The sequence below is a fragment of the Armatimonadota bacterium genome (genome assembly GCA_025059775.1).
In the GTDB taxonomy this organism is placed as follows: domain Bacteria; phylum Sysuimicrobiota; class Sysuimicrobiia; order Sysuimicrobiales; family Sysuimicrobiaceae; genus Sysuimicrobium.
Map to the genome: position 1 here is coordinate 1 of JANXCW010000011.1, position 55,089 is coordinate 55,089.

The 55,089-nt window shown below is 68.9% G+C and carries 58 protein-coding genes, 1 tRNA gene, 4 pseudogenes and 1 riboswitch (1 of these 64 only partly in view); of the genes and pseudogenes, 39 read left to right on the forward strand and 24 right to left on the reverse strand.

Going from position 1 to position 55,089, the window contains the following annotated elements; genetic code table 11:
• Nucleotides 1–505: glutamate dehydrogenase (locus N0A24_08915; protein ID MCS7173488.1), on the forward strand; the 505-nt coding region annotated here is incomplete at its 5' end.
• A gap of 34 nt (nt 506–539) precedes the next feature.
• On the opposite strand, the gene N0A24_08920 is transcribed toward N0A24_08915, so the two are convergent.
• Together N0A24_08920 and N0A24_08925 are read right to left on the reverse strand one after the other, a co-directional pair.
• Entirely contained in the window at nt 540–1,499 is a 960-nt protein-coding gene (locus N0A24_08920) for a catechol 2,3-dioxygenase (GenBank protein ID MCS7173489.1), read from the reverse strand.
• Nucleotides 1,500–1,639: 140 nt separating this feature from the next.
• Complete coding sequence (locus N0A24_08925) at nt 1,640–1,861, reverse strand: hypothetical protein (GenBank protein MCS7173490.1); 222 nt, start codon at nt 1,859–1,861, stop codon at nt 1,640–1,642.
• A 257-nt stretch (nt 1,862–2,118) separates the two neighbouring features.
• Between N0A24_08925 and N0A24_08930 the strand changes: the two genes are divergently transcribed.
• Nucleotides 2,119–2,487, forward strand: coding sequence for a hypothetical protein (locus N0A24_08930; GenBank protein ID MCS7173491.1), 369 nt, complete (start codon nt 2,119–2,121; stop codon nt 2,485–2,487).
• Here the strand turns inward: N0A24_08930 and N0A24_08935 are convergent.
• On the reverse strand, nt 2,474–3,133 hold the full coding sequence (locus N0A24_08935) for a response regulator transcription factor (protein ID MCS7173492.1): 660 nt from the start codon (nt 3,131–3,133) through the stop codon (nt 2,474–2,476). The genes N0A24_08930 and N0A24_08935 overlap by 14 nt on opposite strands.
• A 128-nt stretch (nt 3,134–3,261) precedes the next feature.
• Between N0A24_08935 and N0A24_08940 the strand changes: the two genes are divergently transcribed.
• The 4 genes from N0A24_08940 to N0A24_08955 are packed head-to-tail and all read left to right on the forward strand — an operon-like array spanning nt 3,262 to nt 6,195.
• Nucleotides 3,262–3,864 (forward strand): 2-oxoacid:acceptor oxidoreductase family protein, encoded by a 603-nt coding sequence (locus N0A24_08940; protein ID MCS7173493.1) that lies wholly within the window; start codon nt 3,262–3,264, stop codon nt 3,862–3,864.
• Nucleotides 3,825–4,109, forward strand: a complete 285-nt coding sequence (locus N0A24_08945; protein MCS7173494.1) for a 4Fe-4S binding protein — start codon at nt 3,825–3,827, stop codon at nt 4,107–4,109. Before N0A24_08940 ends, N0A24_08945 begins: the two co-directional genes overlap by 40 nt.
• Nucleotides 4,106–5,284 carry a pyruvate ferredoxin oxidoreductase gene (gene porA, locus N0A24_08950; GenBank protein MCS7173495.1) on the forward strand — a complete coding sequence of 393 codons (1,179 nt, stop codon included), beginning with the start codon at nt 4,106–4,108 and terminating at the stop codon, nt 5,282–5,284. Before N0A24_08945 ends, porA begins: the two co-directional genes overlap by 4 nt.
• On the forward strand, nt 5,275–6,195 hold the full coding sequence (locus tag N0A24_08955; protein ID MCS7173496.1) for a thiamine pyrophosphate-dependent enzyme: 921 nt from the start codon (nt 5,275–5,277) through the stop codon (nt 6,193–6,195). The genes porA and N0A24_08955 overlap by 10 nt, the downstream gene beginning before the upstream one ends.
• A 33-nt stretch (nt 6,196–6,228) precedes the next feature.
• Here N0A24_08955 and N0A24_08960 read toward each other — a convergent pair whose 3' ends face one another.
• Nucleotides 6,229–6,399 carry a hypothetical protein gene (locus N0A24_08960; GenBank protein MCS7173497.1) on the reverse strand — a complete coding sequence of 57 codons (171 nt, stop codon included), beginning with the start codon at nt 6,397–6,399 and terminating at the stop codon, nt 6,229–6,231.
• Nucleotides 6,400–6,645: 246 nt separating this feature from the next.
• Here N0A24_08960 and N0A24_08965 point away from each other — a divergent pair, with 246 nt between their 5' ends.
• The 10 genes from N0A24_08965 (at nt 6,646) to N0A24_09010 (ending at nt 13,829) form a co-directional block, all read left to right on the forward strand.
• Nucleotides 6,646–6,783, forward strand: a complete 138-nt coding sequence (locus tag N0A24_08965; GenBank protein MCS7173498.1) for a hypothetical protein — start codon at nt 6,646–6,648, stop codon at nt 6,781–6,783.
• 39 nt (nt 6,784–6,822) lie between these two features.
• A complete protein-coding gene (locus N0A24_08970; GenBank protein ID MCS7173499.1) occupies nt 6,823–7,404 on the forward strand; it encodes a molybdopterin-dependent oxidoreductase in 582 nt (193 codons plus the stop codon).
• Nucleotides 7,401–9,170 carry a molybdopterin-dependent oxidoreductase gene (locus N0A24_08975; GenBank protein MCS7173500.1) on the forward strand — a complete coding sequence of 590 codons (1,770 nt, stop codon included), beginning with the start codon at nt 7,401–7,403 and terminating at the stop codon, nt 9,168–9,170. The genes N0A24_08970 and N0A24_08975 overlap by 4 nt, the downstream gene beginning before the upstream one ends.
• A gap of 15 nt (nt 9,171–9,185) precedes the next feature.
• Entirely contained in the window at nt 9,186–9,722 is a 537-nt protein-coding gene (locus N0A24_08980) for a 4Fe-4S dicluster domain-containing protein (GenBank protein ID MCS7173501.1), read from the forward strand.
• Nucleotides 9,723–9,846: 124 nt separating this feature from the next.
• A complete protein-coding gene (locus tag N0A24_08985; protein MCS7173502.1) occupies nt 9,847–11,115 on the forward strand; it encodes a hypothetical protein in 1,269 nt (422 codons plus the stop codon).
• Nucleotides 11,116–11,118: 3 nt separating this feature from the next.
• Nucleotides 11,119–11,334: a hypothetical protein gene (locus tag N0A24_08990; GenBank protein ID MCS7173503.1), complete on the forward strand. Its 216-nt coding sequence runs from the start codon at nt 11,119–11,121 to the stop codon at nt 11,332–11,334.
• A complete protein-coding gene (locus N0A24_08995) occupies nt 11,303–11,971 on the forward strand; it encodes a molecular chaperone TorD family protein (GenBank protein ID MCS7173504.1) in 669 nt (222 codons plus the stop codon). Before N0A24_08990 ends, N0A24_08995 begins: the two co-directional genes overlap by 32 nt.
• Nucleotides 11,972–12,389: 418 nt before the next feature.
• On the forward strand, nt 12,390–12,971 hold the full coding sequence (locus N0A24_09000) for a 4Fe-4S binding protein (GenBank protein ID MCS7173505.1): 582 nt from the start codon (nt 12,390–12,392) through the stop codon (nt 12,969–12,971).
• A gap of 2 nt (nt 12,972–12,973) precedes the next feature.
• The gene (locus N0A24_09005) at nt 12,974–13,351 is read left to right on the forward strand and encodes a 4Fe-4S dicluster domain-containing protein (protein ID MCS7173506.1); all 378 of its coding nucleotides are present in this window, start codon (nt 12,974–12,976) and stop codon (nt 13,349–13,351) included.
• A gap of 4 nt (nt 13,352–13,355) precedes the next feature.
• The gene (locus tag N0A24_09010) at nt 13,356–13,829 is read left to right on the forward strand and encodes a hypothetical protein (GenBank protein MCS7173507.1); all 474 of its coding nucleotides are present in this window, start codon (nt 13,356–13,358) and stop codon (nt 13,827–13,829) included.
• Between the two features lie 243 nt (nt 13,830–14,072).
• Here N0A24_09010 and N0A24_09015 read toward each other — a convergent pair.
• The 3 genes and pseudogenes from N0A24_09015 to N0A24_09025 form a co-directional block, all read right to left on the reverse strand.
• Nucleotides 14,073–14,192, reverse strand: a pseudogene (locus tag N0A24_09015) (DsbA family protein).
• Nucleotides 14,189–14,653, reverse strand: a complete 465-nt coding sequence (locus tag N0A24_09020) for a PadR family transcriptional regulator (GenBank protein ID MCS7173508.1) — start codon at nt 14,651–14,653, stop codon at nt 14,189–14,191. The pseudogene N0A24_09015 and the gene N0A24_09020 overlap by 4 nt, the downstream one beginning before the upstream one ends.
• Nucleotides 14,654–14,947: 294 nt before the next feature.
• A tRNA-Glu gene (locus N0A24_09025) sits at nt 14,948–15,025 on the reverse strand.
• A 144-nt stretch (nt 15,026–15,169) separates the two neighbouring features.
• On the opposite strand from N0A24_09025, the gene N0A24_09030 reads away from it, so the two are divergent.
• The 6 genes and pseudogenes from N0A24_09030 to N0A24_09055 all read left to right on the forward strand — a co-directional run bounded on the left by N0A24_09030 (nt 15,170) and on the right by N0A24_09055 (nt 19,635).
• Nucleotides 15,170–15,607 (forward strand): carbon monoxide dehydrogenase subunit G, encoded by a 438-nt coding sequence (locus tag N0A24_09030; GenBank protein ID MCS7173509.1) that lies wholly within the window; start codon nt 15,170–15,172, stop codon nt 15,605–15,607.
• Between the two features lie 47 nt (nt 15,608–15,654).
• The gene (locus N0A24_09035) at nt 15,655–16,602 is read left to right on the forward strand and encodes a diacylglycerol kinase family lipid kinase (GenBank protein MCS7173510.1); all 948 of its coding nucleotides are present in this window, start codon (nt 15,655–15,657) and stop codon (nt 16,600–16,602) included.
• Nucleotides 16,599–17,102 (forward strand): annotated as a pseudogene (locus N0A24_09040) (hypothetical protein). Before N0A24_09035 ends, N0A24_09040 begins: the two are co-directional and overlap by 4 nt.
• Before the next feature lie 162 nt (nt 17,103–17,264).
• Nucleotides 17,265–17,750 (forward strand): hypothetical protein, encoded by a 486-nt coding sequence (locus tag N0A24_09045; GenBank protein ID MCS7173511.1) that lies wholly within the window; start codon nt 17,265–17,267, stop codon nt 17,748–17,750.
• Nucleotides 17,747–18,955: an MFS transporter gene (locus N0A24_09050; GenBank protein ID MCS7173512.1), complete on the forward strand. Its 1,209-nt coding sequence runs from the start codon at nt 17,747–17,749 to the stop codon at nt 18,953–18,955. The genes N0A24_09045 and N0A24_09050 overlap by 4 nt, the downstream gene beginning before the upstream one ends.
• The gene (locus tag N0A24_09055) at nt 18,952–19,635 is read left to right on the forward strand and encodes a polysaccharide deacetylase family protein (protein MCS7173513.1); all 684 of its coding nucleotides are present in this window, start codon (nt 18,952–18,954) and stop codon (nt 19,633–19,635) included. The genes N0A24_09050 and N0A24_09055 overlap by 4 nt, the downstream gene beginning before the upstream one ends.
• On the opposite strand, the gene N0A24_09060 is transcribed toward N0A24_09055, so the two are convergent.
• Nucleotides 19,600–20,193 (reverse strand): hypothetical protein, encoded by a 594-nt coding sequence (locus N0A24_09060; protein ID MCS7173514.1) that lies wholly within the window; start codon nt 20,191–20,193, stop codon nt 19,600–19,602. The genes N0A24_09055 and N0A24_09060 overlap by 36 nt on opposite strands.
• Nucleotides 20,194–21,375, reverse strand: coding sequence for a CoA transferase (locus N0A24_09065; GenBank protein ID MCS7173515.1), 1,182 nt, complete (start codon nt 21,373–21,375; stop codon nt 20,194–20,196).
• A gap of 62 nt (nt 21,376–21,437) precedes the next feature.
• On the opposite strand from N0A24_09065, the gene N0A24_09070 reads away from it, so the two are divergent.
• The 10 genes from N0A24_09070 to trpA all read left to right on the forward strand — a co-directional run bounded on the left by N0A24_09070 (nt 21,438) and on the right by trpA (nt 30,691).
• Nucleotides 21,438–21,968, forward strand: coding sequence for a TIGR00725 family protein (locus N0A24_09070; protein MCS7173516.1), 531 nt, complete (start codon nt 21,438–21,440; stop codon nt 21,966–21,968).
• A gap of 322 nt (nt 21,969–22,290) precedes the next feature.
• Entirely contained in the window at nt 22,291–23,133 is an 843-nt protein-coding gene (locus N0A24_09075; GenBank protein MCS7173517.1) for a prephenate dehydrogenase/arogenate dehydrogenase family protein, read from the forward strand.
• On the forward strand, nt 23,130–24,608 hold the full coding sequence (gene trpE, locus N0A24_09080) for an anthranilate synthase component I (protein MCS7173518.1): 1,479 nt from the start codon (nt 23,130–23,132) through the stop codon (nt 24,606–24,608). The genes N0A24_09075 and trpE overlap by 4 nt, the downstream gene beginning before the upstream one ends.
• A complete protein-coding gene (locus N0A24_09085; GenBank protein MCS7173519.1) occupies nt 24,605–25,219 on the forward strand; it encodes an aminodeoxychorismate/anthranilate synthase component II in 615 nt (204 codons plus the stop codon). Before trpE ends, N0A24_09085 begins: the two co-directional genes overlap by 4 nt.
• Nucleotides 25,216–26,241 (forward strand): anthranilate phosphoribosyltransferase, encoded by a 1,026-nt coding sequence (trpD, locus tag N0A24_09090; protein ID MCS7173520.1) that lies wholly within the window; start codon nt 25,216–25,218, stop codon nt 26,239–26,241. Before N0A24_09085 ends, trpD begins: the two co-directional genes overlap by 4 nt.
• Complete coding sequence (trpC, locus tag N0A24_09095; GenBank protein MCS7173521.1) at nt 26,238–27,020, forward strand: indole-3-glycerol phosphate synthase TrpC; 783 nt, start codon at nt 26,238–26,240, stop codon at nt 27,018–27,020. Before trpD ends, trpC begins: the two co-directional genes overlap by 4 nt.
• Before the next feature lie 18 nt (nt 27,021–27,038).
• Nucleotides 27,039–28,082: a tryptophan--tRNA ligase gene (gene trpS / locus N0A24_09100; protein MCS7173522.1), complete on the forward strand. Its 1,044-nt coding sequence runs from the start codon at nt 27,039–27,041 to the stop codon at nt 28,080–28,082.
• Nucleotides 28,079–28,720, forward strand: coding sequence for a phosphoribosylanthranilate isomerase (locus N0A24_09105; protein MCS7173523.1), 642 nt, complete (start codon nt 28,079–28,081; stop codon nt 28,718–28,720). The genes trpS and N0A24_09105 overlap by 4 nt, the downstream gene beginning before the upstream one ends.
• Nucleotides 28,708–29,910, forward strand: coding sequence for a tryptophan synthase subunit beta (trpB, locus tag N0A24_09110; protein ID MCS7173524.1), 1,203 nt, complete (start codon nt 28,708–28,710; stop codon nt 29,908–29,910). The genes N0A24_09105 and trpB overlap by 13 nt, the downstream gene beginning before the upstream one ends.
• Nucleotides 29,897–30,691: a tryptophan synthase subunit alpha gene (gene trpA, locus N0A24_09115; protein MCS7173525.1), complete on the forward strand. Its 795-nt coding sequence runs from the start codon at nt 29,897–29,899 to the stop codon at nt 30,689–30,691. Before trpB ends, trpA begins: the two co-directional genes overlap by 14 nt.
• Nucleotides 30,692–30,754: 63 nt before the next feature.
• On the opposite strand, the gene N0A24_09120 is transcribed toward trpA, so the two are convergent.
• The 3 genes from N0A24_09120 to N0A24_09130 form a co-directional block, all read right to left on the reverse strand.
• Complete coding sequence (locus tag N0A24_09120) at nt 30,755–31,132, reverse strand: hypothetical protein (GenBank protein MCS7173526.1); 378 nt, start codon at nt 31,130–31,132, stop codon at nt 30,755–30,757.
• A 10-nt stretch (nt 31,133–31,142) separates the two neighbouring features.
• Complete coding sequence (locus tag N0A24_09125) at nt 31,143–31,730, reverse strand: peroxidase-related enzyme (GenBank protein ID MCS7173527.1); 588 nt, start codon at nt 31,728–31,730, stop codon at nt 31,143–31,145.
• A gap of 133 nt (nt 31,731–31,863) precedes the next feature.
• The gene (locus tag N0A24_09130) at nt 31,864–32,751 is read right to left on the reverse strand and encodes a manganese catalase family protein (GenBank protein MCS7173528.1); all 888 of its coding nucleotides are present in this window, start codon (nt 32,749–32,751) and stop codon (nt 31,864–31,866) included.
• Nucleotides 32,752–32,892: 141 nt separating this feature from the next.
• On the opposite strand from N0A24_09130, the gene N0A24_09135 reads away from it, so the two are divergent.
• Complete coding sequence (locus N0A24_09135; protein ID MCS7173529.1) at nt 32,893–33,768, forward strand: AraC family transcriptional regulator; 876 nt, start codon at nt 32,893–32,895, stop codon at nt 33,766–33,768.
• Between the two features lie 5 nt (nt 33,769–33,773).
• Here N0A24_09135 and thiO read toward each other — a convergent pair whose 3' ends face one another.
• From thiO to ribD, 5 genes are read right to left on the reverse strand one after another with little or no spacing between them, the layout of a single operon-like run.
• Complete coding sequence (gene thiO, locus N0A24_09140) at nt 33,774–34,913, reverse strand: glycine oxidase ThiO (protein MCS7173530.1); 1,140 nt, start codon at nt 34,911–34,913, stop codon at nt 33,774–33,776.
• 2 nt (nt 34,914–34,915) lie between these two features.
• Nucleotides 34,916–35,389, reverse strand: a complete 474-nt coding sequence (ribH, locus tag N0A24_09145; protein ID MCS7173531.1) for a 6,7-dimethyl-8-ribityllumazine synthase — start codon at nt 35,387–35,389, stop codon at nt 34,916–34,918.
• Nucleotides 35,373–36,605 (reverse strand): GTP cyclohydrolase II, encoded by a 1,233-nt coding sequence (gene ribA, locus N0A24_09150; GenBank protein MCS7173532.1) that lies wholly within the window; start codon nt 36,603–36,605, stop codon nt 35,373–35,375. The genes ribH and ribA overlap by 17 nt, the downstream gene beginning before the upstream one ends.
• A complete protein-coding gene (locus tag N0A24_09155) occupies nt 36,602–37,192 on the reverse strand; it encodes a riboflavin synthase (GenBank protein MCS7173533.1) in 591 nt (196 codons plus the stop codon). Before N0A24_09155 ends, ribA begins: the two co-directional genes overlap by 4 nt.
• Complete coding sequence (ribD, locus tag N0A24_09160; GenBank protein ID MCS7173534.1) at nt 37,192–38,328, reverse strand: bifunctional diaminohydroxyphosphoribosylaminopyrimidine deaminase/5-amino-6-(5-phosphoribosylamino)uracil reductase RibD; 1,137 nt, start codon at nt 38,326–38,328, stop codon at nt 37,192–37,194. The genes N0A24_09155 and ribD overlap by 1 nt, the downstream gene beginning before the upstream one ends.
• 464 nt (nt 38,329–38,792) lie before the next feature.
• Here ribD and N0A24_09165 point away from each other — a divergent pair, with 464 nt between their 5' ends.
• From N0A24_09165 to nadC, 5 genes and pseudogenes are all read left to right on the forward strand, one after another.
• On the forward strand, nt 38,793–39,731 hold the full coding sequence (locus N0A24_09165; protein ID MCS7173535.1) for a VOC family protein: 939 nt from the start codon (nt 38,793–38,795) through the stop codon (nt 39,729–39,731).
• A gap of 15 nt (nt 39,732–39,746) precedes the next feature.
• Nucleotides 39,747–40,469: pseudogene (locus N0A24_09170) on the forward strand (aminomethyl transferase family protein).
• Between the two features lie 724 nt (nt 40,470–41,193).
• Nucleotides 41,194–42,732, forward strand: coding sequence for an ABC transporter substrate-binding protein (locus tag N0A24_09175; protein ID MCS7173536.1), 1,539 nt, complete (start codon nt 41,194–41,196; stop codon nt 42,730–42,732).
• Between the two features lie 79 nt (nt 42,733–42,811).
• Nucleotides 42,812–43,792 (forward strand): quinolinate synthase NadA, encoded by a 981-nt coding sequence (gene nadA / locus N0A24_09180; protein MCS7173537.1) that lies wholly within the window; start codon nt 42,812–42,814, stop codon nt 43,790–43,792.
• Nucleotides 43,793–43,803: 11 nt separating this feature from the next.
• Nucleotides 43,804–44,649, forward strand: coding sequence for a carboxylating nicotinate-nucleotide diphosphorylase (gene nadC / locus N0A24_09185; protein ID MCS7173538.1), 846 nt, complete (start codon nt 43,804–43,806; stop codon nt 44,647–44,649).
• Nucleotides 44,650–44,654: 5 nt separating this feature from the next.
• Here nadC and N0A24_09190 read toward each other — a convergent pair whose 3' ends face one another.
• Nucleotides 44,655–45,641, reverse strand: a complete 987-nt coding sequence (locus N0A24_09190) for a ribonucleotide-diphosphate reductase subunit beta (protein MCS7173539.1) — start codon at nt 45,639–45,641, stop codon at nt 44,655–44,657.
• Between the two features lie 15 nt (nt 45,642–45,656).
• A complete protein-coding gene (locus N0A24_09195; protein ID MCS7173540.1) occupies nt 45,657–47,999 on the reverse strand; it encodes a ribonucleoside-diphosphate reductase subunit alpha in 2,343 nt (780 codons plus the stop codon).
• 103 nt (nt 48,000–48,102) lie between these two features.
• Nucleotides 48,103–48,302, reverse strand: a riboswitch (cobalamin riboswitch).
• A gap of 108 nt (nt 48,303–48,410) precedes the next feature.
• On the opposite strand from N0A24_09195, the gene N0A24_09200 reads away from it, so the two are divergent.
• Nucleotides 48,411–50,030 carry a heme o synthase gene (locus N0A24_09200; protein ID MCS7173541.1) on the forward strand — a complete coding sequence of 540 codons (1,620 nt, stop codon included), beginning with the start codon at nt 48,411–48,413 and terminating at the stop codon, nt 50,028–50,030.
• Between the two features lie 395 nt (nt 50,031–50,425).
• On the opposite strand, the pseudogene N0A24_09205 reads toward N0A24_09200, so the two are convergent.
• The 5 genes and pseudogenes from N0A24_09205 to N0A24_09225 all read right to left on the reverse strand — a co-directional run.
• A pseudogene (locus N0A24_09205) lies at nt 50,426–50,827 on the reverse strand (MarR family transcriptional regulator).
• Nucleotides 50,749–52,017 (reverse strand): hypothetical protein, encoded by a 1,269-nt coding sequence (locus tag N0A24_09210; protein ID MCS7173542.1) that lies wholly within the window; start codon nt 52,015–52,017, stop codon nt 50,749–50,751. Before N0A24_09210 ends, N0A24_09205 begins: the two are co-directional and overlap by 79 nt.
• A gap of 6 nt (nt 52,018–52,023) precedes the next feature.
• Nucleotides 52,024–52,974 carry a hypothetical protein gene (locus N0A24_09215; GenBank protein ID MCS7173543.1) on the reverse strand — a complete coding sequence of 317 codons (951 nt, stop codon included), beginning with the start codon at nt 52,972–52,974 and terminating at the stop codon, nt 52,024–52,026.
• On the reverse strand, nt 52,955–53,359 hold the full coding sequence (locus tag N0A24_09220; GenBank protein MCS7173544.1) for a cytochrome c-type biogenesis protein CcmH: 405 nt from the start codon (nt 53,357–53,359) through the stop codon (nt 52,955–52,957). The genes N0A24_09215 and N0A24_09220 overlap by 20 nt, the downstream gene beginning before the upstream one ends.
• Nucleotides 53,360–53,363: 4 nt before the next feature.
• Nucleotides 53,364–55,089 carry the 3' portion of a heme lyase CcmF/NrfE family subunit gene (locus N0A24_09225; protein ID MCS7173545.1) on the reverse strand. 326 nt of this gene lie beyond the right edge of the window, so 1,726 of the gene's 2,052 nt are visible here — the last part of the coding sequence; its start codon lies off the right edge, out of view; its stop codon occupies nt 53,364–53,366.

Genomic DNA, 55,089 nt, shown 5'->3' on the forward strand with positions numbered 1-55,089 from the left:
CCCCGAGGGGCTGAACCTGGAGGCGGTGCAGCGCCACAAGCGGCAGACTGGGAGCGTGGTGGACTTTCCCGGAGCCCGGAACGTGACCAATGCGGAGCTGCTGGAGCTCCCCTGCGACATCCTGGTGCCCGCGGCCCTCGAAGGCCAGATCCACCGGGAGAACGCTCCCCGCATCCGGGCGCGGGTGGTGGTGGAGGGTGCGAACGGTCCCACCACCCCAGAGGCGGACGACATCCTCCATAAGCGCGGGGTGTTGGTGGTGCCGGACATCGTGGCCAACGCGGGCGGCGTCATCGTCTCGTACTTCGAGTGGGTGCAGGACCTGCAGTCGTTTTTCTGGGATGAAGCGGAAATCCACGGGCGGTTGGAGCGGATGCTGGTGCGCAGCTTCCACCAGGTGGTGGAGGTGGCGAGGGCGAACCGCGTGGATCTGCGCACCGCGGCCCTCGTCCGGGCCATCCAGCGGGTCAGCGACGCGCTCCTGACCCTCGGGATCTATCCGTAAGCGGAGATGGGGAGGGGGTACCCCCTCCCCACGCTCACGCCTCCACGGGCGGGGTACCGTAGGTGTAGAAGGTCTCCGGAAGACGCCCGCCGAACCAGATGGTGCTCTTCTCCAGGTCGCTCTCGTTCGCCACGTCCCACACCACCGTCTTCCAGTCCGGATCGAAGATCAGGTAACCGGTGTCCCCGAAGAGCTCCACCCGGGTTCCCCCGGGCTCGAACACGTACATGAAGTATGCCTGGGTGGTCCCGTGCTTCCCAGGTCCCGCCTCGATGCGGATCCCGTAGTCCGAGCAGAGGTCCGCCAGGTCGGAGAGATGCTGGGGGTACCCGTACCAGAAGGCCACGTGGTGGAACCGCCCCCGGCTGCCCGTGGCGTCCCGCATGAGCCCGATCTCATGCACGAGGGGACTCACGCTGAGCCAGGCACCGACTTCCACGCCTCCCGCCCCGATCTTCTGTTCCCGGAGTTTGAATCCGAGCTGCTCCATCATGAACCGGCGGTTGGGCGCGACCTCCGCGCACAGGCAGTTCACGTGGTCCAATCGACGCACGGGAATCCCGCGCAGGGGCCTGCGGGAGGGACGGCTCTTGAGGGGACTCCGCTTTGCCGGGGGGGCCTGGTAGTACGCCACTTCCCACAGGAGCTCCATCACGTGTCCGTCAGGGGTGGTGAACCGGTAAGCGGGGCCATGGCCCAGGTCTCCGTCATGCCAGCCCTGGCCCGCGCCGCAATGCTCGAGGATCTTCACCCGCCGCTCCAGAGCTTGCGGGGAGGCCGCCCGCCACGCGATGTGCCCCAACCCCGGCCTGGGGGCCTCCGTGATCTTGAGGGAGTGGTGGTAGAAATCCTCGTACCCCCGCAGGTACACGGATTGCCCTTCCCGGGTGGTCTCCTCCATCCCCAAAAGGTCGTGGAAGAACCAGTAGGTCTCCTCGGGTTTCGGAGTGTAGATCTCTACGTGGGCAAGCTGCACCACATCGAATCCATCCATCCGATCTCACCTCCTGGAGGTGTGGGAATTCAGGGGGAACAGTACCGGACTTCCAGATCTCGGAGGATCCGGTGGGGGCCTGATTTTTGTCAACAAAAATCAGGTGTAGACCCGATGCCCTCCTCTCGCCCCCATCTCCCTCATGCCCGGGCCAGGTGAGGCGTATGCGTGGATGCGTGGTCCCGGAGGGGACAGTAGCAGAGCCACAGTCTCTGTGCCCGCGCCCACTCCGCCCACACCTCCTCCCCCCGCCGGGCCCGCAGGGCCGCGGACTCGATCCAGCGGTCCTCCGGTCCTCCTAGGGCCGCCAGGTTGGTGAGAAGGGCGCATGGGAACTCCGGGCAGACCCCGCAGTGTGCCACCCCGGGCCCTGGCACAGGCGTACACCGGGCACAAATTGACCAGGTTCGCCTCTCCCTAAGTCCCGCAGGTGGCCTCGAAGGCCTCGTACCATGCGCTCCCCGTCCAGTAGAGGCCGCACACGCCCGCATAGTCCTGGGGTTCGTGCTTCTCCATGGCACCCACCTCCGCCTCTAGGCTGGTCCCGGAATCCTCGGACCGGAATCGGGCGGATACCCGATTTCCGCCGAAGCAACCGGGGGGCTACGGTGGGAGCGAGATGAGGAAGACACGCGTGGCGGTGGTGGACCGGGCTCCCCTTGTCCGGGAAGCGATCCGGGCGGTGCTGGCGGAGCATGCTCAGGTGGTCCTGCAGACCGATTCCCTGGAAGACCTCCTGAGTTGGGAGGGGGAGGTGGATGTGGTGGTGGCGGACTTCGGGGTGTGCAGCGGCCCCCACCGCGGAAGCCTGCAGGACCTGCGGCGGAGGTGGCCTCGAGTACGGCTGGTGGTGGCCACGGCGGGGGACGAGGGGCCCTATGCGGAGGCCGCCCGGGCCCTGGCCGCGGATGCCTGGGTGCCGAAGCACCGGCTCGGGGCCCTGCTTCCCGGACTCCTGGAGCGCCTGGTGGCGGCTACGGCTCGATGAGCCCCTTGCGGATGGCGAACCGCACCAGCTCCGCCCGATCGTGGAGGTTGAGTTTCTCCATGATGTGGGCTCGGTGGGTCTGCACGGTTTTCACGCTGATCACGAGGCGCTGGGCGATTTCCTGATTGGTGAGCCCCTCCGCGATGAGCGCGAGGATCTCTTTCTCCCGGGGTGTGAGGGCATCGAGGGAAGCATCGTCCTCCTGGTGTCGGGCCCGTTCCAGGTAGTCCCGGACCACCAGCTTCGCCACAGAAGGATACAGGAACACCTCTCCCCGAGCCGCGGCCCGCACCGCGGCCACCAGATCCTCCGCCGCGGCCCGCTTGAGCACGTACCCCGCTCCTCCCGCCTTCAGCATCTGGAAGACGTAGTTCTCCTCCTCGTGCATGGTCAACCCCAGCACCTGTACGGAGGGCGTCTCCTCCCGGATCCGGCGGGTGGCCTCGATGCCGTTCAGGTCGGGCATGCTGATGTCCATGAGCACCACGTCCGGCTGCATCCTCCGGGTCAGCTCCACCGCCTCCCGCCCGGTGCTGGCCTCCCCCACCACCTCGATGTCCTCCTGGGCCGCGAGGATCATGCGGATGCCCTCCCGGACGATCCCGTGGTCGTCCGCGATGAGGACACGAATTCTCTGCTGCGGCATGGATGCCCATCCTCCCGGTTCGATTTTTCTTTTTTATTTTATCTCCTTTCAAAACCCGACCCCATCGGTCCTGCATCCGATCGCGCAGGGCGCCGGAGGACGCCACACTGGGGCTGAGGGAAGCCGAGATGGTCAAGACCTTTCCGATCCGAAATATCCGATGGCACGGGCGGGGCGGATTCGGGGCCAAGACCGCGGCCCTGCTCCTGGCGGAGGCGGTGATCGAGGCCGGAGGGTACGCCCAGGCCTCCCCGGAGTTCGGACCGGAGCGCCGGGGTGCTCCGGTCCAGGCCTACACCCGTGTCAGCCCGTACCCCATCCGCCGTCGGGGACCCATAGAGGAGCCAGACGTGGTGGTGGTGTTGGATCACCGGCTTCTTGCGGTGCCTGATGTGCTGCGGGGGATCCGGCCAAGCACGTGGGTGGTGGTCAACGCTCCCCGACCTGTGCGGGCACCGGGTGTGCCCGTGGACCAGGTGGTGACCGTGGACGCCTCAGGAATCGCTCAGCGTGTTTTGGGACGGGATCTGCCCAACATCGCCGTGCTGGCCGTGGTAGCGGTGGAGTTGGTCGGCCTTCCCGCGGAGGCGTTCTGCCGGTGGCTCAGGGAGCGGCTGCGTCGGGAGTTCCCGGAGGAGGTGACCCAGGCCAACGTGCAGGTCGCCCGGGAGGCCATGGAGGAGGGAAGGAAGTGGCGAATCGCTGGCAGGTCCTTGACCGCGGCCCTGTGATCCCGGGCGGGAGCAGCGTCGCCTACCGTACTGGCGATTGGCGGCAGCTGCGGCCCGTGCTGGATCTCCCGCGGTGCGTGCACTGCCTGTTCTGCTGGCTGTATTGCCCGGATTCGGCGATCCTCGTGCGCGATGGGCAGGTGGTGGGCGTCGCCTACGACCACTGCAAGGGGTGCGGGATCTGCGCAGCCGTATGCCCGCCGAGGGCAAATGCCATCCGCATGGTCCCGGAGGGAGCGCCGTGAGAACCGTGGCGGCCCGTCGCATGGCCCTGGTGGGCAACGAGGCGGTAGCCCTGGCGTGGAGGCAGATCCGACCCCACGTGGTGGCCGCCTACCCTATCACGCCCTCCACCCAGATTATGGAGCGCTTCAGCCAGTATGTGGCCGAGGGAGAGGTGGATACGGAGTTCCTCCCCGTGGAGAGCGAACATTCCGCCCTCTCGGCATGCGTCGGGGCTGCGGCCGCGGGAGCCCGGGTTCTCACCGCCACCAGCAGCCAGGGCCTTGCCCTCATGCACGAGGTCCTGTACATCGCAAGCGGCCTGCGGCTCCCCATCGTGATGAACGTGGGCACCCGGGCGCTCTCCGCACCCATCAACATCCATGGGGATCATTCGGACGTCATGGGAGCTCGGGATGCGGGCTGGATCCAGCTGTTCGCCCGCAGCGTGCAGGAGGCCTACGACAGGACCATCCTCGCCGTGCGGGTGGCGGAGCGGGCCAGGCTCCCGGTGATGGTGTGCCTGGACGGGTTTACCCTGACCCACAGCCTGGAGCCCGTGGAGGTGTACCCGGACGAGGCGGTGCAGGCATTCCTGGGCGAGGGGCCGCAGGGCGGCTACTCCCTCCTAGGGGAAGAACCGATTACGGTAGGCCCCCTTGCCCTTCCGGATTCCTACATGGAGTTCCGGAGGGCCCTGGCCGAGGCGCATGCGCGGGCCCTTCGGATTCTGGAGGAGGAAACGGAGGCCTTCGGGGCCCACTTCGGCCGCCGTCTTCCGGCCCTCATGGAGCCCTTCGAGATGGAGGACGCGGAGGTGGCCGTGGTGATCCTGGGGGCGTACGCGGACGTGGTGGAGGAGGCGGTGCGGCGGTGGCGGGAGCGCGGCGAGCGGCTCGGGATGGTGCGGCTCGTGGTTTTCCGGCCCTTCCCCACGGAGGAGCTCCGGAAGGCCCTGGCTCGTGCCCCGGAGGTGGTGGTGCTGGAGCGGGCAGACACCCTGAGCGGGCTGGGAGGTCCCCTGGGGGTCGAGGTCCGGGCGGCGCTGTACGACCTGGCGGACCGGCCGCGGGTGACGGACGGGATCTTCGGCCTGGGCGGTCGGGAGCTGCGCGACCGGGAGCTGGATGCGTTCCTGCGCGACGGCCCCCGGGGTGGCGTGATCTACCTGGGAGTGGAGGAACCCCCATGTCCTTGAACCTGCGTGAGCTGTCGCAGCGGACCCAGGGCTTGGCACCGGGACACCGGGCCTGTGCGGGCTGTGGGTTCCCGGTGGTGGTGCGGCTGCTCCTGGCGGTGGCGCGGAGGCCCCTCGTGGTGGTGAACGCCACCGGCTGCATGGAGGTGGTGACCACCATCTACCCGTACTCCGCCTGGCCGGTGCCCTACCTGCACAACGCCTTCGAGAACGCAGCCGCCACCGCGAGCGGCGTGGAGGCGGCCATCAAGGCCCTGCGGCGGCGCGGGCAGCTGCGGGAGGAGCCCAAGGTGGTGGCCATCGGCGGCGACGGGGGGACTTACGACATCGGGCTGCAGAGCCTGTCGGGAGCCCTGGAGAGGGGGCACGACTTCCTGTACATCTGCTACAACAACGAGGCGTACATGAACACCGGCATCCAGCGCTCCAGCGCCACCCCTCAGGGTGCCCGGACCACCACCACGCCCGTGGGCCGGGTGCAGCGGGGGAAGCTGCAGCCCCGGAAGGACCTGACGGAGATCGTGGTGGCCCACGGGATCCCGTACGCGGCGCAGGCCAGCATCAGCCACTGGGCGGACCTGGCCCGCAAGCTACAGAAGGCCCTGGAGGTCTGTGGCCCCAGCTTCGTGAACGTGCTCACGCCCTGCCAGCCGGGTTGGGACTACCCGCCGGAGAAAACGGTGGAGGTGGCGCGGCTCGCGGTGGAAAGCCGCTACTGGCCGCTGTACGAGGTCGAGCAGGGCCGGTACCGGATCACCTACGTGCCCCGGGAGCCCGTGCCCGTGCGGGCGTTCCTGGAAACACAGGGGCGGTTCCGCCACTTGGTGGCGGACGACGCTGCGGTGGCGGAAGTGCAACGGTGGGTGGAGGCGAACTGGCAGCGTCTGCAGGCGAAGGCGCGCCCGCACTGAGCTCGCCCGAGGTCGAGCCGGGCGCACGGGAGTTCAGGTACGGGCCAGGGCCCCGGCCAGCCGCCACAGGTCGGTGACGGTGCGGTCGGGCGTGGGCCCCAGGGGGTTCAGGACGGCTCCCGATCGGTTCACCCACAAGGCGCGTAGGCCGAACACCTTGGAGCCCACCACGTCGAAGGAGTTGTTGGAGGATAAAAATCCCACGACGGAGGGATCCAGGCCGAGCCTGCGGGCAGTGGCTCGTAGACCGTGGGATCGGGCTTGTACGCCTGCACCGCGTGGGCATTTAGAGGGTACTGAGCGGACGCAAAGGATCTGCACGGTCGGAGCGACTCCGGCGGCGAGCGGAGACAACAGTTGGCTGTCGGCCTGATTGTGGACCGGCGGCTGTCCCCTAAATACTGGCCTCCAGAAGAAAGGGATCTCCAAAGGGCCGTTCCGAGGTGGAGGATGAAGGTCAGCCGCCGGGCGTTTTTGCGTGTTTCCGCCGCGACCAGCGGGGCCCTGCTCGCCAGGCACTTCCTGTTCGGGGAGCTGGAGACGCTGAGGGCTGCCCAGGTACCCGCGGCGCAGCCTGCGGAGGAGTAGGTCCCCACCACCTGCTGAATCGGAAAGCAGGACTGCGGGGTGCTTGCACGGCGGATCAACGGAAGAGTCGTCAAGCTCAAAGGAAACCCAGCCCACCCCCGCAACCGGGGCACCCTGTGCCCGAAGGGGGTGGCGCAGATCACCGCCCTGTACGACCCCACCCGCATAAAGACTCCCTTGATCCGCACAAACGACAAGGGTGTCCCGGGTCAGTGGCGCCGTGCCACGTGGGACGAGGCCCTCCGGCTTGTGGCGGCGCGAATCCAGGAGGTGCGGGCGAAGAACCCGAAGCTCGTACTGTGGCAGAAGGGACGCGGCAAGGCGCCCGCCTTCTACGACAACGCCTTCGTGAAGGCTGTGGGGGCGACGCGGCTTGGCCATGGAGCCTTCTGTTCGGATGCGGGCTACCGCGCCTGCGAATACACCGTGGGCATCAGCGGCGTGCTGCACCCGGACTTCCGCCACACCCGGTACGTGTTGGCGTGGGGGTGGAACCTCACGAACGCGGGCGGAAACCAGCTGTGCTGGATCACCTGGCCCCAGCAGCTCCTGCAGGCGCGGGAGCGCGGGTGCAAGGTGGTCCTCATCGACCCGCGCCGGCGGGGGGAGGGCCCTTCGTGAGCGAGTGGCTGCCCATCCAGCCGGGGACCGACCTCGCCCTGGCCCTGGCGCTCTGTGTCCGGTACACGAACGCCCCCTTCCTGGTGCAGGAGGACGGGTTCTTGCTCCGCCGGAACGGCAAGGAGCAGGTGTGGGACCGGAAGTCCAACGCTCCCAAGCCCTACGACGCGGCGGACGTGGAGCCGGCCCTGGAGGGCGAGTTCGTGGTGGAGGACAGGAAGGTCAGACCCGCTTTCCAGGTCTTCAGGGAGCACGTGGCGCCGTACACCCCGCAGTGGACGGCGGAGGTGTGCGGCGTACCCGCGGAGCAGATCCAGCGCGTGGCCCGAGAGTTGGCGGAGTATGCCCACATCGATGCCACGCTGGTGGTGGACGGGGTGCGGGTTCCGTACCGGCCTGTGGCCATCATGGCCTACCACATGGCCCAGCAGGAACTCGGGTTTCAGGCAATCCGGGCGATGACCCTGGTCATGATGCTGCTGGGCGCGGTGGGGGCCGCGGGCGGCCAGCGGTTCGACATCGGCCCGTGGAAGGTGCACGGGAACTTCGAGAAGCCGGACCGCATCGAGATCAAAGACCCTCCGTATGACTTCACCCTGAAGGACTCGAAGTTCTTCCCCATCAACTCGGGCAGCCCGGCGGTGGTGGCGAAGGTCATGCAGAACCCGGAGAAGTACGGCGTCAAGGAGGTGCCGGAGATCCTGATCCTGCACATGACCAACCCCGTCCGGGCGTACGGGTCCGCACCGGACATCCGTGAGGCGTACAAGAAGTTCAAGTTCGTGGTGGCCATCGACCCGTGGCTCTCGGCGACCGCGGACCTGTTTGCGGACGTCGTGCTGCCTGCGGCCACGCTGGAAAAGTACGAGGGCCCGTATTCTGCCAGTGACCAGTACGTGGACGCGGTGGCCCTGCGGGTGCCCGTGATGCCGCCCCTGTTTGAGGGCCGCGGGGAGATCGAGATCTACCTGGACCTGTGCGAGAAACTGGGCGTGTTGTACGGAAAGGGGGGCTATCTCGACCAGCTGAACGACGCCCTCAAGCTCAAGGACCCGTACAAGTTGCCTCTGGACCGGAAGCCCACCGTGCGGGAGATCTTCGACCGGTGGGCGAGGTCGGAGGGGATCCCGGAAGGCGTGGCGTACTTCGAGAAGCACGGCATCCGGCCGAAGGGGGTGGTAAAGCCCAGCCAGCTCTATGGCTACGCCATGGATCCTCCCTTTGGCGGAGTGCGCCACCGCTTCTACGGGGAGTCGTTGCTGCGCTATCGCAACACCATGCGGGCGAAAGGGGCAGACGAGATCTACTGGCGGGACTACACGTCGTTTCCGACGTGGCGGAAGCCGACCATGGAGAACTCGCCGCCCGACTACGATCTGTACCTGGTGAGCTACAAGCTCATCGAGCACAAGCAGTCTCGGTCCGCTCAGCTGCCTTTGCTGTCGGAGCTGGCGCGGCAGGCATGGCTGGAGATCAACCCCGCCACCGCCCGGGCCAAGGGGATCCGGGACGGGGACGAGGTGTGGGTGGAGTTCCACAATGCCCTCACGGGCGAGACCCGTCGGGTGAAGGCGGTGGCCCGGTACCGGGAGGGGATCCGGCCCGACACCGTGGGGATGCCCCACCACTTCGGAAGCGCAGCGCGCCACCCGTGGACGGACAGGAACGGCCCCAGTCCCAGCGAGCTGTACTTCACCGGCGAAGGCTATGTCGCGAACACCGCGGACCAGTCCTTCCACGTGAAGGTCCGGGTGTACCGGGCGTAGCGGCGGAGGTGGCGGATGGCCAAATACGCCATGGTGATCGACCTGAATCGGTGCATGAGGTGCCGGGCGTGCATGGAGGCGTGCAAGGTGGAGAACAACACGCCCACCGCCCACTTCTGGATGTACGTCTTCCGGTTCGAAGAGGGCGAGTACCCCAACACCCACGTGTGGTTCCTGCCGCGACCCTGCATGCACTGCGACAACGCCCCGTGCGTGAAGGTGTGCCCGGTGGGGGCGCGGTGCAAGCGGGAAGACGGGCTTGTGGCCACGGACTGGGACCGGTGCATCGGCTGCCGCTATTGCGAGGTGACCTGCCCGTACGGGGTGAACTTCTTCAACTGGAAGGGCCCCAGGAAGGACGCGTACCTGGACTGGAGCGACGGGGAGCTGCGGTCCAGGGTGGACGGAAACTCGCCGCCTTACCGCAACCCGGACCTGGACCGTCCGTACGGGAAGGAGCGGCGGAGGATCGCGGGGGAGGGCGGCAGAGAGGTGTCATCCTCCTGTTCGGTGACCTGGAGGATCCCAAGAGCGAGGTGTCCCAGGTGCTGAAGCGGAAGCCCTCCTTCCGGCTGCTGGAGGAGTTGGGCACGCGGCCGCGGGTGTACTACGTGGGCGGGCACCCGCCGCACTGAAAGTCCAAGCCCGTGGAAGAAGTGATCGCGAGGGATGAGCCATGACGGCCCGCACGGAAACCCTGCCCTACGGAGTCGGACGGTTCACGGCAGGCTGGTGGCTGCTGCTCGCCGTGCTGGCGGCGGTGGTGGGCTGGGGCGTCTACGCCTACTCCCGCCAGCTGGCGGAGGGGCTGGCGGTGACCGGGCTCCGGGACATCGGCAGCATGGCGGGTGCCGCCTGGGGGCTGTACATCGCCTTCGACATCTACTTCGTGGGCGTGAGCTTCGCGGGGATCAGCACCGCAGCGTTGATCCGGCCGCTGCGCCTGGAGCACCTCAAGCCCGTCTCCCGGATGGCGGAGCTGCTGACGGTGATCTCCTTGATCCTGGCCGCCTGCAGCGTCCTGCCGGACCTGGGCCTGCCCGTGCGGGGGATCGTGAACCTGTTCCGCTACGCGCGGCCTCAATCCCCCTTCTTCGGGACGTTCACCCTGGTGGTGGCCGGCTACCTCTTCGCGAGCCTGGTGTACTTCTACCTGGACGGGCGGCGGGACGCGGCCTTGCTGGCCCGGGTGCCGGGCCCGCTGCAGGGGTTTTACCGGGCGTGGGCCGCGGGCTACCGGGACACCCCGGAGGAGCGGGTGCGGCACCACCGGGCGAGCCTGTGGCTGGCCATCGCCTCCCTGGATGGGATGCTGCTTGTACTGGTGCTGGCGTACCTCTACTTCATGGCGGCGGAGCTGCTCACCATGATCTACGCCCCGCCCGAGGTGGAGGCGCGGGTCACGTGGGCGCTCTTGCGGGGGGAGTACGCATGGCTGTACTGGAGCTCCGCAGGATTTCTGGTCCTGGCGGCGGCTGCCCTGGCGGTGGGATGGATGCGGGAGCTGTTCGGCCTGCGGCTGCCGGCGTTCCGCCCGTGGGCGGCCTGGGTGGTTGCGCTCGTCCTCGGGAGCATCTTCCTCGTCGGGGTGGTCGGGGGCAACTTCCTGCGCCGTGGCCGGGGGCAACTTCCTGCGCCTGGCCGGGTGGATGGCGGCGCTGGCGACGTTGCTCGTCCTGGTCCTCCTGCCTCTGTGCAACCGGAGCTGGGTCGCAAGCGGGGTGGTGAGTGGGGTGCTGGTGAACCTGGCGGCGGTGGGCAAGCGGCTGCTCATCGTGGTCCCCTCCCAGACCCACGGCACGCTCCTCCCATACCCCGCGGGGAGCTACGCGCCCACCTGGGTGGAGTACAGCGTCGTCCTTGGCTGTTCGCCCTAGGGACCCTGCTGTATGCGCTGTTCACGAGGGTGTTCCCCATCATGGAACTGCCAGGAGAGGAGGGATAGGCCATGCGGACGGGGCTCACGGTGGCGCTGGTAGTGGCGGGGTTTTCGCTCCAGATCGTGAGCTACTTCTTCCTCGCGGCACCCTTGGGGCTCCCCACAAGCCCTGCGTACAGCGACCCCAGGCTGCCGTTCGCGCCGGCCCTGTTCATCCTGGGCGTGATGTTGGTGTTCCTGGCGGCGGTGGTGTATGAACTGTTGCCGGAGCGTACGAACCCGTGAGCGGCCTTGCGTCGACCCGGCACCTCGCGTACCGGTTCTTCAGCCTCGCGTTCTTGTACCCGGACCCCGTCCGGCTGGCGCGACTGCGGGCGGTGGGGCGGGCCCTGGCGGCAGACAGGGTCATGGGCCGCTTGGCCTTCTTCCCCCTGTGGCGGTCAAGCTGGGACCGGCTCCGCCGGAAGCCCGCAGAGGAACTGGAAGACCTGTACCTGCAGGTCTTCGACCTGACGGGGCGGCCGGGGGCTGTGCCCTTTGCGAGTCCGCCTACCGGGGTGGCCCCTGGCAGACGGCGGGGTTGTTGGAGGAGTACCGCAGGCTGGGGCTTGAGCCCGGCGGCCCGGAACCTGCAGACCATCTGTCCGTGGAGCTGGAGTACCTGGCGGCGCTCGTCAGCAGGGAGGCCGCAGCGTGGGAGGCGGGAGCAGAAGGAGTCGTGGAGATCCGGGCGCAGGAGCGCCGGTTCCTGCAGACGCACCCGGGCCGCTGGGTGCCGGAGCTGGTGGCGTGTATACGCCAACACCACCCCGAGGGCGTGTACGCGGCGGCCGCGGAGGCGCTGGAGTCGTTTGTCCAGCACGAGGCAGACCTGACCGCTGTGCTGCTACGGGATCCTGAGAAGGCGGGGCTGGGACGCTGATGAGGACGGGAGAGGGTGGACAGGTCCTCCTCCGATCCCACCCCGCGGACCGGGGCGTCCTGGCGCTGTGCGGTGGCCGGAGGCTCCCGGAAGACGTCCGGGTCGCCTTGCGGAATGCGGGCAGGGATCCTGAAGCCTTCTTCGTTTTGGATCCGTGGTCCGCGCAAGCCCCTGACGTGGCCGCGGAACGTGCCCGGCTGTTGATCCGGGGGGCTCTGGCCAGAGTTCGGGCTTGGCCCGGGGCGGCGCCGGCCAACCTAGCTCCTTACGTGCCGGAGCGGCTCAGCCGCCGCACGCTCCTCCGTTTCCCGCCGCTGGCGTACCGGGTCGTTCCGCGGGTGGAGCGGGAGCGGTGCCGGGCACCGGACGGCTGTGTGAGCAAAGTTGCCCTGTGGACGCCCTCCGAGTTGCCGAGGGAATGGTGTGGCTGGATCGGACGAAGTGTACGGCGTGCTCGGCGTGCGTGGACGCCTGTCCCCACGAGGCGGTGGTGTTTCCGGGGTACACAGGGGAGGAAGTGGCCGCGCACGTGGAGGCCCTGCTGGACCCCACCGTGGGACCTCGGGGCCGGAGGGGAATCGCCTATGTGTGTGAGGGAGCCTCCTGGGACCCGTCCTGGCATCCCGCGTGGCTCCCCGTTTCCGTGGCATGCGTGAACTGGATCCCCTCGTCCTGGATCCTCGCGCCCCTCCTGCGGGGCGCGGCATGTGTGGCGGTGGCGCCGTGCACCTGCGGGAGGGCGGAGGCAGCGGGCGGCTTGGTGGAACGCCGGCTGGACTTCTGCGAAGGCTACGTGCGCACGCTCGGCCTGGGGGAGACGCGCGTCCACCGGGCGCCGCTCTCCGTGGCGCCGCCGGAGGAGCCCCTGCCACGGGGTGGTGACGAGGGGACGTTGTTCGGGACGGGTCCAGAGGTCGCTGCCGGGGTCCTTCAACGACTGGCGGAGGTGGCGGGGAGGTCCTCCGGTTCGAGCACCCCACCTCCCCCCTGTGGCTCGTAGAAATCGATCAGACCGCCTATACTGGGTGTGGGATGTGCGCCGCGCACTGCCCGACGGGCGTCCTCACGTTCGCCCAGGACGGCGAGGCGGTGCTCCGGTGGGATCCCGCCCGGTGTACGGGATGCGGGGGGTGCATTGCGACTTGCCCCGAGGTCGAGCGGGGAGCGATCCGTGTCCACCAAGCCGTGGACGTGGCGGAGCTCCTGCGCGGGATGCGGGGCGTGTATCGGGAGGAGCTGGTGCGCTGCTCGGCCTGTGGGGCACCCGTGGCGCCGCGGCGCATGCTGGAGCGGGTCATGGGGCTCCTCGGAGAGGAGGGCCGGGCATGGGAAGGCATCCTCTCGCGCTATTGCTCGGGCTGCAGGGCTCTCCGGGGGTGACGGAATGAGGCGGAAAAGAGGAAGGAAGGTGGGCTGGGGAGTCCTGGCCCTGGGTGTGGCGGTCTCGGTAGGTTGGTGGGTGCTCGGGCGACCGGCGCAGGAGGGACCAACTCCGCAGTGGGTGCTTTACCAAAATCCGGGCTGCGGCTGCTGCGGGAAGTACGCGGACTACCTCCGCGGTCTCGGGTACGCGATCCGGGTGGTGCGCACCGCAGAGCTGCAGGCAGTGAAAGAGCGCTTGCGCGTCCCGCGCCAGCTGTGGAGCTGCCACACGGTGACGGTGGGGCGCTACTTCGTGGAGGGCCACGTTCCCGCACAGGCGGTGGAGGAGCTTTTGCGTCGGGCGCCGCCGTGGCTGGGGATCGCCCTCCCGGGCATGCCCTCCGGCTCGCCCGGAATGGACGGCCCGCGCCGGGCCCCGCTGGTGGTGTACGCGGTCACCCACCAGGGGACCTGGCGGGAGTTCGGCAGGTTCTGACCAGACGGACCTGCTGACCGTTTCGCCGTGCGCCGACTGGCCACCCTGGAGCTCGGCGGCCTTGCACGCACGGAGGCCCGGCATGGACCAGGGGTAGTCGAACGGGCGGGTAGCCATCAAGTCGGCGTTGATGCGGTGTGCGTCGTCGTTGCGGTTGGTGGCCCGCCAGTGCTCCAGGATCTCGCGCTTGCTGGCTTCCCGGGAGCCGAAGACGGCGACGATGGCGTCGGGCGTGGGCGCCAGGGCGAAGCACCGGCGCTCCACCACCACGTCCGGGTTGTTGGCGACCAGGGCGCGCACCCTGGGGGACAGGGCGTAGCACCAGGCACAGAGGACGTCGTGGAAGAACTCCAGGTGGATCATGGTCCCTGCCCCTCCAGGATTGCTTCCACTTCCCGCCGGGCCCGGGCGATGATCTCCCGAACCCGGCGCAGCTGCTCGGGCTGTGCTCGCCCCCAGAGTCCGGACCGCCGGAGCAGCAGAGCGAACTCCCACAGCTCCCGGTACGCGGGTGCCCAGTGACACCTCCAGGCGCCAAACCGCTCCTCGATGCCCTTTAGGAACTCCTTGCCCTGCTCCAGGAAGCGCCGCCCTTCTTCCGTGATGGTGTACACCCGCTTGCCCTGATGCTCCGCGGAAGTGACGTACCCCATGTCCTCCAGCATCTGGAGGGTGGGATATACAGCCCCCGGGCTTGGCGTGTAGAAGCCGCCGAAACGGTCCTGCAGGGCCCGGATCACGTCGTAGCCGTGCATGGGCCGGTCCTTGAGCACGTCGAGGACGAGGTATTTGAGCGCGCCGCGGCCGAAGAACCGCTCCCGCACCGGACCCCCCACGGTCGCCAGAACATCCCGAACCTCCTTAAGACTATCTCGTTATATCGATTCGTTCTGCTACACCCAGACGAACGCCCAGTCCAGGCCTACCGTGACCGGAGCGGAAGGCAGGGCCACCGATCCTGGGAGATCCCCACAAAGGCTGAGGGGTATCGTGGCGCCGCTTCCGATATATGCGCAAGGTTCGTGAACACCAGGTCTGCAGAGATCCGGCAGGAAACCGCAGAATGCAGCGTGCGCCGCGGCCAGGTAAGGCGGGAGTCGCTCCGGACAGGCCTCTCTTGGTGCCCCGGACGGGATTCGAACCCGTGTTGCCGGCTTGAAAGACCGGAGTCCTGGGCCTGGCTAGACGACCGGGGCGCGCCGGAGCCAGTATACCACGTCCGCATCCGACCCTGCGGCCGAGCACCCGAATGCCCCCGTATGATAGGGTTTTGCGGAGGAGCCGGAGAAAAGCTCCGGAAATCGGTTCCTCCGCAAATCCACAGAGCTTTGGAGGGAACGATGAAAGTGGAGGGAACACAGGTCCTACACGCACCCCGGGAGCAGGTGTGGAAGCTGCTGGATGATCCGCAGGCCCTGGCATCCTGCACGCCGGGGCTTCAGGAGCTGCGGCCGTTGGGGCCGGACGAGTTCGAGGCCACCCTGTCCATCGGCATCGCGGCGGTGCGGGGGACGTACAAGGGGAAGCTGCGCATTACGGAGCGCACCCCACCGGATCGGTATGCGGTCCAGGTGGAAGGGAGCGGAGCGCCCGGGTTCGTGCGCGCCACGGGTCAGCTGGAACTGGTGGACCGGGGGACGGAGACGGAGGTGCGCTGGTCGGGGGACGTGCAGGTGGGAGGAGCCCTTACCATTGGGAGCCGCATGATCCCCGGCATCGCCCGGATGCTGGCAGCCCAGTTCTTCGAGTGCCTGGACCGGAAGCTCGCTTCCGGATGAGGGCCCGGGTGGCACGTCGGGAAGGCGGGACGTAGAATGGGGGCGGCTTGAACGAACCGCTCCTGCTGGTCGTTAATCCGTACGCGGGCCGCGCTTCGGATCTGCTGCCCGCGGTGATCCGTGCCCTGCGGGCCCGGGGAGTGACGCACGAAGTGCGGTACGCCACGGGCTTTGAAGGATTTGCGTCCCTGGCAGCGGATGCGGCGGACGCGGGCTTCCGCGCGGTGGTGGCGGTGGGCGGGGACGGGACGGTGAACGGGGTCGCAAACGGCATCATGCGGGCCGGCTCCCGTATCCCCATGGGGATCGTCCCCGCGGGGACCGCGAACGAGTTCGCCCGTGCCCTGCCCATCCCGCGGAGTGTGAGCAGGGCGGCCGCGGTGCTGGCGGAGGGGGTGGCGGGCGAGGTGGACATCGCACGGGTGAACGATCGGTACTTCCTGAACCTCTTCGGGTTCGGGTTCGACGCCCGGGTGGCTGCGGGCGCGCACCGCCTCCGGGATCGGGTGCTGCTGCGGGGACGCGCGGTGTACTACCTCGCCACCCTGCTGGAGATCGCGGCGAGCCGGGAGCCCTTGGAGGTAGAGGTCCGTACGGAACGGGATGCCTTTCAGGGCAGGGTTCTGTTCGTGGCGGGCGTGAACGGCCGGATGTACGGGGAGCGGGTGCCGTCCCTGCCCTCCCCCAGCCTCCGGGACGGTCTGCTGGATCTCTACGTGGTGCGGGACATGCGGCGGATCCGGTCCATCAACGTGGCGTTGAAGATGATCCGTCGCACCCCCATCCCCGAGATTCTCATCCAGCGGGCCCGAGAGGTCACGCTCCTGGCGGAGCGGCCTGTGGAGGCCCACGTGGATGGGAACCTCCTAGGCACCTTCACCCAGGTGCACGCCCGGGTGGTCCCGCGGGGCATCCGGGTCCTGTTCCCCCCGGGTGCCCTGCCCTGGCGGGGGATAGGTTCGGGGGTGGAGGGAGCCCTGACCCGCCGGGGATGAGGTCGGAAGGCCACGCCGGCCCCCGGATCCTCGTCCTCTCCGCCACCTACGGCGGAGGGCACCAGCGGGTGGCGGAAGCCCTCCGGTCCGCGTGGACGGAGCTCCTGCCCACCGTCCAGGTGGAGATCGTGGACTTCTTCGAGGCGTTCGTAAACCCCGCCCTCAACCGCATGGTGCGCTCCCTGTACGTCACCAGCGTGCGGCACGCGCCCTCGGTGTGGGGGGCTTTCTACTACGCCACCGGCAACATTCGGCCGGACTCCCTTACCCAGCGGCTCATCAACCGGCTCGGCAAGCACCGCTTCGCTCGTTACCTTCAGAGCGTCCGCCCGGATCTGTTGGTGCACGTGCACCCCACGCCCGCGGGGGTGACCTCCGATCTCAAGGCGGAGGGGAAGGTGCGTCAGCCCTCCGCGGTGGTGCTCACGGACTACGCCATCCACGCCCAATGGATCCACCCGCACGTGGACCGCTACTGCGTTCCCTCGGAGGCGGTCCGGGCAGGCCTAGTGGACCGCGGGGTTCCCGCGGATCGGATCTTCATCACGGGCATCCCCATCGCCCGGGAGTTCACCCTCCCACTGGACCGGCGGGAGGTGGCCCCGCGCCTGGGCCTGGATCCACACCGGACCACGGTCCTCGTGATGGCGGGGGCCTATGCCATGCTGGGTGGGATCCTGGAGGTGTACCGGGTGATCCTGAGCCTTCCGCACCGGGTGCAGGCGGTCTTCCTCTGCGGCCGGGACGAGGGACTTGTGGAGCGGCTGCGGCGTCGGAGCCGTCGGCGGCCGGAGGTGCGGGTGGAGGGATATGTGACCAACGTGGCAGAGTGGATGACGTGTGCGGATCTCCTCGTCACCAAGGCGGGTGGGGCGACGGTGTCCGAGGCCCTCGCGAAGGCCCTCCCCATGGTGATCTACCGACCGATCCCGGGGCAGGAGGAGTGGAATACCCGGATGCTGGTGGCAGCCGGGGCAGCCCGGATCGCCCGGAACCCGGGGGAACTCGCGCGGCTCCTCTCTACCCTCCTCGGGGATCCCGGGGAGCTGGATCGGATGCGGCGGGCTGCCCAGAAGGCGGCCCAGCCGAACGCGGCCCGGGAGGCGGCCCAGCGGATCCTGGAGCTCCTGCCCGGAGGACTCCCGTGAGGCCTCCCCGGAGGGTCGGCCCGCACGCGCTCCTCATCGGTCTTTTTGAGTGCGCCCGGGGAGCCCTCCTCTTCACCCTGCTCCCCAACCACCTGCGGTTCGGCGTGGGGCACCAGATGTCCGTGGTGGGTCTCGCTCTGTCTGCGTACTCCTTCACGGAGCTCGCGGCGAAGATCCCCTCGGGGTGGGTCATCGACCGGCAGGGGCGACGCTTACCCCTCCTCGTGGGGCTGGCCCTCTCGAGCCTCGCGGTGGCTCTCCTGGGCAGGGTCCAGGAGACATGGACCATCCTCCTCTCCGCGGCCCTGGGAGGGCTGGGGGCTTCTCCCGTCTGGCCTTCCGTAGTCTCGGGCGTCGCGGAAGCGGCCCGGGACGGGGAGCGGGGGAGCGCCATGGGAGCGGTGCTCACGGGCTGGATGGTAGGGACTGGGGTGGGAGTGGTGGGTGCCAACTTCCTCCTGGAACTGGGAACGCCCGTGGCCTTCGGCTTCGTGCTCGCCTGCCTCGCCCTGACGTTCGCCTTCGCGCCCGCGGCCACGGCGGATGCTGTGCCCGTAGAAGGCGGGCGACTTCCGGAGCTCGCCCGGGAGTCGGAGATTCCCTTGCTCCGACTGTGGCCCCTCGTGGGGGGGATGTTCCTGCAGACCGCCGCGGTGGGCATGCTGCTGCCGGTGCTCTCCCCCTACGCCCGGGAAGTGCTGCGTCTCTCGCCTTTCTGGATCGGGGTCCTCTTGGTGGTAGGGCCAGGCCTTACCGTGCTCCTTCTGGTCCCCCTCGGACGGATGATGGACCGCCTGGGCCGGATGGAGGTCCTCCCCCTCAGCCTGGGGATCGGAGCGGTGGTTCTCTTTGCGCTCCCAGCTCTCCGGGCACCGTGGCTGGTGGCGGTCGCGGTAGCCCTCCTCGGGCTCGCCTATGCCACCCTGCTGCCTGCCTGGAACGCGCTCCTGATGGACCTGCTTCCCAGGCGCCGTCGGGCCACGGGGCTGGGACTCGCCATGGCCCTGGAAGGCCTGGGGGTGGCCGTGGGGACTGGGACGGGCGGGGTGCTCTGGGACACGTGGGGTCCCGCACAACCCTTCCACGTGGCCGCGGTGGTGCTGGCTTGGGTAGCCGTGGGCTACCTCACCCTGCTGCCGAGGGTGGTGGAGGAGGCCAACTCCCGAGGGTCCTCCCTCCGACCCCGCCGGACGCCTGAGGGGTGAACCCCTGGATCCCTGCACTCCTCGGCTTCGGCCTCGCCTACACCGCGGGCGCCCATGTCCTCTCGCGGCTTTGGGGAGGGATCCGGAAGGGTCCGCCCATCCCCCAGGTGGCCCTCACCTTTGATGACGGCCCCCACCCGGTCTATACCCCTCGGATCCTGGAGGTCTTGGCGGAGCATGGAGCCGGGGCTACCTTCTTCCTCATCGGGCGCCACGCGGAGGAGAACCCTGAGCTCGTGCGCCGGATCGTCGCAGAAGGGCACACCCTGGGGAGCCACACCTACGCGCACCGCCACCTGTGGCACCTGGATCCGTGGGCGACCCGGGAGGAGATCCTGCGGGGCCACCGGGCGGTGGAGGCGATCTCGGGGGAGTCCCTGCGCTTCTTCCGACCGCCCTGGGGGGCGATGAATCTCGCGGCGCTCGCGGTCTGCTCGTGGGAGGGCTTAGTGCCCGTGCTGTGGAGCGTGCGGGCGGAGGGCTATCGGTGGCGCCCTTCGTGGGAGGAGATGGCGCAGGTGGTGGTCCAGCGTGCCCATCCAGGTGCCATCGTGAACCTGCACGATCGCGGCGGGTTCCCGGATACCCCGGAGCGGGTGCTGCGGGCGCTCCCCCGAATCCTCGCGGGACTGCGGGCGCGGGGTCTACGTCCCGTGACGCTCGCTGCCCTCCTCGGATGATGCGCCGTAGCGAGCGAAGAGGGTGCGGGAGGACATCCACGCCTCTCGGGGCTCCCGGAACCGCTCACGGCCTGAAGTTCGGCAGGGCCCCTGCGGGTGGGAATACCACAGGAGGAACTTCAGCCAGAAGTTCACCCCGAAGCGGGTGAGGGGGTTGCGGATGCGGTGAACCTCGAAGCCCAACCGCTCGCTCCCCTTCCAGTACAGGGTCACCGCCCGCACCGCCACCACGGGGAGCTCCGGGTGCTCCCGCAGGTACCGGACCACCAGGCGCAGACCTTCGGCCATCCCCCGACCGAACAGCAGCCCCATGCGCCGGGGATCCGGGGTGATCTCGTGGTAGGCGATCAGCTTCAGGCTGTCCACGTGGATCTCCCCCACCAGATCCCCCGGCCGGACCACGGTGCCGTCCTGCAGCCGGACCACGTCTCCCCGGTGACGGCGCAGTTCCAGGCGCACGAAGCTGTGGGGCGCCAGCTCCACCAAGCCGTGGCGCCGAGCCCACCACCGCTCGTACCGGGAGAAGATGGAGAGCGGGAGGATCCGGCGCAGGAGCACCTAAAGGGCGCCCTCCGCCCGGAGGCGTGCGATCTCTTCTGGCAGATATCCCACTTCCCGGAGCACCGCCTCCGTGTGCTCGCCCAACCGCGGCGGGGGCATGTGCACCTCCCCGGGAGTCTCCGAGAGCTTCACCGGTATCCCGGTCACGGTCACCTCTCCCGCGGTGGGGTGGGGCAGGGTGACCTTCATCTGTCGGTGAAGGGTCTGAGGATCCTGGAACACCTCGGAGATGGCGTAAATGGGGCCGTTGGGGACCCCAGCCCGGTCTAGGAGTTCCCGCCACTGCGCGGTGGTCCGTTCCCGGAAACGGGCCTCCAACAAGGGGATGAGCGCGGAGCGATGGCGTACCCGATCCGCGTTCGTGCGAAACCGGGGATCCTCCCGGAGTTCCGGGGCCACCACCGCGCAGAACCGTTCCCAGATGCTTTCGCTCCCGACCGCGACGTTCAGGTATCCGTCCCGGGTGCGGAAAGCCTGGTAGGGAACCAGGTTGGGATGGGCGGAACCCATGCGCTGGGGGTTCTGGCCCGTGGCGAAGTAGTTGGCCGCGGCGTAGGCGAGCCAGGCCACCTGTCCGTCGAGCAGCGCCGCGTCCACGTGTTGCCCCCTCCCCGTGCGCTCCCGAGCCCAGAGGGCCGCGAGGATGCCGTAGGCGGCGAACATCCCTGCCGCGATGTCCGCCACCGCCACGCCCACCTTGACGGGTGGACCCTCCTCCTCCCCCGTGATCCCCATGATCCCCCCCATCCCCTGGAGGATGAGGTCGTAGGCGGGCTTTTCGCGGTATGGACCGTCCTGCCCGAACCCCGAGATGGAGCAGTACACCAGGCGCGGATACCGCTCGTGCAGCGTGCGGTAGCCGAGGCCTAGCCGATCCATCACCCCGGGCCGGAAGTTCTCCACCAGCACGTCCGCCCGAGCGAGCAGCCGGTGCAGGACCTCAAGCCCTTTCGGGTGCTTGAGGTTGATGGTCACGGACTCCTTGTTGCGGTTCACACTGAGGAAGTAGGCGCTCTCCCCGCCCAGGAACGGCGGTCCCCACCCGCGGGTGTCGTCCCCGCCCTCGGGGGACTCGATCTTCACCACCCGGGCCCCGAAGTCCGCCAGCATCATGGTGCAGTACGGGCCTGCGAGAGCCCGGGTGAGGTCTACCACGAGGATCCCTTCCAGCGGCCGCATCACCAGCAGGATACACGATCCAGACCGTCTCCTCCTGCGGCAGAATGGGAAGTCGGAGGGACATGGTGGAAGCGGGAATTCCACCCAGGCGGATCCGCATCGGGGTCGTGGGGGAGCGTGAGACCACGCCGCGGCTGTGGCAGGCAGCGCAGACCGTGGGGCGGGAGATCGCGCGGCGGGGCGGGATCCTGATCTGCGGGGGCATGGGTGGGGTGATGGAGGCCGCCTCGAAGGGTGCTCGGGAGGCAGGCGGCGTGGTGGTGGGAATCCTGCCCACGGACTCGGAGCGCGGGGCAAACCCCTACCTCACCATTCCCATCCCCACCGGCATGGGGGAGGGACGCAACGTGCTGGTGGTACGGGCCTCCCAGGCCCTCATCGCCATCGGCGGGTGGTACGGGACCCTGGTGGAGATCGCGTACGCCCTGGCCCTAAAGGTCCCCGTGGTGGGGCTCCACACGTGGCGGATCGAGCGACCTGGGCTGGAGCATGATCCCATCCTGCGAGCAGGTGATCCCGTGGAGGCGGTGGAGATGGCCTGGTGCGCGGCGGTCGGAGGGCGTTCCGACGGGTTCCGGCTCCCGCCCGGTTGACGGCCTGTGCTATGCTAACGGTAAACCCGAGGACCGGGACGAGTAGGCCGGTCAAGGCACCTGAAGAGAGCCGCGAAAGGTGGGAGGCGGTGGTTGCCTGCCGGCGGAATGGACCCGCGAGGGGCGGCCCGAACGACCCATACGGTCCAGTAGGCGCCGACGGGAGTCCTGCCCCGTGAGCTGAGCAGGCGGGATCGGCGGGATCGGCCTGTCCCGAGAGGGCCGCCGGGCTTTCCGGCGGAAGGCGGGTGGCACCGCGGGAGAACCCCTCCCGTCCCAGCGGACGGGAGGGGTTTTGTTTTGCGGCAGAGGGCAGAAGACCGTGCGGTTCCAGATGGCGGCCATTGTAGGCACCGGCCTCATCGGCGGGGCCCTGGGGATGGCCCTGCGCCAGCAGGGGTGCGCGCAGACGGTGCTGGGCATCGACCGGGATCCGCGGATCGCCCGGCGGGCCGTGGAGCGGGGAGCCGTGGACGTGGCCAGCACGGATCTCCGCCGCCTCGCGGAGGCGGAGATCGTCTTCCTGGCGGTTCCCCCGGAGCATGTGGTGGGGGTGGCGCGTGCGGCTCTCAGCTACCTGTGTCCTCACACCATCCTCACGGACACCGCGAGCGTGAAGGCTCCCATCGTCTCCGCTCTGGAGCGCATCGCGCCGCCGGTGCGGTTCGTGGGAGGGCATCCCATGGCGGGCAGCGAGGGGCGGGGGATTGAGGCCGCGGATCCCGGGTTCCTCCGGGACCGGCCGTACATCGTGACCCCCACGGGGTTCACGGATCGGGAGGCGGTCCACCGCTTGGTGGGCTTAGCCCGGGAGATCGGAATGCGGCCCGTGGTGATGCAGCCGGAAGTCCACGACCGGCTTGTGGCCCTCAACAGCCACCTCCCCTACCTGATGGCGTGCGCGGTGGTCCTGGCCGCCGCAGGAGAGCCCGAGTCCCTCGGGGTGGGCGGTCCAGCCTTCGGAGAACTGGCCCGGGTAGCGAGCAGTCCCCCGAGTCTGTGGGCCCAGATCCTCCGCCTGAACCGGGAGGAGATCCGACGGGCCCTGCAAGACCTGCGCGGGATCCTGGATCAGGTGGAACGCCGCCTGGAGGAGGACGAGCTCGAGGAGTTCTTGGAGCGGGCTCAGAACGCAGCCATGCGCGCACGGGAGCAGAGACCATGAGGACCCTGGAGATCACCCCCGGACCCGTGGGATTCGAGGCGATGCTGCGGGAGGGGAACCTCGTGCCGGTCTCCTGCGAGCTCCTGGCGGACCTCGAGACGCCCATCTCCGCCTTCCTCAAGCTGCGGGACCTTCCGGACGCCTTTCTCCTGGAGAGCGTGGAGGGCGGGGAGCGGCTTGCCCGCTACTCCTTTTTGGGCGCCTGCCCGAAGCTCGTGCTCACCTACGATGGCCGGGTGGTGCACTGTTCGGACGGCCGTACCCTCCCGGGGCCCTTTCTTCCCGCGGCCCGGGAGGTCCTCCGGCCGTACCGCCAAGTCCCTGTCCCCGGACTTCCCCGGTTTACGGGAGGGCTCGTGGGCTACCTGGGCTACGACCTCGTGCGGGACTGGGAACGGCTTCCCCACCGTCCCCCGGACGACCTCGGCCTTCCCACATGCCGTATGGGGCTGTTTGACACCGTGGTGGTCTTCGATCACGTGCGGCGACGCATCCGGATCCTCGCCAACGCCTTCGCGGAGGAGGGGGCGAAGGCCGCCTACCGGTCCGCCCGGGAGCGTATAGAGGAGATCCTGGAGCGGCTGCGCCGCCCGGTTCCCGTATCCTTCTCGGACTCGGAGCCACGGCCGGCACCGGAGGCCCGGTCCAACATGACCCCGGAGGCGTTTGTGGAAAAAGTGGCGCGGGGCCTTGCGTACATCCGCGCGGGCGACATCTTCCAGGTCATCCTCTCCCAGCGGTTCGCGCTCCCCGTGCCGGGCCTGGATCCCTTCCTCCTGTACCGGGCGGCCCGGGCCATCAACCCCTCGCCCTTCCTGTTCTACCTGGACTTCCCGACCGGGCAGCTGGCGGGCTCCTCCCCGGAGCTCCTGGTGCGGCTGGGGGGAGATCGGGTGATGATGCGGCCCATCGCGGGGACCCGGCCCCGGGGCCGCACGCAGGAGGAGGACGAGGCGCTGGAGGCCGACCTGCGGGGAAGCGAGAAGGAACGCGCGGAGCACGTGATGCTGGTGGACCTGACCCGCAACGACCTGGGACGCATCAGCCGCTACGGCACCGTGCGCACCACGGAGCTCATGGTGGTGGAGCGGTACTCCCACGTGATGCACCTGGTGAGCACCGTCCAAGGTATCCTGCAGCCGGGCCGCGACGCCCTGGACGTGCTGCAGGCGGTCTTCCCGCACGGCACCGTGTCCGGGGCCCCCAAGGTGCGGGCCATGGAGATCATCGACGAACTGGAGCCCGTGGCCCGGGGGCCGTACGCGGGCGCGGTGGGCTACGTGGCCTTCTCGGGCGCCCTGGACACCTGCATCACCATCCGGACCCTGGTGGTACGGGACGGAGTGGCCTACGTGCAGGCCGGCGCGGGCATCGTGGCGGACTCGGATCCGGAGACAGAGTACCGGGAGTGCGTGAGCAAGGCCGAGGCCCTGGTGCGGGCGGTGGAGATGGCGTGCACGGGAGGCGTGGGATGATCCTGGTGGTGGACAACTACGACTCCTTCGCCTACAACCTCGTGCAGTACCTGGGCGAGCTCGGGGCGGAGGTGACGGTCTACCGGAACGACGCCATCTCCGTGGGGGAGATCGCACGCTTGCAGCCTGAAGCCATCGTGATCTCTCCCGGGCCCTGCACCCCCAACGAGGCGGGCGTCAGCAACGACGTGCTGCGGGAGCTGTCCGATCGGATCCCGGTCCTTGGGGTGTGCCTGGGGCATCAGTGCATCGGGCAGTGCTTTGGCGGGCGGGTGGGACTCGCCCCGCAGCCCGTGCACGGCAAGACCTCCCGCATCGTGCACGACGGCCGCACCATCTTCCGGGGCCTGCCCTCGCCCTTCGTGGCAACCCGCTACCACTCCCTGGTGGTGTACGAGGAGGGTCTGCCGGACGTGCTGGAGGTCAGCGCCCGGAACGAGGAGGGCCTCGTGATGGGACTGCGGCACCGCCACCGGCCGGTGGAGGGCGTGCAGTTCCATCCCGAATCCATCCTCACGGAGCACGGCAAGGCGCTGCTGGGTAACTTCCTGAGCCTTGTGCGCGACTGGCACCGCACGGGCAAATGGGGCGTGCCGGAGGGAGGAGGATGATCCAGGAGGCGATTCGGAAGACGGTGGAGGGCATCTCCCTCTCCGCGGAGGAAGCGGAGCGGGTCATGGGCGAGATCATGGACGGTGAGGCCACCCCGGCCCAGATCGCGGCCCTGGTGGTGGCCCTGCGCATGAAGGGCGAGACGGTGGAGGAGATGAGCGGCTTCGCTCGGGCCATGCGGGTGCGAGCGCAGCGCATCACGCCGCGTGTCTCCGTCCTGGTGGACACCTGCGGTACGGGCGGGGACGGGGCCCACACCTTCAACATCTCCACCACCACGGCCTTCGTGGTGGCGGGCTGCGGGGTGGCGGTGGCCAAGCACGGGAACCGCGCGGTCAGCAGCGCCTGCGGGAGCGCGGACGTCCTGGAGGCCCTGGGGCTTCCCCCGGATGCGGAGCCCGCGCGGGTGCAGGAGGCCATCGAACGGATCGGCCTCGGGTTCCTCTTCGCGCCCCGGTTCCACCCTGCCATGCGGCACGCGGTGGGGCCACGGCGGGAGATCGGAATCCGCACCATCTTCAACGTTCTGGGCCCCCTTACCAACCCCGCGGGTGCCCGGCGGCAGGTGATCGGGGTGTACGATCCGCGGCTTGTGGAGCCCGTTGCCCTCGTGGCCCGGGAGCTCGGGACGGAGCACGCGTACGTGGTGCACGGGGACGGCCTGGACGAGCTCACCACCACGGGTCCCACGTGGGTGGCGGAGGTACGGGACGGGCACGTGCGCACCTTCCAGCTAGAGCCAGAGGAGGTGGGGCTCCCTCGGGCATCACGGGAGGCCCTCCGGGGCGGTGACGCCCGGCACAACGCGCGGCTGGTGGAGCGCGTCCTACAGGGGGAGCGAGGGCCCTGCCGGGACGTGGTGCTGCTGAACGCGGCCGCGGCGCTGGTGGCCGCGGGGGCCGCGGAGGACCTGCGGGAGGGAATCCTCCGGGCCGGAGAGGCCATCGATTCCGGGGCGGCACAGGCGAAGCTGGAGGCCCTGCGGGCGTACTTCGGGGCTCAGGCCGGAGCTGCGGGATGAGCATCCTCCAGGAGATCGTGCGGCACAAGCGGCGGGAGCTCGCACAGGCACAGGCCGCCTGCCCCGAGGCAGAGATGAGGGCCCGGGCCCTCTCCGCCCCCCCTCCCCGGGACTTCGCCGCGGCGCTGCGCGGGCGGGGAATCGCGGTGATTGCGGAGCTGAAGGCCGCCTCGCCCTCCGCGGGCGTGATCCGGCAGGAGCTGGATCCCGCGGCCCTGGCCCGGGCGTATGCGGCGGGCGGCGCGGATGCCCTCTCCGTCCTCACGGATCGCCGGTATTTCCGGGGGGATCCGGAGCATCTGCGAATCGCCCGAGCGGTCAGCGGGCTTCCCGTGCTCCGGAAGGACTTCACCCTGGAGCGCTACCACGTGGTCGAGGCACGGGCCGTGGGCGCGGATGCGGTGCTGCTCATCGCCGGCATCCTGGACTTGAGGCAGCTTCGGGAGCTCCGGGAGCTCGCGGAGGAGTTGGGGATGACGGCGGTGGTGGAGGTGCACACGGAGGAGGAGGTGGAGCGCGCCCTGCACAGCGGAGCCCGCATCATCGGGATCAACAACCGCGACCTCCGCACCTTCCGGGTGGACCTGGAGACCACCTTCCGGCTTCGGCCCCGGATCCCGGAGGGGATCCTGGTGGTGAGCGAGAGCGGCATCGAGCACCCCGAGCAGGTCCGCGCCCTGCAGGCCGTGGGGGTGGACGCGGTTCTGGTGGGCACCGCCCTGGCAGCTGCCGCGGATCCCGAAGCGAAGCTGCGGGCGCTGCGTCCGGGACACGTCTAAGGAAGAGGGGGGATGGAGATGGCCCAGCAGGTGCAAACGGTGGCGCGCGGGCGGCCTGATGCCGTACCGCGTCAGACGGTGCGGGTGTTCTCCGGGATTCAGCCCACGGGGCTGGTGCACATCGGGAACTACGTGGGGGCCATCCGGCAGTGGGTGGAGCTGCAGGCCCAGTACGAGTCGTACTTCTGCATCGTGGATCTCCACGCCATCACCGTACCGTACGAGCCGGAGGAGATGCAGCGCCGGATCCTGGAGGCAGCCGCGGCCAACATCGCGGCAGGGATCGATCCGGAGCGGTCCGTGCTGTTCGTACAGTCCCACGTGCACCAGCACTGTGAGCTCATGTGGCTCCTCACCACCCTCACCCCCGTGGGGCAGCTGGAGCGGATGACCCAGTACAAGGAAAAGGCCCGGCGGGCCCGGCACGGGGTGATGGCGGGGCTCCTGAACTACCCCGTGCTCCAGGCCGCGGACGTGCTCCTCTATAAGGCCAATCTCGTGCCCGTGGGCGAGGATCAGCTGCAGCACATCGAGCTCATGCGGGATCTCGCGGAGCGGTTCAACCGGCAGTTCGGGGAGACGTTCCCGCTCCCAGAAGCCCGCCTCACCAAGGGCGCCCGGATCATGGCCCTCAACGACCCTACGAAGAAGATGAGCAAGAGCATCCCTGGAAGTTACATCGCGCTTGCGGACGATCCGGAGGAGATCCGGCGCAAGGTGCGGGCCGCGGTGACGGATCCGGGCCCGCCCGCGCCAGGCGCCCGGCTGGAGGAGGCAAGCCCCGGGGTTCAGAACCTCTTCACCCTGCTGGAGGTCTTCGGCCCCGAGCACTATCCCCGCTTCCGGGAGACGTACGAATCCGGTACCATCCGCTACAGCGAGCTCAAGCAGGTCCTGGCGGAGGCCATCGTCGAGCGGCTGGATCCCATCCGCCGGCGCTACCGTGAACTCCTGAGCCGCCCCGGGGAGCTGTACGAGGTCTTAGTGGAGGGTGCCCGGCGGGCCCGTCCCGTGGCGGAGGCCACCATGGCGGAAGTCTACCGGAAGATGGGGCTGCGATGACGCGGGTGAAGATCTGCGGGATTCGAACGGTGGAGGAGGCGTGGGCCGCCGCGGAGGCCGGGGCGGACGCGGTGGGGTTCGTGTTCTGGCCCCGCAGCCGCCGGTACGTGTCCCCCGAGGTAGCGGCTCACGTGGCCCAAGCCCTTCCGCCCTTCGTGGCGCGGGTGGGGGTGTTCGTGAACGAGCCCCCAGAGCGGGTGGAGGAGATCGCCGCATACGTGGGTCTGGACGCGGTGCAGCTCCACGGGGACGAGCCGCCGGAGGTGTGTGCCCGTCTCCGGCGGAGGGTCATCAAGGCCATCCGGGTCCGCGACGGGAGGAGCCTGGAGGTTGCGGCGGACTATCCAGTGAGTGCGCTCCTCCTGGACACATACGACCCCGAGACCTACGGAGGGACGGGCAGGACCTTCGACTGGTCCCTGGTGGAGGCCGCGCGCTTCCTGAACCGTCCCCTCCTCCTCTCCGGCGGCCTCACTCCCGAGAACGTGGCCGAGGCCATCCGGCGGGTGCGACCGTACGGGGTGGATGCGAGCAGCGGCGTGGAGACGGAGGGACGCAAGGACCCGGAGAAGATCCGCGCGTTCGTGGCCGCGGTTCGGCGAGCGGACGCGGAGGGGGCGCAGACATGGAGACCGTAACGCTTCCGGATGTCCGGGGACGGTTCGGGCCCTTCGGCGGCCGGTATGTGCCGGAGACCCTGATCCCTGCCCTCCTGGAGCTGGAAGCCGCCTACGAGGCGCTGCGGCAGGATCCGGAGTTCCGGGGGGAGCTGGAGGGGCTCCTGCGGGCGTACTGCGGCCGGCCCACACCCCTGTACTTCGCCCGCAGGCTCTCGGAGCAGCTGGGCGGCGCCCGCATCTATCTCAAGCGGGAGGATCTCCTGCACACGGGGGCCCACAAGATCAACAATGCCCTGGGGCAGGCCCTGCTTGCGAAGCGCATGGGCAAGATGCGGGTGATCGCGGAGACGGGCGCGGGACAGCACGGAGTGGCCGTGGCGACCGCCGCGGCCATGCTGGGCTTGCGGTGCGAGGTGTACATGGGGCGGGAGGACGTGGAGCGGCAGGCCCTCAACGTGTACCGGATGGAGCTCTTGGGAGCCCGGGTGATCCCCGTGGACAGCGGCACCCGTACCCTCAAGGACGCCATCAACGAGGCGTTGCGGGACTGGGTCACGAACGTGCGCACCACCTTCTACGTGATCGGGTCCGTGGTCGGGCCGCACCCCTACCCCCGGATGGTGCGGGACTTCCAGTCCGTGATCGGCAAAGAAGCCCGGGAGCAGATCCTGGAGCGGGAGGGAAGGTTGCCGGACGCGGTGGTAGCCTGTGTGGGCGGCGGAAGCAACGCCATGGGCCTGTTCTGGGCCTTCCTGGCGGACCCATCCGTGCGGCTCATCGGGGTGGAGGCGGGAGGGCAGGGAATCCCCACCGGGCGGCACGCGGCAAGCCTGGTGGCGGGAAGCCCCGGGGTGCTGCACGGGGCGTACACATATGTGCTACAGGATGAGGCCGGGCAGGTGCTCGGCACCCATTCCATCTCCGCGGGTCTGGACTACCCCGGCGTGGGGCCTGAGCACGCGTATCTGAAGGAATCGGGACGGGCTACCTATGTGGCGGTCACGGACGAGGAGGCGCTGGAGGCCTTCCACCTCCTGGCCCGTACGGAGGGAATCCTGCCGGCCCTGGAGCCCGCCCACGCCATCGCGTACCTGAGGTACCTCGCCCCGCAGCTGGGCGAGCACGGTGTGGTCGTGGTGGGTCTCTCAGGTCGGGGGGACAAGGACGTGGAGGTGGTGCGCCGGTACACGCGCCATGAGCCGGTTTAGCGCGCTCTTTCAGAGGCTGCGGAGGGAGGGCCGGGCCGCCCTCATGCCCTTCCTCGAGGTCGGGGACCCAGATCTGCAGACCCTGGAACGTCTGATTCCGGCCGTGGTGGAGGCCGGGGCGGACGCCCTGGAACTCGGGGTACCGTTTTCCGACCCCATCGCGGACGGCCCCACCATGCAGCGGGCCGCCTACCGGGCCCTGCAGCGGGGCGTGCGGCTCCAGGAGGTCCTGGAACTGGTGCGTCGGGTGCGGCGGGCGGTGGACGTGCCCATCGCCGTGATGTCCTACGCAAACCCCCTCTACCGATACGGGATCGAACGGTTCACCGGGGAGGCCCGGGAGGTGGGGGTGGACGGCCTCATTGCCGCGGACATCCCCGCGGACGAGGGAGAACCCCTCATCCGGGCCGCGCGTCCGGTGGGCCTTGAGACCATCTTCCTCGTGGCGCCCACCAGCACCGAGGCGCGGCTGCGCACCGTGGCCGCGGCCACCACGGGGTTTCTGTACTGCGTCTCGGTTACCGGGGTGACGGGGGCCCGGGAGCAGCTCAGTGAGGAGGCGGAGGAGCTGGTGCGTCGGGTGCGGAGGGTGACGGATCTGCCCGCGGTGGTGGGATTCGGCATCGCCACGCCCGAGCATGCGCGGGCCGCGGCCCGGTTCAGCGACGGGGTCATCGTGGCGAGCGCCCTGTATCAAGTGCTGGAGACGGCCCGGGACCCCGTCGCGGCCGCGGTGGACTTCCTGCGCCCCTTCGCCCAAGCCCTCCGCTCAGGCCCCTGATCCCTCCAGCCGCCAGCGTACCGAAACATCTGGGGTCGCGACCGCGACCGTGCCGTAGAGGGGTCAGCGGCGTTGGAAGGCCTCCACCAGGGTCTCCGCCTGCGCCGCGGAGACTCCGGAGAGCACGAGATCCAGCCGCACCGCGTTGAACACCGTGAGATCCTGCCGCACGGGCGCGGAGCGGTCCACGGTCCCCGTGATGTGCGCCTGAACCCGGGGTGCGGGAAAGCCGAACTCCCGGGCCAGGACCTCCACCAGCTCCACCGCGCAGGTGGCCACCCCGGCCAGGAACAGCTCTGCTGGCGTGATCTCCTCCCCGGGGCACCCGTTCTGCACGGGCCCGTCCACCACGAGGTGGTGGTTGCGGGCGGAGCAGACCACCCGGCCGAAGATCCCGCTGGATCGGGCGGCGGCCTCGTAGATCCGTACCCCCTGTGCCATCGCCCTCGCCTCACCGACCGAGATAGTGGTACTCGGGGTTGGGGATCCAGCCCAGAGCGTTCGCCAACCGGTTGGTGAAGTTGAACATGGCGGCCACCTGGGCGATGTCCAGGATGTCCTCGTCGGACCACCCGGCCCGTCGCAGGGTTTCCACGTCCTCCTCGATCATCCCGTACGGCTCCACGGTCAGCTTCACCGCGAAGTCCAGCATAGCCCGCTCCTTTGGCTCCACGGGCGCATGCCGGTAGTTCGTGAGGAGGTAGTCCACCAGGATGGGATCCTCCGTGAGCATCCGCAGGGCCGCCCCGTGGGAGATCATGCAGTAGTGGCAACGGTTTACGGCACTCACCACCACCGCGATCATCTCCCGCTGGATCCTGGAAAGGCCAGAGGGGCCCCGCATGAGGTACTCATAGTAGGACCACCACCGCAGCAGGTGTTCAGGCCGCAGGGCGAGGAACCGAAAGACGTTGGGCACAAAGCCCAGCCGCTCCACCGCCGGAGCCGCGGCGGCGTTCACCTCAGGGGGCAGCTTCTCGGGGAAGCGCAGCCAGCTCAGGCGTTCATATAACCGTTCCCGCTCCTTCGGACGCTCCATCCCCTCACCTCCTGGGGATACGTTCGGGGCCCCTCGGGAGGAATCCTCGGAATCTCCGGAACGGCTGGAGAAAGCCGCGGGGATGGTTTGGATCCCTCCCCGCGGCACCGGAATAGAGCTCCTGGAGCTGACCTCAACTCGCCGCGAGCTTCTTCGCGAGCGCTGCCAGTTCCTCAGGGCTCAAGCCCGGGGCGAACTCCTCCGGCAACGGCGGCAGCACCGGCACCGGACCTCCCGGAGGCGGCCCGTCCACCACCACGAGGTCGCCGTCGCCCGTGGGCGCAGGACCACGCCAGATGCGGGCGATGTCCCGGTAGTCCTCCGGGCTGAAGCGGTACAGGGTGCGGTGCACGCCCGCCTGCTCGTACTTCCGGGCCTCCGGAAACTTCGCGTTGGGGATGTTGGGGATGGGCAGGAGCTTCGTGAGATCCACGCCCGTGAGGGTCTCCACCGCCTTCCCGTAGGCGGTGGCGTGTACCCCTCCCCGGACCAGAAGGTATCCGATCATCTCCCGGGCCACGGGATTGCGGGTCATCTCGTAAACCCGGATCTTATGGAGCCGCGCCCCGCACTCCAGGAAGAAGTTGTGCAGCAGATCCAGCACCAGGTTGCCGCTGTTGAATACGTAGTCCCCATGCCAGAACGCGCCCATGGACCCCCCCACGAAGGCGGTCTGGGCCGTGCTGATGAAGTGGTAGGTGGAACGCACGTCCTTGCCGGGCTCCAGAGGCGCATCCACGGGATCCTTGGCCTGGGTGGTGCCCGTGAGCAGGAGGTTGATGGTGGCGGAGACCAGCTCGATGTGGCCCAGCTCCTCCGTGGCGATGTTGGCGATGAGGTCCCGGTAGGGCTTGAGCTGGTCGTGCCCGCGGAAGTTGAAGGACTGGTAGGTGTAGTTCATGAGGGTGGACATCTCCCCGAACCGTCCGCCCAGCAGGTCCTGCACCGCGGCCGCGGCGTTGGGATCCGGCTCCCTGGGCGCCGGGAGCTCGATCTGCAGCCGGTCAATCCGGAGGTACATGGCTCCTCCCTCCTCTTGGCTTGGCGTCCGGTCTTAGTGTGCGGGAGAGGGGGGCCGGGGCGAAGGGCGCCGCCGACCCAAAGAGTGCCCGAACCGATCCACCCCCTCGCCCCAAGCGGCCGCGTGGGGCATCCTAGGGGTGTGCAGGCGGTGATCCCGGACGGGAGGCCCGAGCTTCCGCCCTACCCGCCCGCGGGGGGACTCGCGGCGTTGGGTTGGGTGTGGGATCACGTGCAGATCGAGCTCGTGGGGGGGAGGGTGTATGCGGGGGGATCCGGGTGGTCTCTGGAGCACCGCACGATACCCAACGCGCTCGCGGTGCTGGTCCTGGAGGGCAGGAGCCGGTGGTGGATCGGGGACAGAACCCTGACCGCGGGCCCGGGCGATCTCCTGCTCGTTCCGGAGGGAATCCCGCATGCCGCGGAAGCGCCTGCCGCCTCCGTACACCTACTCTCTGTTCACTTCACCGCCCGGGTCCTGGGGGCCCACTGCCTGCTCCTGGTGTTGGGGTTTCCCCCGCTCTTGGAGGGTGGGGGGTACGTCGAATCCGTGCGGGAGCTCGTGCGGCTGTCCACCCACCGCCCCGCGGGCTGGCGACAGCGGGGCCGGGCCCTGGTGACGGAGTTGCTCCTCCGGACGGTGCACGAGCACCCCGGGGCGTTCCAGCCCCTGGAGGTGCAGGAAGTCCGGGCCTTGCGGCTGCTGTGCCCCGCATTCCAGCTCCTGGAGGCCTCCGAAGGGCGAGTGCGGGTGGAGGAGCTGGCCAAAGCCGCGGCGTGCTCGCCCACGCACCTCCGCCGGCTCTTCCGCGCGGGCCTCGGGATGTCCCCCAAGCAGTATCTCCTGCAGCGCCGGCTGCAGCGGGCCGCGGAGTTGTTGCGCACCACGGACCACACGGTGCAACAGGTGGCGGAGCGGTGCGGGTTTGAGAGCCTCTCCCACTTCCACCGGTGCTTTCGGGCTAAGTTCGGATGCACGCCCCGGACGTTTCGGACTCGGATGGCGCAGCCCCCGTGAGGGGGTTAGCTCCGGGCCGCGGCGCCGCTCCTGCGGAACCGGTCCAGGGTGAAGGGCCGGGCGATCTCGGGGAGCTCCCCATGGAGGAGGTAGTGGGAGATGACCTCCGCGGTAATTGGGGCGAGCAGGATCCCGTTGCGGTAGTGACCCGTAGCCAGCACCAGTCCCTCCACCTCCGTGGGACCCAGGATGGGTGCGTCGTCCCGGCTGCCGGGCCGGAACCCCACCCACATATCCGCGATGGGCAGCTCCTCGATTCCAGGAAGCACCTCCCACGCTCCCCGCAGGAGCTGCAGGATCCCCCCCGCGGTGAGGCTGCTATCGAAGCCCTTCTCCTCCACCGTGGCGCCCACCAGCAGCCGGCCATCCCGCCGGGGCACCAGGTACGCCTCCGGTCCCCACACCACGTGTCGGAGCAGGGGCGCCTCCCGAGGCATCTGCAGGGCCAGCATCTGGCCTTTGACGGGCCGCACGGGAGGGCGGGCGGCATCCGGCAGGCCCGGGATGGTGGCGGACCAGGCTCCTGCCGCGAGGACCACCCGGGAGGCCGGTAGGAAGGTGTGCGGCAGGCGGACGCCCAGAACCCGACCTTGGTCCACCACCACGCGGGTCACCTCCGTGTTCTCCCGCAGCCGGCCTCCCGCCTGCTGGAAGGCCCTCCTCAGGGCTTGCGCAACCTTCACGTTGTCCACCTGGTGGTCGAGAGGGCTCCGGATCGCGGCCGCGATCCGGTGGGAGAGGTAGGGCTCCAGGCACCGGGTCTCCTCCCCGGACAGCCACTCCGTGGGAAGCCCCAGGCGCTTGTGGAATTCGTAGAGGAACCGCAGCCGCTCCACGTCGTCCCGGTTCAGGGCCACGAGGAGCGTCCCCTCGTCCCGGTAGTCCACTTCTAGCCCGCTTGCCGCCTCCAGTTCCCGGGCGAACGCCGCCCACCGGTCCCGGCTTGCGCGCAGCAGCGGGAGCATCCACTCCTCCCCCGGCTCCGCCTCCACGTACGGCGCCAGCATGCCCGCCGCAGCCCAGGTGGCCCCAAGACCCGCCTGCCCCTTTTCCAGGATGGTCACGGAGCAGCCTGCCCGGGCCAGGTACCAGCCGATGCTGAGCCCGCAGATCCCGCCGCCCACGATCACCACGTCCTCGGACACACCTAACCCTCGGCCTTCGGGAGCGCGCGCAGCAGATTGGCCATCTCCAGGGCGGCTAGGGCCGCGTCCCGGCCGCGGTTCCCGGCCTTGGTGCCCGCCCGCTCCAGGGCCTGCTCCAGGGTATCCGTGGTGAGAATCCCGTAGATCACGGGCACGCCGGTGCTGAGCGCTGCCTGGGCCACGCCCGCGGCGCTTTGGCCCGCCACGTACTCGAAGTGCGGGGTTGCCCCCCGGATCACGGCCCCGAGGCAGACCACCGCGTGGTACCGGCCGCTTCGGGCGAGGTACAGGGCCGCAAGCGGAATCTCAAACGCCCCCGGGACCCAGGCCACGTCCACCTCCTCTACCCCGTGCCGGCGGAGGGTGTCCAGCGCTCCAGCGAGGAGCAGGCGGGTGACGGCCTCGTTGAATCGGCTCACCACCACACCCACCCGCACGCCTCGCCCGTCCAGGTGTCCCTCAAACGTCTGTCCCAAGGAGCTCCTCCACGCCCTCCAGCAGGTGGCCCAGCCGGGTTTGCTTGACGCGCAGGTACGGGAGGTTCTCCGGGCGCACGCCCGCTACTAGCGGCACGCGTTCCGCCACCTCGACCCCGCCCCGCTGCACCGCCTCCACTTTCGCGGGGTTGTTGGTCAGAAGCCGCACGCGCCGGATGCCCAGCAGCCGCAGGATCTGGGCTCCCACCAGGTGGTCCCGGGCATCTGGTGGGAAGCCCAGGGCCAGGTTCGCTTCCACGGTGTCGTGCCCCAGATCCTGCAACGCGTAGGCCCGCACCTTGTTCCGCAGGCCGATCCCCCGACCCTCCTGCCGGAGGTACACCACCACGCCCCGGCGGGCGGCGACGACGCGCTCCAGGGCGGTTGCCAGCTGCGCGCCGCAGTCGCACCGCCAGGACCCGAACACGTCCCCCGTGGTGCACTCGGAGTGCAGTCGCACGAGCACCGGTTCCGGACCGCAGACCTCTCCCAGCACCAGGGCGAGGTGCGTCTGGTCTGTATACCGGTGGGCGAAGGCCACCAGGCGCCAGATCACCCCATACGCGGGCAGGGAGGTCTCCGCCACGGGCTCCACCACGCACTCCCGCTCCAGCCGCCACCGCACCAGATCCGCCACCCGCAGCAGCCTCAATCCGTGGCGCGTGCAGAGCTCCAGGAGGTCGGGCGTACGCGCCATGCGGCCGTCCGGGGCCAGGATCTCGCAGATGGCGGCCACGGGCGGTAGCCCCGCAAGCCGCACCAGCTCCACCGCGGCCTCCGTATGTCCGGGGCGCTCCAGGACCCCACCCTCCCTGGCCACGAGGGGAAACACGTGGCCGGGTCGATCCAGGTCTTCCGGGCGGGTGGCGGGGTCCGCCAGGACCCGTAGGGTGGTGGCTCGGTCGTAGGCGGAGATCCCCGTGGTGACCCCCCGGCGGGCGCTCACGGAGACCGTGAAGGCGGTGCCGAACTTGCTGGTGTTCTCGGCGGTCATGGGCGTGAGGTGGAGGGCCCGGGCCCGCTCCCGGGTGAGGGGCGCACACAGCAATCCTCGGCCTTCCCGCAGCATGAAGTTCACGGCCTGCGGGGTGGCGTGGGAGGCGGCGAGCACCAAATCCCCCTCGTTTTCCCGGTCCTCGTCGTCCACCATCACCACGAGTTCTCCCCGCCTGATGCGCTCCGCGGCCTCCTCCACCGAGATCCAGGGTGCGGTCATGCCGTCTTCCTCCACCCGCTCACCAGCCGTTCCACGTACTTGGCCAGGATATCTGCCTCCAGATTCACGGGATCCCCGGGGCGACGCTCTCCCAGGGTGGTGTGACGCAGGGTGTACGGGATGAGGCACACGGAGAAGCGCTCCCCTTCCACCCCCGCCACCGTGAGGCTCACCCCGTCCACCGCCACGGATCCCCGAGGCACTAGATAACGGACCACCTCCGGCGGGGCGCTGATCTCCATCCACGCGAATTCCCCATCCGGCCTTAGGGCCACCACCCGTCCCACCCCGTCCACGTGTCCCTGCACGAAGTGCCCACCCACTCTTCCCGCGGCCGGCACAGGCCGCTCCAGGTTCACCCGGTCTCCAGGCAGCCGCAGGCCCAAGGCGGTGCGGTGCAGGGTGGCGGGGCTCAGATCTGCGGCGAACTCCGCGTGCCGGAGGGCCACCACCGTGAGGCACACCCCGTCCACCGCGATGCTGGAGCCCACCCCGAGGTCTTCGGTGATCCGCTCTGTCCGGATCCACAGGCGGTTTTCCGCCCGTTCCGTAATGCGGCCTACCTCCTCCACGATCCCCGTGAACATCACCGCACCCGCTGCAGCCCTGCGACTTCCGCCCGCACGGGAAGGGCTCCGCGGAGCTCTCCTTCTACACACAGATCGGATCCCACGGTCCGTACGGTGAGGTTTTGAACCGGCAGCGCCTGCGCGATCTCCGCCACCCCGAGTCCTCCAACCGGGCCGGGAGCCGCATGCCCGCCTACCAGGAGGGGCGCGATGAAGGCCACGATGCGGTCTGCCAGTCCAGCTTCCAGCACCGCGGCAACCAGGGTGCTGCCCCCCTCCACCAGCACGCTCAGCACCCCTCGCTCCCCGAGCCGCCGGAAGAGGTCCCGCAGCGAGACCCGTCCAGCCTCTTCCGTGCACACCCACACCTCCGCTCCGGCCCGCCGGAGGACGTTTAGGCGCTCGGGATGCGCTGAGCGGGTCGTGGCGACAACCACCGGGGAACTTCCCTCCCGGAGCATGCGGGCATCGGACATCATGCGCAGGCGACTGTCGGCCACCACCCGCAGGGGATCCCGACCCCCGGGGATTCGGCACGTGAGGGCGGGATCGTCGTACAGCACGGTTCCAATGCCCACCAGCACCGCGTCGTGCACATCGCGCAGGCGGTGGGCTTCCTCTCGGGCCTGCGGGCCGGTGATCCAGCGGGAGGAGCCCGTGCGGGTGGCGATGCGGCCGTCCAAGGACATGGCCCACTTCACGGTCACGAGCGGAAGCCCCGTGGTGCGGTGCTTGAGGTACGGGGCGTTGAGCCGGCGGGCCTCCTCCTCCAGCACGCCCACCTCCACTTCCAAGCCGGCCGCGCGCAGTCGCGAAATGCCTTTCCCCCGCACCCGGGGATCCGGATCCTCGTGGGCCACCACCACCCGCGCGATGCCCGTGGCCAGGATGGCCTCCGTGCAGGGAGGGGTCCGGCCGTGGTGGTCGCAGGGCTCCAGATTCACGTACAGGGTGGCTCCCCGGGCGAGGGGGCCTGCGGCTCGGAGGGCCACCACCTCCGCATGCGGCTCTCCCGGTGCGGCGTGGTGCCCGCAGCCCACCTCCTGCCCCTCTCGGACCACCACCGCGCCCACAAGGGGATTCGGGCTTGTGCGGCCCTCCGCGGAGCGGGCCAGCGCAAGAGCTCGTCGCATCCAGTGGGCATCGTCCAACATAAACGCCCGAAGGAGTGGACCTCCGGGCGCAGGGGGAACCGGCAGGAAAACAGCAGAATCCCGGTTTTGCCCGACCTTCTCCCATCCGGACTGTACCGTCGGCCCCGGACTCACCGCCCCTGCGGCTCACCGGCGTCCACCGCGCCTCAGACCGTGCACGGGTCGCGGGCTTACGTCCCTCTGGACGCTCACCGCCGGTCGGGAATCGCCGGCACTGCGGCCGGCTCACCCTGCCCCGAAGGTCGCATCTCGGTTTACTGCTACTGTACTGCTGCTCTGGGGCTCCCTGCAAGGGGATTCTGGCAACATCCCGCTGGGGCCTGGGGAGATCCATCCCATGCGCGGCTCCGGGCGGTGGCCGCGCCGGCTTTGCTTGACTTTTGTGCACCCTCCTGCTTCCATGGGGGAAGGGGCGGGAGGGGAGCCCCACATCGGCAAGGATTCTCCCGGGTAAGGAGCCACGCATGATCGTCCGGATCGCCCACGTGGAGCTGCGGGTGACGGATCTGGAGCTGGCCCGGCGTTTTTACGTGGAGGTCTTGGGTTTTTCAGAAGCGCTGCGGACCGGGGACGGCCTCCATCTGCGAGCATCGGAGGAATTCGATCTATGGTCGCTCCGGCTGACTCCGGCATCCGCTCCGGGTCTTGGCCATTGTGCGTTCCGGGTTTCCGCTCCTGCGTACCTGGACGAGCTCGAAACGCTCCACAGATCCCTGGGCTTGCCGGCTCGCCGGGTGCCCGCGGGGCAGGAGCCCGGGCAGGGGGAGGCGTTGCGGGTCCTTACCCCGGAGGGGTATCCCGTAGAGTTCGTGCACGGGATGGAGGAGATCCCCCTGTACGATGCCCGGGGTAGGCCGCGGCTCCCGACCCGGCACCTCGACTACCCGCCGGGCTCCCGTCCCCTCCGCATTGACCACATCCACCTGCGGACCACGGATCCGGGAGCGCATCTCTCCTACTGGGAGCAGACCCTGGGGTTCCGGGCCTTCGCCTATGTGGTCTCCGGGGAGCGGATTCGGAGCGCCTTCCTGCGCCGGCGGCCCGCAACCCACGACGTGGCCCTGGCCACCGGGAATGGCACCGGTCTCCATCATGTGGCCTACTACGTTGCCGACTGGAACGACTTGGCGTACTTCGCCAATCGCCTCAGCCGGTTTGGCATGTCGGAGCAGATTGAACTGGGCCCCACCAGACACAATTTAAGCAACGCCTTCTGCATGTACATCCGGGACCCCAGCGGGAACCGCCTGGAGCTGTTCAGCGGGGATTATCAGCGCGATCTGGACCGGGAGCCCATTCGGTGGGAAGAGGAGGATTACCGTTCTCGGGGATGGAACGCGTGGAACACGTACATGCCGGCATCGCTAGCGGAATGTACGGATATACACGGCCCATGGCCTTAGCGGGAGGCAGTAAGAATGCACCAGGGAAGGAGGAGTCTGGAGGATCTCCTGCGGGAGAACGGCTATGATGTGGTGTCCTTCCTGCGGAACAACAATCCCGCGGCGAGGGTGGGCTCCACCTTCGGTGAGTTCTCCCGGGTACCCGCACAGATCTCCGGGTGGTTTGAGGAGACCAGATCATGGCGCGGAACGGTCGCGCTGTTCGATCAATCGCACCACATGACGAACCTCTTTCTCAAGGGGCCAGATGCGCTGCACCTGCTCCGCACGCTGGGAGTGAACACCTTCCGGAACTTTGTGCCGGGTCGGGCAAAGCAGTTCCTGGTCTGCAACCATGAAGGGTATGTGATCCGGGACGCGGTGCTGTTCTACCTGGAGGAGAACTCCTTCCTGCTCGTGGCAAGGCCTCCCGCCCTGAACTGGGTGCAGTACCATGCGGAGACGGGGGGCTACCGTGTGACGGTAGAGCGGGATGAGCGGAGTGCCTTCAACCCCTCCGGCCAGAGAAGACTGTATCGTTATCAGCTGCAAGGACCCCATGCTCCGGCGCTGCTGGAGAAGCTCCATGGAGGTCCCCTGCCGGAGATCCCCTTCTTCCATTTCGCAAGGATCCGGATTGGAAAGCAGAGCGCGTGGGCCCTGCACCACGGCATGGCGGGGGTCGCGGGAATGGAGATCTTCGGCCCCTGGGAGGAGGCGGAGGAGGTGAAGGAGACCATCCGGGAGGCGGGAAGGGAGTTCGGATTACAGGAGGCGGGACACCGAGCCTATCTGGTGAGCATCGTGGAAACCGGGTGGGTGCCCCTTCCGGTTCCGGCCATCTACACGGGGGACCGGTTGCGTCCGTACCGGGAGTGGCTGCCCGGGGACAGCCTCGAGGCCACGGGAAGCCTGGGAGGGAGTTTGGACTCCTCGAGGATAGAGGACTATTACCTCACCCCTTGGGATCTGGGCTACGGGCACCTGGTGAAATTCGACCACGATTTCATCGGCAGGGAGGCCCTGATGGAGAAGGCAAAGGATCCCCGGCGCAGGAAGGTGACCCTGGTCTGGCATAAGGAGGACGTTCTTCAGAAGATCTTCAGGCCGCTCTTTGAGGGAGGACCGAGAGGGAGGTTCATCGACCTGCCGCTGGTGGGATATGCCACGTGGCACTACGACAAGGTGCTGAGCAGGGATGGAAGATGGATTGGAATCTCATCCTTTGGGGCATACAGCGCAAACGAGCACGCGGTGCTGACCGTAGGTGTGGTGGACCGGGAGTTCGCGGAGCCGGGGACGGAGGTGGTGGTGGTGTGGGGAGAGAGAAAGGCGGGGGATACGGAGGATCCGGAGGTCCCGGTGGAGATCCGGGCCACGGTAGGGCCGGTGCCGTTCTCGGAGGCCGCGAGGAGGTACCGGGCCTCCGTGGGAGCCCGCCCGGTATTGTAGGAGAGCCTACAGGGGAAGGGGGCGTGCGGAGATGTGGCAGAAGCCGGCGGCGGTAGGGATCGGTTTGTTGGTGGTGTGCCTGGTGGGGCTCGTGGGTCCGAGGGGAACGGCGGCGGGTCCTGCTGCGGAAATCCCACGAGGGGGTACGCTCCGGCTGGGGGATGAGCTCCCGGAAGGGCTGTTCGGAATCCCCTGGAGGAGGGCACCGAGGAGCACGGTGCCCGCGGTGCCGGCCTTCGAGACACCGCTCTGGGTGGACGTACGGGGAAGAGCCCATCCCCATCTCGCGGAGCGGTGGAGCATCGGACCGGATCGCAGATCCGTCACCCTCGTGCTTCGGAGAGGCGTCCGATTCCACGACGGGACCCTGCTGAATGCGCAAGCGCTTCAGTGGAATCTGCAGAAACAGATAGAGACCCGGCGGGCACCGGACATCGTGAAGGCCGTGGAGGCCCGCGGCCCCTTCGAGGTGGTCGTCCACCTGGAGCGGTGGGCCAACGGCTTGCTGTTGTGGGTGGGGGGATTGGGGGCAACGGACGTGGTATCGCCCAGCTACGTCCTGAGGGTCGGAGAGGATCAGGCGGACGAGCGACCCGTGGGGACCGGCCCATTTCGGGTAACCCGGTATGACCCCAAGGCCTTTGCGGAATATGTGCGGTTTGAACGGTATTGGGATCCAGGCAAGCCCTATCTGGACCGTCTGGAGCTGCGGTTCTTCGCGGACATGCAGACCATGAAGGCGGCCCTGCTCGCACGCCAGTTGGATGTGGGAGGATTCAACGATCCCGCGGTCATCGCGGAGCTGCGGCGGAGCCGGGAACTGCGAGAGATCTCCGGGCTGCACACGCTCAACTGGGCGCTGTGGCCGGACAGTGCCAACGCGGACTCGCCCCTGGCGGATCGGAGGGTGCGGGAAGCGGTTTCCCTGGCCGTGGACCGGAACGCGCTCGCGATGGGAGTGGGGTATGGGGTCTTCCGGCCTTGGGCCCAGATCGCGCACCCGGGGCACTCGGCGGCATTGGAGGCCGGTGCGCCGATCCGGTTTGATCCGGACCGGGCCCGGCGGCTGCTGGCGGAGGCGGGATACGGGAGCGGGTTCCGGACGAGGATCATCTCGGAAGCGGTCTCCCGGGACATCGCGGTGGCTGTACAGGGGTACCTGCGGGGCGTAGGGATCGAGGCAGAGGTGGAGATCGTGGACAGGGCGCGGATGGCGGACTATCAGCGCAGGGGATGGAGGGGGTTCATCCTGCATCCCATGCCGTACGTTCCGAACTTTAATAGCTGGCTGGAATTCTTCTTCATCCGGCACCCCCTGGGGCAGGTCAGCTTGAAGCGGCCGGAGCGGCTCATGGAGCTGTGGGAAGCTTCGAGGGCCACCGTCAACGAGGACCGGAATGTTACGCGGCAGCTACACCGGTACCTGTTGGAGGAGATCATGGTGATTCCCCTGCTCACCGGACCGCAGAAGGTCTATTTCGCCTGGCCGTATGTGCGGAACACGTACCTCCTACAGGGGGCTACCTGGCCGAGGTGGAAGCCCGCGGAGGCCTGGATTGCTCGGCAGTAAGGCCGGGGGCCGGAGGTCCGGGAAGCCACGGTTGACGGGGGGAGAGGCTTCCGGATAGGGTGGGGAGCGGAGGGAAACCGTGTCGGTGGCCGCGGTGAGGGACCGGGAGCTGGAAAGCGAGATCCGCGGGCTGGTGGAGGAGATCCAGCGGCTGCGGCGGGAGCGGAATGCCGTGATCCTGGCGCACAACTACCAGATCCCGGAGATCCAGGACCTCGCGGACTTTGTGGGCGATTCCCTGGGGCTCGCGCAGGCCGCGGCCCGGACCACCGCGGATGTGATCGTCTTCTGCGGGGTCCACTTCATGGCGGAGACGGCCGCCATCCTCTGCCCCGACAGGACCGTTCTGCTGCCGGATCTGGAGGCGGGCTGTTCGCTCGCGGCCACCATCACCGCAGAACAGGTGCGGGCCTGGAAGCGGGAGCATCCGGGAGCCGTGGTGGTGGCATACGTGAACACCAGCGCGGAGGTGAAGGCGGAGAGCGACTACTGCTGTACCTCCACCAATGCGGTCCGGGTGGTTTCCTCCATCCCCGAGGATCGGGAGATCCTATTCCTGCCGGATTTCTTCCTCGGCAGCTACGTGGCCCGGGTCACCGGCCGCCGGATGCACCTGTGGATGGGGGAGTGCCACGTGCACGCGGGGTTCCGACCGGAGGACGTGGCGGAGTTGCAGCAGGCCCACCCCGATGCGGAGCTTTTGATTCACCCTGAGTGCGGGTGCGTGAGCGCCTGCATGTACTTCCTGGCCTCCGGGCATCTCCCCCAGGACCGTACGCACATCCTCTCCACGGAGGGAATGGTCCGCCGGGCGCGGTCCAGTCCCGCCCAGACCTTCCTGGTGGCCACGGAGACGGGGATCCTGCACCGCATGCGCAAGGAGGCGCCCGGGAAGACCTTCCTCCCCGTGCGGGAGGACGCCATCTGCCAGTACATGAAGAGGATCACCCTCGACAAGCTCCACCGGTCCCTCCGGGAGGGCATCTACGAGGTGCGGGTAGATCCGGAGATCGCGGCCCGGGCTCGGAGGGCCATCGAGCGGATGCTGGCCCTGAGCTGAGGAGGCAGGGGGTGCTCTTTCCCCCGGCGCTTGTGCGCATCGTGACCGCGGCCCTGGAGGAGGACCTGCCCTGGGGGGATCTCACCACGGAGTCCCTCTTCCCCACAGCCCTGCAGGTCCGGGGGGAGGTGGTGGCGAGGAGGCCGGGGGTGATCGCGGGGCTCCCGGTCCTGGAGGCGGTCTTCCGGCGGCTGGACCCGGAGGTACGGATTGCCGTGCGGTGCGCGGAGGGTTCGGAGGTGGAGCCGGGACAGGCGGTGGCGGTGGTGGAGGGCGATGGCCGGGCGATCCTCGCGGGAGAACGGGTGGCTCTCAACTTCCTCAGCCGGATGAGCGGCATCGCCACCCTCACCCGACGGTACGTGCAGGCCATCGCCGGTCTCCCCTGCCGCATCGTGGACACCCGCAAGACCACGCCGGGCCTCCGGATCCTGGAGAAGTACGCGGTGCGGGTGGGAGGTGGAGCGAACCACCGGTTTGGATTGAGCGATGGGGTGCTCGTGAAGGACAACCACTGGAGCCTCCTGCGGCGGGAGGGTATCTCCCTCCAGGAGGCCCTGGCAGCCATCCGGGCCCGGGTCCCGCACGGGGTGCGGATCCAGGTGGAGGTGGCGGACCTCGGGCAGATAGAGGAGGCCCTGCGGGCCGGAGCGGATGCCCTGCTGCTCGACAACATGGACCTGGAGACCCTGCGGAGGGCGGTGATCCTCTGCCGGGGCCGCGCCCTCACGGAGGCCTCCGGCGGCATCACCCTGGAGAACGTGCGGGCCGTGGCGGAAACCGGAGTGGACCTGATCTCCGTAGGCGCCCTCACGCACTCCGCGCCCGCCCTGGACCTCAGCCTGGAGATCCTCTAGCCTTCCTAACGGTTCCGGTCCGCGGCCACTTCATAGTGGATGTTCTTGGCCTCGAAGAAGTTCACGATCTCGGGCACGTCCACCTCCGTGGCCATCCAGGGAGCCGGATTGGGCGTATGGAAGTGCGCGCCCAGTCCCAGCTCCTCCAGCCGTCGGTCCGTGACGTACTCCACGTAACCGTTCAACACTTCCGCGCTCACCCCGAGGAGGGGCTGAGGAAGCAGGGTGCGGTGATAGGCCCGCTCCAGCTCCACCGCCTGCAGGATCAGGGCTTTAAGCTCCCGACCGAGCTGTGGGGTCAGGAGATCCGGATCCTGGCCGAGGAGCTCGGTGATGAGGTGGATGCCGAAGCTCAGGTGCAGGCTCTCGTCCTTCAGGGTCCAGTCCACGATGGTAGCGAGCCCCCGCAGGAGGTTGCGGCGGCGGAAGGTATAGGCGAACAGGAACCCGCCGTAGAAGAACACGCCCTCCAGGATCACGTAGTAGCCTACCAGGTTGCGCAGGAACCGTCGGCGGTCTTCGACCCGGGCCATGTCCAGAGGCTCCAGCATGGGTCGGGCAAGCTCCGTGAGGAACACCTCCTTGGCCTGGACCGAGGGCTCATCCCGGTGCAGTCGGAACACCCTTTCGCGGTCCACGGGCAGGGTCTTCAGCACGTACTCGAAGGCCATGGTGTGGTTGGCCTCCTCCCAGATCTGGCGGGCGAGGTACAGCCGCACCTCCGGAGCGGTCACGTGCCGGTAGATGGAGAGCGCCAGGTTGTGGGTCACCAGGGACTCCATGGGGTTGAAGAACCCCAACAGGACCTCCACGGCCCGCTTCTCCTCCCCGCTCAGACGCAGCTCCCAGTCCCGGACGTCGTCCGCAAGCGGCACCTCTTCCGGGAACCAGGTGTTACGCTTGCCCTGCTGGGCGTGGGCGTAGGCCCAGGGGTAGCGGAGGGGGAAGAGCTGGATGGGCTCGAGGGGATCGCCTCCCAGTAAACGCCGCATGGGGCACCTCCTCATCTAGGAACTGCAGGAGTCGCAGTGCACCTCACAGGTGGCGGCCTCCGCGGGCACCTCCAGGTTCCACTGGAGCCTGCGGCGGGCCTTGTTCACGGGGACGGTGCTGGGTTCCGCGAACATACGGGGGGCCATGAACAGGTAGTAGGTGCTCTTGAGCCCTGCCCTCCACGCCTCCAGGTAGACCCGCTCCAGGGTCTCGAGACGTCGATCCTGGAGGTACAGGTTGCGGGAGATCCCCTGATCCACCCATTTCTGGGCCACCGCCGCCACCCGGATGTACGCCTCGGGGGGGATCCGGTAGGCGGTGCGGTGCACTTCCCGAATGGCCTGCGGGATCTCCGCGATCTCCTCCAGGTCCCCCCGTGCCTCAAGGATGCGCGTCCGCACCCGATCCCAGAGCCCCAGCTCCTGCAGCTGTTCGACGAGCACCCGGTTGAACTCCAGGAACTTGCCCGAGAGGGTAGAGCGGGCGAAGACGTTGGCGTAGTAGGGATCAATACCGGGGGTAGTGCCTGCCAGCAGGCTGATGGTGGCGGTGGGTGCGAGGGCCATCACGGTGCCGTTGCGCATCCCGCGCCGCACCCGTTCCCGGAGCCGCTCCCAGTCCAGCCGGGCCGACCGGTCCACCCGGACCTCCCCCCGGAGCCGCGCGAGCTCCTCGAGGGTGTCCAGGGGCACCTGACCTCGGGCCCAGCGGCTCTCCGCGAAGGAAGGGAAGGGGCCCCGCTCCTGGGCCAGCTCGCAGCTGGCCGCGATGGCCTCGTAGCTGATGCGCTCCACCACCGCATCCGTGAAGGCCACCGCAGCCTCCTCCCCGTAGCGCATGCCCAGGCGCGCGAAGGCCTCCGCGAGTCCCATGAGTCCTAGGCCCACGGGGCGGTGGCGGAGGTTCCCTGCCCGGGCTCTCTCGGTGGGGTAGAAGTTCAGGTCGATGACGTTGTCCAATCCCCGCATGGCAAGCCGCACCGTGCGCGCGAGCTTGCCCTCGTCTACCCCGTTCCGGGTGAGGTGGCGGGCGAGGTTGATGCTGGCGAGGTTGCACACCGCCATCTCCTCCGGGGAGGTGGGGAGATGCACTTCGGTACACAGGTTGCTGGAGTGGATCACCCCGGCCAGCATGCTGCGGGCGTTGCTGGCGTCCTTGAAGGCGATCCAGGGGTGCGCGGTTTCCTGCAGGGCCGCGAGGATCTCCCGGAAGAGCCCCCGGGCGCTCTCCACCCGCCAGGCCCGCTCGGGGAGCCGTCCGCTCTGCGCGTCCGCGATCCTGCGGCGGTAGGCCTCCCGGAAGGCCTCGCCCCATCGCTCCGAGAGTTCCGGGGTGTAGAGGGGATCGAAGAGGTACCACGGCTCGTCCCGCTCCACCCGCTCCAGGAACTCGTCGGGGATCCACAGGGCGGTGTTGAGGCTGGGCGCCCGCAGATACGGGTCTCCCGCGTTGCGCTTGAGGTCCAGGAAGGAGCGGATCTCCAGGTGCCAGGGCTCCAGGTAGACCGCCAGGGTCCCGCGGCGCCTTCCGCCCTGGTTGATGGCCTTGATGAGGGCGTCGAAGAGGTGCACGAAGGGCACGATCCCAGAACTGGTGCCGTTGATGCCCCGCACGGGGGAGCCCACGGCCCGCAGCTTCGTCACGGAGGTGCCGATCCCGCCCGCGTACTTCGCGATCCGCCCGAACTCCACGCAGGACTGCAGGATGTGGTCCATGCCGTCGAAGACGTCCGACACGTAGCAGCTGCTGAGCTGGTGGTGGGGAGTTCCCGCGTTGAAGAGGGTGGGGGTACTGGGGAGGTAGTCGAGCCGGCTCATGGCCTCGTAGAAGCGCAGGGCCCACGCTTCAGGCTGGGCTTCCAGGAGGCTCAGGCCCATGGCGACCCGCAGGAACAGGTACTGCGGGAGCTCGAGGACCGCCCGGGTGTCCGGATCCCGAACCAGGTACCGGTCCGCGAGGGTATACAGGCCCACCAGGGGCAGGAGTTCGTCCCGCTCCGGGCAGAGGGCCGCAGCGAGCCGCCCGAGATCCAGCCGCAGCAGCCGCGCATCCAGGACCCCGATCTTCACCCCACGCCGAACGTAGGAGACAAATCCGGCCCTGTAGGTCTGCGGATCGGGCTCCGGGGTTTTGAGCACCTCCCGATACAGGAGCCGCAGGAAGAGACGACGGCCGAGCCGCTCGTAGGCGGGGTCCTCATGTACCCGGGCCTGCGCGGCTACCAGGGCCGTCTGTTCCCACCCCGCGGCACCGGTGCCCCGGAGGGCAGGGTCCTGTAGAAGACCCTCGAGGAGACGCTGGGCTCGGGGAAGGCCGTGGGTGACCTGTCCGAGCTGGGAGAGGATGGCAGCGCGCATCGGACACCTCCGTCCGAACCGGTGTGGGAATCCGCGGCGCCGCCGGAACGGACGAAGACACCCCGCTCGCGCAACTCCCGCTTCGCCCCACTCCACGAGGGCACCGCGGATTCCACCTGCCGGCAGGTCTTCGGACTCGGGTTCCTCTGGGGAGGGCACCTTCCCAGGCCACAGGCCCAGTGGCTCGTCCGCCCTATCCATCCCCCTCACCGCGGCGGGCCCGTCCCGGACTCGCACCCCCAAGGGCGCTGCACCGGCGTTCCCTTTTAACCCCCGAAGGGGACCGGCAGGCTCTATATTTTGTATTCGAACAGAACATTAGTGCCTACATATAGCGGTGTCAAGTAGGGAGGGGGTTTTTGGAATCTCCTGACCGATGCGGCGCGGGGGATTTCCGAGGATAATGGAAGCGTGACGAGGGTTCAGCGACTCAGCGTAAGCGCCCTGGGTGTGGCGGTGCTGGTGGCGGTTCTGGGCGCGATCCTGCTGGAGGTCCCCAGGTCCTGCACGGGCTGGCCTCTTTGCGGGGGGCGGGTGCTGCCGCCTGCCGGGGGGTTGGAGCTGGTGGAGTGGATTCACCGGCTTCTGGCCGCCCACCTTGTCCTGCTCGGGCTCATCCTGTGGTGGGTCACCCGGAGGGAATCCCGCGTGCTCCAAGGCCTCTTCTTTGCAACCTTCCTGGTGGTCCTCGTGGAGGCGGGAGTAGGTGCCCGGATCGCGCTGGGGGGGAGTTCGGGGTCCTGGAGTACGGTGCATCGCGTCCTGGGCATGGGTGCCGTATTCCTGCTCGGGGTTGCCTGCGTGGCCGCGTTCGCGTCGTCCCCATCGGGGTGGGACCCCAGGAGTGGCGGGCCCGTGGCCGTCCTGGGGCTGGGAGTTCTGGGACTCGCGGCGGGGGTGGACAGCAGGGTAGTGGGGGTGTGTGCGATCCTCATCGGGCTCGCCCTGCGCGGGAGGTTCGCCGGTTCCGCGGTGGGATTGTTGGGAAGCGGTGTGGCCGCTCTGGGAGCGGGGCTTGTGGGAGCCCATGCGTTGGGAATGCCGGGATTGCGGACGGCGGCGGTGGGCGCGGTGGCCAGCATCGGCGTGGTGGGGGCCCTGGGGGTGGCCGCGGGGATGAGCGGGTTCGGTCTGGGGACTTCTGCGCGCCGGGAGGGCACCGGGGAGGTTCGGGCGTATCTCGAACTCAGCAAACCCCGGATCGTGGTGCTGTTGCTCGTGACCACGGCCTGTGCCACGTTCGCGGCCGCGGGGAGGGATCTGCCGTGGGAGGTGCTGTTGGCCACGGTGGTGGGAGGGGCGCTTAGTGCCGCGGGTGCGAACGCCCTCAACCAGGTCCTGGACCGGGACGTGGACGCGGTGATGGACCGTACGAGGCACCGCCCCCTCGTGACCGGGCGGGTGGACGTTCCGAACGCACTGGCATTCGGCGTGTTGCTGGGGCTTGCGTCCTTCGGGGTGCTGGCGGTCTCCGTGAACCTCCTGGCGGCCACGTTGGCCGCCCTCGGCTACCTCTTCTACGTGCTGGTGTACTCCGTGTGGCTGAAGCGCAGCACGGACCAGAACATCGTGATCGGGGGCGCGGCGGGGGCCCTTCCGCCCCTCGTGGGGTGGGCCGCGGTGACGGATCGGGTGGACCTCCTCGCGCTGGGGATGTTCCTGGTGGTGTTCCTGTGGACGCCGCCCCACTTCTGGGCCCTGGCCTTGGTGCGGAGGGAGGACTACGCCCGGGCGGGGATCCCCATGCTGCCCGTGGTACGGGGGGAGGCCCGGACCCGGCGGGAGATCCTCGTATATACCGCGCTCCTGGTGGCCGCCACCCTGGGGATGGCGGGTCTGGGCGCCACGGGACCGCTGTACGGAGCCTCCGCGTCCCTGCTGGGCTTGCTCCTGCTGCGCGGTGCGTGGCGGCTGTATCGGCAGAGAACCCCGCAGGCCGCCTGGTCCCTGTTCAGGTTCAGCAACGCCTACTTGGCTCTGCTGTTCACGGCCCTGGTGGTGGACCGGATCCTTTTCCCGAACGTCGGTTAGCCCGCACGGCCCCCGTGGAAGGCATCCCACAGTCGGGATGCGGTTTGCGCATCCGCGGCCAGGTGGTCGGGGCAGTCCAGGCGGAGGTGTGGGATGCCGAAGGGTGCGTCCACGAAGGCGCAGTGGTGCGGCCGGTCAGGATCCGGGTGTGCGAAGGGCCGGAAGTACATGCAGCTCAGGCACATGCGGGAAGGGGGGATCTCCCCTCGCTCCTGCAGCGTTCGGATCACCTTCAACAGAACCTGTAGCAGCGCCGCCTGCTCCTGGGAGGAGAGACCCTCCACCACCTTTGCCAGGAAGTCCGGCCAGAGGGCAGCGCGGTGGGCCACCCGCCGGCCCGCGTCCGTGAGCCGGACTTCCCGGGCCCTGCGGTCTTGCGGACCGTGCCGCTTGCGCACCAAGCCCTTCCGGACGAGGGCGTCTACCGCGTCGCTGGCGGTGGGCGGTTTTACGGCCAGGACCCGTGCGATCTCCAGGACCCGCACGCCCTGGGGATCCCGGCTCAGGAGGTAGGCAAGGATCTGGGCCTGGGTGGGGGTGAGGGCGTGTGGGTAGGCATGCTCCCAGGCCTGGTGGCGGAGTGCGAGGGCGATCTTCACAAGCCCCTGCACCACCTTTTGGGCCACCCGCCCTTCCTCCTCCGCGAAAGGCTCCGACCGTGAACGGTTTCCCAGGGGTCTGGTCCCTCCTTCCGTTCCATGGTAACTCGCCCGCGGGCCTAGCCCCGCACAGCCGCGGCCATCCAGGAGACGCCCATCAACAGGGCATACACCACGGTTCCCGCAAAGAAGATCCATCCGCCCGCGGCGGCGAGGACCGGAGATCCCACCAGCACCCCGATTCCCGCGAGGCCGCTTCCGCCCACACTCAGGGCAAACGCCAGAACCCCTTCCCAGGGAAAATAGGGCGCCGAAAGCCGGGGAATCTCCTCTGCCCTCATCCCTCTCGCGTACCGGTAGTGCCACATGAGGAAAGGAGTCACCTTATACAGCTGCCCCATGATGGCCCAGCTCACCCACCCGGCGAGGACCGCAAGCCCGGACGCGGATGCGAGCCGGACTCCCTCCACCCGTACCCAGCCCACCCCCCACCCGGCCACCAAAGTCCCCAGCGCCGCGGTCTGGGCGGCGATAGCCCACCAGTGCCAGTTGGTGAGATCCGGGGCCCGCTGCCGGGCTTTGCGCAAAAAGCATATCAGGTCCCGGGCGTATGCCCATCCTCCAACGCCGCAGAGGATCGCGGCAACCCGTGCAAAGCCCACCTCCGCCCTCCAGGCGGCGACGGCTAGGAGTGCCACGGAGGTGTTCAGGAGCGCGAGGAGCCACCGAAGCGCACCATCCCCATCGAGCCGCACCCCGGTGAATCGGGGCAGCAGGTAGTACGAAACACTCACCACCAGCTGCCCGAACCATCCCACCATTCCCACGGCCGCGTGCACGCCCACCCCGGCCCACAGCAGCAGGGCCGGCGCGAATGGGAACCGCCAGTTCAGGGCCATAAGCCCCCCCCACGTGACCGTGAGGAGCAGCGCGAGCAGAGAGAGGAGCACGCCGACGAGGGGACGCAGCCACCGGCGCCGGCGGGGCACCATGCGCAGGAGCAAGGCCAAGAAGAGCCCCACGCCGGCCCATGAAATCACGCCGCCCGCCGCTACCCACCCCGCGTCCCAACGGAGGAATCCGGAGATCAGGAGGAGGAGGCCGAGACAGGTGACCGCGAACTGCACAAGGGCCGCGGATCCTGGGCGCTGGGAGATCCCCAGCATGGCGGGGAACATCTGGTGGAGGGCACCCATGGCGGTGAGGGTACCCCAGCCTAGGGTCCCTAGGTGGTTTGCAGCCAGGACGGGCCAGCCGCGGGGGGAGGTGGTGGCCAGGGCGGGCGCCACCCACGCCACCGCGGCCCCGAATAGAGGGAGCAACAGGACGGCGGTGGCCAGGAAGGGTACGGCGAAGGACATCCCGGGGAGCACCGCCAGCCGACGCATGGCCCGCTACGCCCGGACGGAAACCCTTCGGATCCACGGAAGGGCCGCGGCGCTCACCCCGATGAGAACCAGGAAGCCCACCACGAGTCCGGGAAGGGTCCGGGAGGGAGCCACAAGCCCCAAGACCTCCACCACCACCACGCTCCCCGCGGGGATCTTCTCTCCCCAGACGCGCACCACCCTTCTGCCCTGCACGGTGCGTGCTTCCCGTCCGGGGAGGGCCTCGCTGCGGATGGCCAGGGGCTCAGGAGCGAACACATCCATGGCTACCACCGGAAGCGTGACCGGAAGGGTGAAGAAGATCCGTCCGGTGCGGTGGGGCACACGATAGGAGAGGACGATCTCCCGGGGGCCAGGGGTGACCGGGAGGGAGTCCACGAGCGCCCCACGGGCGTCCACCCCCACCGGTGCCATGCCCTGCCATACGGAGATCTCCTGGGCGCCGGGGGGGAGCGGAAGCCGCACGGTTCCCTCCTCCCCCACGTAGGTGCGTGGGGCCCGGTTCATGAGCACCACCACTTCCCGGATTTCCAGCACCCCTCTGGCAACCGGCTCCAGCAGGAGCGCGCGCCGCAGGAGCACGAGATTCCGGGGATCCCGGGTGGTCTCGTACACCCGCACGGTGACCTTTAGGCTCTTTTTCCCCCCGGAGGCCATGGGGCCTTCGGTGTAGACCACGCCCCGGTAGAAGGCCTGCACCGCATATGCCCGGAAGGAGGGGTCCATCCACACCGCGAAGCGCCCCGCGGTGTCCGTGCGGGCGGCCCGCTCCTGCGGATTGCGCCCTCCGGACATCCCCAGCACCCGGATCTCTACCCCCCCCATGGGCCGGCCCGTCTCCCCGTGCACCACCCGGCCCGTGATCACGAGGGGCTCGGAGGCACGTGAGGCGCCCGGGAGAAGTCCCGGCGCGCAGACCAGCGCGAGCACAAGCGCCCTACGCAGTGTCCTCCTCATCGGACGCGTCCGCCTCGGGAGGCGTTCCTGCCCTTCTGAACCGCGCCACCACGTACGCGGTCCCGCCCAGGATGGCCAGGGCGGGCGCCAGCCAGAGGAGGGATCCCAGCCCGCGGCGGGGGGGTTCTGCGAGGATCCCTTCTCCGTACCGCTCCACGAAGTACGCCAGGATCTCGTCTGGACGTTCTCCCCGCTCGAGTTTCTCCCGGATGGTGGCCCGCATCTGGGCAGCCAGCTCCGAGGTGGATTCTGCCACGGTGCGGCCCGCGCACACGGGACACAGGAGCCGGCTCGCCACCTCCCGTACCCGGTCGTCCAGACTCTCCGGGAAGGCGATTCCCGTGAGGAGCAGCACGAGCACCACGGCGATCCCTCTCCCGAGCATCCCTTCACGCCCTCTTCCGTCGGGGCCGATCCGGCCACGCGTTGATCCCGATCCCCACTAGGAACAGGATTCCTCCCGCCCAGATCCACCGCACCATGGGGTTCACCCACGCCCGGAGGGTGGCGCGTCCGGTGGGCTCGAAGGCCTCCAGGACCACGTACAGGTCCTCCCGGAAGGTGGAGCGGATGGCGGGGCGGCTGGTGGGTTGGTCCCAGCGGGGATAGTAAAGCCGGAGGGGGCGCAGCGCCATGGTGCGCGCGCCCTCCCGGATCTCCAGCTCCGCCCAGGTGCGCTGCACACCCGGGCCTTCCTCGGACTCCAGCCCCCGATAGGCGATCTCGTACCGCCCGAGGCGGAATCCCTCCCCAGGCCTCACGGTAGCCTCCCGCTCCCGGACGTAGGCGTGGCTACCGACGATCCCCACCGCCATCATCAGGACCGCCAGGTGAACCAGGTACCCGCTCACCCGCCGGCGCTGGTCCCGGAAGAAGCGCCAGAGGGCCACCGGGTAGGGGGCCCTGTGGTGCATCCTGACCGCGGTCCCCCGGTGGAATTCCTGCAGGGTGGCCGCGGCTGCAAACGCCACCGCCGCCAGGGCCGCCACCACGCCCGGCCGCCGCAGCAGCACCCCCGCCGCGATCCCCGCCGCGAGCAGGGCCGCGAGGGGAAACCGAAACCGCATCAGGGTCTTTTGGGTCGCCCGCCGCCACGGGAGAAGGGTGGCGATCCCCATGAGGAGCAGCAGAGCGACGCCGATGGGCCCGCTCACCCGCCGGAAGTAGGGCGGTCCCACGAACACCTGGGCTCCCCGCACGGCTTCGCTGAGTACGGGAAAGAGGGTGCCCAGCAGCACCGCGAAGGCGAAGCCCAGGAACAGCACGTTGTTGAACAGGAACGCCCCTTCCCGGGAGGCGAGGGAGATCGTCACCACCCGGTCCCGCAGCCGATCCCACCTCCACGCGGTAAGCCCGAAGGATGCGCCCAGCACGCCACCCAAGTAGACGAGAAAAGGGGGTGCGATCTCGGACTGCGCGAAGGTGTGCACGGAGGCCACGAGCCCCGTGCGGGTGAGGAAGGTGCCGAGTTGCGCGAGGGCGAAGGTGAGGATCACCAGGACCGTGTTCCACGCGGCGAAGATCCCTGCCCGCTCCTGGATCAAGGCGGAGTGAAGGTAGGCGGTCCCCACGAGCCAGGGGACCAGGGATGCATTCTCCACGGGATCCCACCCCCAGTACCCGCCCCATCCCAACACCCGGTACGCCCACCACCCGCCCGCCAGGATCCCCGCGCTGAGGGCTGTCCAGGCAAACAGGGTCCAGCCTCGGGTGGCCACGACCCATTCCCGGTCCAGGCGTCCCGTGAGGAGGGCCGCCATGGCGAAGGCGTAGGGGACCGAGAACCCTACGAAGCCCAGGTACAGCAGCGGGGGGTGTACCACCATCCCGGGATCCAGCAGGAGCGGGTTGAGGCCACGGCCGTCCGGAGGTGGGACCTCGAAGACGCGAAACGGATTTTCGAAGACAGCGACCAGCACGAGGAAGAACGTGAGCACCGCCGCCAGGACGGCCACCGCGTAGGGCACCAGGGATGGGTCCGTACGGCGGTGGCGAAGCTGCGCGAGGGCCGTAAACACGCTCAGCATCCAGGTCCAGAACAGCAGCGATCCTGCCTGCCCGCCCCACAGGCCGCTCAGCCGGTACAGGAGCGGGGTGTCGAGGCTGCTGTTGCGG

Bases quoted from the DNA above. Each gene is read 5' to 3' on its own strand.
- N0A24_08920 (MCS7173489.1), bottom strand. From the start codon at position 1,499: ATGGATGGATTCGATGTGGTGCAGCTTGCCCACGTAGAGATCTACACT.
- N0A24_08930 (MCS7173491.1), top strand. From the start codon at position 2,119: ATGAGGAAGACACGCGTGGCGGTGGTGGACCGGGCTCCCCTTGTCCGG.
- N0A24_08935 (MCS7173492.1), bottom strand. From the start codon at position 3,133: ATGCCGCAGCAGAGAATTCGTGTCCTCATCGCGGACGACCACGGGATC.
- N0A24_08940 (MCS7173493.1), top strand. From the start codon at position 3,262: ATGGTCAAGACCTTTCCGATCCGAAATATCCGATGGCACGGGCGGGGC.
- N0A24_08955 (MCS7173496.1), top strand. From the start codon at position 5,275: ATGTCCTTGAACCTGCGTGAGCTGTCGCAGCGGACCCAGGGCTTGGCA.
- N0A24_08965 (MCS7173498.1), top strand. From the start codon at position 6,646: ATGAAGGTCAGCCGCCGGGCGTTTTTGCGTGTTTCCGCCGCGACCAGC.
- N0A24_08980 (MCS7173501.1), top strand. From the start codon at position 9,186: ATGGCCAAATACGCCATGGTGATCGACCTGAATCGGTGCATGAGGTGC.
- N0A24_08985 (MCS7173502.1), top strand. From the start codon at position 9,847: ATGACGGCCCGCACGGAAACCCTGCCCTACGGAGTCGGACGGTTCACG.
- N0A24_08990 (MCS7173503.1), top strand. From the start codon at position 11,119: ATGCGGACGGGGCTCACGGTGGCGCTGGTAGTGGCGGGGTTTTCGCTC.
- N0A24_08995 (MCS7173504.1), top strand. From the start codon at position 11,303: ATGAACTGTTGCCGGAGCGTACGAACCCGTGAGCGGCCTTGCGTCGAC.
- N0A24_09000 (MCS7173505.1), top strand. From the start codon at position 12,390: ATGGTGTGGCTGGATCGGACGAAGTGTACGGCGTGCTCGGCGTGCGTG.
- N0A24_09010 (MCS7173507.1), top strand. From the start codon at position 13,356: ATGAGGCGGAAAAGAGGAAGGAAGGTGGGCTGGGGAGTCCTGGCCCTG.
- N0A24_09030 (MCS7173509.1), top strand. From the start codon at position 15,170: ATGAAAGTGGAGGGAACACAGGTCCTACACGCACCCCGGGAGCAGGTG.
- N0A24_09045 (MCS7173511.1), top strand. From the start codon at position 17,265: ATGCTGGGTGGGATCCTGGAGGTGTACCGGGTGATCCTGAGCCTTCCG.
- N0A24_09065 (MCS7173515.1), bottom strand. From the start codon at position 21,375: ATGCGGCCGCTGGAAGGGATCCTCGTGGTAGACCTCACCCGGGCTCTC.
- N0A24_09070 (MCS7173516.1), top strand. From the start codon at position 21,438: ATGGTGGAAGCGGGAATTCCACCCAGGCGGATCCGCATCGGGGTCGTG.
- trpE (MCS7173518.1), top strand. From the start codon at position 23,130: ATGAGGACCCTGGAGATCACCCCCGGACCCGTGGGATTCGAGGCGATG.
- N0A24_09085 (MCS7173519.1), top strand. From the start codon at position 24,605: ATGATCCTGGTGGTGGACAACTACGACTCCTTCGCCTACAACCTCGTG.
- trpD (MCS7173520.1), top strand. From the start codon at position 25,216: ATGATCCAGGAGGCGATTCGGAAGACGGTGGAGGGCATCTCCCTCTCC.
- trpC (MCS7173521.1), top strand. From the start codon at position 26,238: ATGAGCATCCTCCAGGAGATCGTGCGGCACAAGCGGCGGGAGCTCGCA.
- trpS (MCS7173522.1), top strand. From the start codon at position 27,039: ATGGCCCAGCAGGTGCAAACGGTGGCGCGCGGGCGGCCTGATGCCGTA.
- N0A24_09105 (MCS7173523.1), top strand. From the start codon at position 28,079: ATGACGCGGGTGAAGATCTGCGGGATTCGAACGGTGGAGGAGGCGTGG.
- trpB (MCS7173524.1), top strand. From the start codon at position 28,708: ATGGAGACCGTAACGCTTCCGGATGTCCGGGGACGGTTCGGGCCCTTC.
- trpA (MCS7173525.1), top strand. From the start codon at position 29,897: ATGAGCCGGTTTAGCGCGCTCTTTCAGAGGCTGCGGAGGGAGGGCCGG.
- N0A24_09120 (MCS7173526.1), bottom strand. From the start codon at position 31,132: ATGGCACAGGGGGTACGGATCTACGAGGCCGCCGCCCGATCCAGCGGG.
- N0A24_09125 (MCS7173527.1), bottom strand. From the start codon at position 31,730: ATGGAGCGTCCGAAGGAGCGGGAACGGTTATATGAACGCCTGAGCTGG.
- N0A24_09130 (MCS7173528.1), bottom strand. From the start codon at position 32,751: ATGTACCTCCGGATTGACCGGCTGCAGATCGAGCTCCCGGCGCCCAGG.
- ribA (MCS7173532.1), bottom strand. From the start codon at position 36,605: ATGACCGCACCCTGGATCTCGGTGGAGGAGGCCGCGGAGCGCATCAGG.
- N0A24_09155 (MCS7173533.1), bottom strand. From the start codon at position 37,192: ATGTTCACGGGGATCGTGGAGGAGGTAGGCCGCATTACGGAACGGGCG.
- ribD (MCS7173534.1), bottom strand. From the start codon at position 38,328: ATGTTGGACGATGCCCACTGGATGCGACGAGCTCTTGCGCTGGCCCGC.
- N0A24_09165 (MCS7173535.1), top strand. From the start codon at position 38,793: ATGATCGTCCGGATCGCCCACGTGGAGCTGCGGGTGACGGATCTGGAG.
- N0A24_09175 (MCS7173536.1), top strand. From the start codon at position 41,194: ATGTGGCAGAAGCCGGCGGCGGTAGGGATCGGTTTGTTGGTGGTGTGC.
- N0A24_09190 (MCS7173539.1), bottom strand. From the start codon at position 45,641: ATGCGGCGTTTACTGGGAGGCGATCCCCTCGAGCCCATCCAGCTCTTC.
- N0A24_09195 (MCS7173540.1), bottom strand. From the start codon at position 47,999: ATGCGCGCTGCCATCCTCTCCCAGCTCGGACAGGTCACCCACGGCCTT.
- N0A24_09210 (MCS7173542.1), bottom strand. From the start codon at position 52,017: ATGCGTCGGCTGGCGGTGCTCCCCGGGATGTCCTTCGCCGTACCCTTC.
- N0A24_09215 (MCS7173543.1), bottom strand. From the start codon at position 52,974: ATGAGGAGGACACTGCGTAGGGCGCTTGTGCTCGCGCTGGTCTGCGCG.
- N0A24_09220 (MCS7173544.1), bottom strand. From the start codon at position 53,359: ATGCTCGGGAGAGGGATCGCCGTGGTGCTCGTGCTGCTCCTCACGGGA.